The sequence below is a fragment of the Delftia sp. NA_296.1 genome (assembly GCF_052692095.1).
In genome coordinates, this window is record NZ_JBQZGF010000008.1 from 171,312 (window position 1) to 226,937 (window position 55,626).

Annotated in this window: 51 protein-coding genes (2 of these 51 running past the window's edge); 34 read left to right on the forward strand and 17 right to left on the reverse strand. The window is 70.1% G+C overall.

The window, feature by feature from the left end; genetic code table 11:
• Both ACUTR7_RS20230 and ACUTR7_RS20235 read left to right on the forward strand, forming a co-directional pair.
• A protein-coding gene (locus tag ACUTR7_RS20230) for a multidrug efflux RND transporter permease subunit (protein WP_445609663.1) crosses the window boundary here: on the forward strand, window positions 1-3,079 show its 3' portion. Its footprint begins 101 nt before the window's first position; 3,079 of the gene's 3,180 nt are visible here — the last part of the coding sequence; its start codon lies off the left edge, out of view; it ends in the stop codon at window positions 3,077-3,079.
• A gap of 5 nt (window positions 3,080-3,084) precedes the next feature.
• On the forward strand, window positions 3,085-4,578 hold the full coding sequence (locus ACUTR7_RS20235) for an efflux transporter outer membrane subunit (protein ID WP_445609664.1): 1,494 nt from the start codon (window positions 3,085-3,087) through the stop codon (window positions 4,576-4,578).
• A gap of 24 nt (window positions 4,579-4,602) precedes the next feature.
• Here ACUTR7_RS20235 and ACUTR7_RS20240 read toward each other — a convergent pair whose 3' ends face one another.
• The 4 genes from ACUTR7_RS20240 to ACUTR7_RS20255 form a co-directional block, all read right to left on the reverse strand.
• Complete coding sequence (locus tag ACUTR7_RS20240; RefSeq protein ID WP_225971012.1) at window positions 4,603-5,280, reverse strand: glutathione S-transferase family protein; 678 nt, start codon at window positions 5,278-5,280, stop codon at window positions 4,603-4,605.
• A gap of 58 nt (window positions 5,281-5,338) precedes the next feature.
• Entirely contained in the window at window positions 5,339-5,953 is a 615-nt protein-coding gene (gene dsbG, locus ACUTR7_RS20245; RefSeq protein ID WP_445609665.1) for a thiol:disulfide interchange protein DsbG, read from the reverse strand.
• A gap of 368 nt (window positions 5,954-6,321) precedes the next feature.
• The gene (locus tag ACUTR7_RS20250) at window positions 6,322-7,473 is read right to left on the reverse strand and encodes a FecR family protein (protein WP_445609666.1); all 1,152 of its coding nucleotides are present in this window, start codon (window positions 7,471-7,473) and stop codon (window positions 6,322-6,324) included.
• Between the two features lie 18 nt (window positions 7,474-7,491).
• Window positions 7,492-9,255, reverse strand: a complete 1,764-nt coding sequence (locus ACUTR7_RS20255) for a methyl-accepting chemotaxis protein (RefSeq protein WP_445609667.1) — start codon at window positions 9,253-9,255, stop codon at window positions 7,492-7,494.
• Window positions 9,256-9,502: 247 nt separating this feature from the next.
• On the opposite strand from ACUTR7_RS20255, the gene cobG reads away from it, so the two are divergent.
• Genes cobG through cobJ form a run of 4 tightly spaced genes read left to right on the forward strand, consistent with a single transcriptional unit; the run spans window position 9,503 to window position 12,969 of the window.
• Entirely contained in the window at window positions 9,503-10,753 is a 1,251-nt protein-coding gene (gene cobG, locus ACUTR7_RS20260) for a precorrin-3B synthase (protein WP_445609668.1), read from the forward strand.
• Window positions 10,753-11,382, forward strand: coding sequence for a precorrin-8X methylmutase (locus ACUTR7_RS20265; protein WP_034397236.1), 630 nt, complete (start codon window positions 10,753-10,755; stop codon window positions 11,380-11,382). The genes cobG and ACUTR7_RS20265 overlap by 1 nt, the downstream gene beginning before the upstream one ends.
• Complete coding sequence (gene cobI, locus ACUTR7_RS20270; RefSeq protein WP_013800508.1) at window positions 11,372-12,142, forward strand: precorrin-2 C(20)-methyltransferase; 771 nt, start codon at window positions 11,372-11,374, stop codon at window positions 12,140-12,142. Before ACUTR7_RS20265 ends, cobI begins: the two co-directional genes overlap by 11 nt.
• The gene (gene cobJ, locus ACUTR7_RS20275; protein WP_445609669.1) at window positions 12,136-12,969 is read left to right on the forward strand and encodes a precorrin-3B C(17)-methyltransferase; all 834 of its coding nucleotides are present in this window, start codon (window positions 12,136-12,138) and stop codon (window positions 12,967-12,969) included. Before cobI ends, cobJ begins: the two co-directional genes overlap by 7 nt.
• Here the strand turns inward: cobJ and ACUTR7_RS20280 are convergent.
• Entirely contained in the window at window positions 12,903-13,697 is a 795-nt protein-coding gene (locus ACUTR7_RS20280) for a cobalt-precorrin-6A reductase (RefSeq protein WP_445609670.1), read from the reverse strand. The two genes, cobJ and ACUTR7_RS20280, sit on opposite strands and share 67 nt — an antisense overlap.
• Here ACUTR7_RS20280 and cbiE point away from each other — a divergent pair.
• The 7 genes from cbiE to ACUTR7_RS20315 all read left to right on the forward strand — a co-directional run bounded on the left by cbiE (window position 13,696) and on the right by ACUTR7_RS20315 (window position 19,795).
• Window positions 13,696-14,898 (forward strand): precorrin-6y C5,15-methyltransferase (decarboxylating) subunit CbiE, encoded by a 1,203-nt coding sequence (gene cbiE, locus ACUTR7_RS20285; protein ID WP_445609671.1) that lies wholly within the window; start codon window positions 13,696-13,698, stop codon window positions 14,896-14,898. The two genes, ACUTR7_RS20280 and cbiE, sit on opposite strands and share 2 nt — an antisense overlap.
• Complete coding sequence (locus ACUTR7_RS20290; protein ID WP_445609672.1) at window positions 14,895-15,392, forward strand: cobalamin biosynthesis protein; 498 nt, start codon at window positions 14,895-14,897, stop codon at window positions 15,390-15,392. Before cbiE ends, ACUTR7_RS20290 begins: the two co-directional genes overlap by 4 nt.
• Window positions 15,389-16,267 carry a precorrin-4 C(11)-methyltransferase gene (gene cobM, locus ACUTR7_RS20295; protein ID WP_154833464.1) on the forward strand — a complete coding sequence of 293 codons (879 nt, stop codon included), beginning with the start codon at window positions 15,389-15,391 and terminating at the stop codon, window positions 16,265-16,267. Before ACUTR7_RS20290 ends, cobM begins: the two co-directional genes overlap by 4 nt.
• On the forward strand, window positions 16,264-17,061 hold the full coding sequence (gene cobF / locus ACUTR7_RS20300; protein ID WP_034397224.1) for a precorrin-6A synthase (deacetylating): 798 nt from the start codon (window positions 16,264-16,266) through the stop codon (window positions 17,059-17,061). Before cobM ends, cobF begins: the two co-directional genes overlap by 4 nt.
• A gap of 63 nt (window positions 17,062-17,124) precedes the next feature.
• The gene (locus tag ACUTR7_RS20305) at window positions 17,125-17,454 is read left to right on the forward strand and encodes a DHCW motif cupin fold protein (protein WP_013800515.1); all 330 of its coding nucleotides are present in this window, start codon (window positions 17,125-17,127) and stop codon (window positions 17,452-17,454) included.
• Between the two features lie 279 nt (window positions 17,455-17,733).
• Window positions 17,734-19,167, forward strand: coding sequence for a chloride channel protein (locus tag ACUTR7_RS20310; RefSeq protein WP_445609673.1), 1,434 nt, complete (start codon window positions 17,734-17,736; stop codon window positions 19,165-19,167).
• Between the two features lie 115 nt (window positions 19,168-19,282).
• A complete protein-coding gene (locus ACUTR7_RS20315; protein WP_445609674.1) occupies window positions 19,283-19,795 on the forward strand; it encodes an MgtC/SapB family protein in 513 nt (170 codons plus the stop codon).
• Between the two features lie 14 nt (window positions 19,796-19,809).
• Here the strand turns inward: ACUTR7_RS20315 and ACUTR7_RS20320 are convergent, their stop codons facing one another.
• The 5 genes from ACUTR7_RS20320 to ACUTR7_RS20340 form a co-directional block, all read right to left on the reverse strand.
• Window positions 19,810-20,301: a type II toxin-antitoxin system YhaV family toxin gene (locus ACUTR7_RS20320; protein WP_445609675.1), complete on the reverse strand. Its 492-nt coding sequence runs from the start codon at window positions 20,299-20,301 to the stop codon at window positions 19,810-19,812.
• Complete coding sequence (locus ACUTR7_RS20325; RefSeq protein WP_445609676.1) at window positions 20,298-20,627, reverse strand: type II toxin-antitoxin system PrlF family antitoxin; 330 nt, start codon at window positions 20,625-20,627, stop codon at window positions 20,298-20,300. Before ACUTR7_RS20325 ends, ACUTR7_RS20320 begins: the two co-directional genes overlap by 4 nt.
• A gap of 97 nt (window positions 20,628-20,724) precedes the next feature.
• A complete protein-coding gene (locus ACUTR7_RS20330; RefSeq protein ID WP_445609677.1) occupies window positions 20,725-22,965 on the reverse strand; it encodes a TonB-dependent receptor in 2,241 nt (746 codons plus the stop codon).
• Between the two features lie 110 nt (window positions 22,966-23,075).
• Window positions 23,076-23,480 (reverse strand): hypothetical protein, encoded by a 405-nt coding sequence (locus ACUTR7_RS20335; protein WP_445609678.1) that lies wholly within the window; start codon window positions 23,478-23,480, stop codon window positions 23,076-23,078.
• A gap of 27 nt (window positions 23,481-23,507) precedes the next feature.
• The gene (locus tag ACUTR7_RS20340) at window positions 23,508-24,170 is read right to left on the reverse strand and encodes an MSMEG_1061 family FMN-dependent PPOX-type flavoprotein (RefSeq protein ID WP_445609679.1); all 663 of its coding nucleotides are present in this window, start codon (window positions 24,168-24,170) and stop codon (window positions 23,508-23,510) included.
• A gap of 70 nt (window positions 24,171-24,240) precedes the next feature.
• Here ACUTR7_RS20340 and ACUTR7_RS20345 point away from each other — a divergent pair, with 70 nt between their 5' ends.
• On the forward strand, window positions 24,241-25,074 hold the full coding sequence (locus ACUTR7_RS20345) for an AraC family transcriptional regulator (protein ID WP_445609680.1): 834 nt from the start codon (window positions 24,241-24,243) through the stop codon (window positions 25,072-25,074).
• A gap of 34 nt (window positions 25,075-25,108) precedes the next feature.
• Here ACUTR7_RS20345 and ACUTR7_RS20350 read toward each other — a convergent pair whose 3' ends face one another.
• Both ACUTR7_RS20350 and ACUTR7_RS20355 read right to left on the reverse strand, forming a co-directional pair.
• On the reverse strand, window positions 25,109-25,801 hold the full coding sequence (locus ACUTR7_RS20350; RefSeq protein WP_445609681.1) for a GntR family transcriptional regulator: 693 nt from the start codon (window positions 25,799-25,801) through the stop codon (window positions 25,109-25,111).
• 90 nt (window positions 25,802-25,891) lie between these two features.
• On the reverse strand, window positions 25,892-27,670 hold the full coding sequence (locus ACUTR7_RS20355) for an IlvD/Edd family dehydratase (protein WP_239972469.1): 1,779 nt from the start codon (window positions 27,668-27,670) through the stop codon (window positions 25,892-25,894).
• Window positions 27,671-27,873: 203 nt separating this feature from the next.
• Between ACUTR7_RS20355 and ACUTR7_RS20360 the strand changes: the two genes are divergently transcribed.
• Window positions 27,874-28,902 carry a Bug family tripartite tricarboxylate transporter substrate binding protein gene (locus ACUTR7_RS20360; RefSeq protein WP_445609682.1) on the forward strand — a complete coding sequence of 343 codons (1,029 nt, stop codon included), beginning with the start codon at window positions 27,874-27,876 and terminating at the stop codon, window positions 28,900-28,902.
• Window positions 28,903-28,933: 31 nt separating this feature from the next.
• Here the strand turns inward: ACUTR7_RS20360 and ACUTR7_RS20365 are convergent, their stop codons facing one another.
• Window positions 28,934-30,202 (reverse strand): MFS transporter, encoded by a 1,269-nt coding sequence (locus ACUTR7_RS20365; protein WP_063328454.1) that lies wholly within the window; start codon window positions 30,200-30,202, stop codon window positions 28,934-28,936.
• Window positions 30,203-30,383: 181 nt separating this feature from the next.
• Here ACUTR7_RS20365 and ACUTR7_RS20370 point away from each other — a divergent pair, with 181 nt between their 5' ends.
• From ACUTR7_RS20370 to ACUTR7_RS20400, 7 genes are all read left to right on the forward strand, one after another.
• Window positions 30,384-31,157 (forward strand): AraC family transcriptional regulator, encoded by a 774-nt coding sequence (locus tag ACUTR7_RS20370; protein WP_445609683.1) that lies wholly within the window; start codon window positions 30,384-30,386, stop codon window positions 31,155-31,157.
• 161 nt (window positions 31,158-31,318) lie between these two features.
• The gene (locus tag ACUTR7_RS20375; protein ID WP_016448374.1) at window positions 31,319-32,260 is read left to right on the forward strand and encodes an AraC family transcriptional regulator; all 942 of its coding nucleotides are present in this window, start codon (window positions 31,319-31,321) and stop codon (window positions 32,258-32,260) included.
• Between the two features lie 130 nt (window positions 32,261-32,390).
• Window positions 32,391-32,975 (forward strand): carboxymuconolactone decarboxylase family protein, encoded by a 585-nt coding sequence (locus ACUTR7_RS20380; protein WP_016448373.1) that lies wholly within the window; start codon window positions 32,391-32,393, stop codon window positions 32,973-32,975.
• Window positions 32,965-34,062: an acyl-CoA dehydrogenase family protein gene (locus tag ACUTR7_RS20385; RefSeq protein WP_445609684.1), complete on the forward strand. Its 1,098-nt coding sequence runs from the start codon at window positions 32,965-32,967 to the stop codon at window positions 34,060-34,062. Before ACUTR7_RS20380 ends, ACUTR7_RS20385 begins: the two co-directional genes overlap by 11 nt.
• Window positions 34,059-34,874: an ABC transporter ATP-binding protein gene (locus ACUTR7_RS20390; protein WP_013800535.1), complete on the forward strand. Its 816-nt coding sequence runs from the start codon at window positions 34,059-34,061 to the stop codon at window positions 34,872-34,874. The genes ACUTR7_RS20385 and ACUTR7_RS20390 overlap by 4 nt, the downstream gene beginning before the upstream one ends.
• A gap of 85 nt (window positions 34,875-34,959) precedes the next feature.
• Window positions 34,960-36,201: an ABC transporter substrate-binding protein gene (locus ACUTR7_RS20395; RefSeq protein ID WP_013800536.1), complete on the forward strand. Its 1,242-nt coding sequence runs from the start codon at window positions 34,960-34,962 to the stop codon at window positions 36,199-36,201.
• Entirely contained in the window at window positions 36,198-36,950 is a 753-nt protein-coding gene (locus ACUTR7_RS20400) for an ABC transporter permease (RefSeq protein WP_013800537.1), read from the forward strand. Before ACUTR7_RS20395 ends, ACUTR7_RS20400 begins: the two co-directional genes overlap by 4 nt.
• 21 nt (window positions 36,951-36,971) lie before the next feature.
• Here the strand turns inward: ACUTR7_RS20400 and ACUTR7_RS20405 are convergent, their stop codons facing one another.
• Window positions 36,972-37,898 carry a LysR family transcriptional regulator gene (locus ACUTR7_RS20405; RefSeq protein WP_445609685.1) on the reverse strand — a complete coding sequence of 309 codons (927 nt, stop codon included), beginning with the start codon at window positions 37,896-37,898 and terminating at the stop codon, window positions 36,972-36,974.
• A gap of 165 nt (window positions 37,899-38,063) precedes the next feature.
• On the opposite strand from ACUTR7_RS20405, the gene ACUTR7_RS20410 reads away from it, so the two are divergent.
• From ACUTR7_RS20410 to ACUTR7_RS20445, 8 genes are all read left to right on the forward strand, one after another.
• The gene (locus tag ACUTR7_RS20410) at window positions 38,064-39,080 is read left to right on the forward strand and encodes a porin (RefSeq protein ID WP_012207617.1); all 1,017 of its coding nucleotides are present in this window, start codon (window positions 38,064-38,066) and stop codon (window positions 39,078-39,080) included.
• A 36-nt stretch (window positions 39,081-39,116) separates the two neighbouring features.
• Window positions 39,117-40,094: a Bug family tripartite tricarboxylate transporter substrate binding protein gene (locus ACUTR7_RS20415; RefSeq protein ID WP_097204947.1), complete on the forward strand. Its 978-nt coding sequence runs from the start codon at window positions 39,117-39,119 to the stop codon at window positions 40,092-40,094.
• 11 nt (window positions 40,095-40,105) lie between these two features.
• Window positions 40,106-41,965 (forward strand): CocE/NonD family hydrolase, encoded by a 1,860-nt coding sequence (locus ACUTR7_RS20420; protein WP_445609686.1) that lies wholly within the window; start codon window positions 40,106-40,108, stop codon window positions 41,963-41,965.
• Between the two features lie 82 nt (window positions 41,966-42,047).
• Entirely contained in the window at window positions 42,048-42,860 is an 813-nt protein-coding gene (locus tag ACUTR7_RS20425) for an SDR family NAD(P)-dependent oxidoreductase (protein ID WP_082848312.1), read from the forward strand.
• A gap of 109 nt (window positions 42,861-42,969) precedes the next feature.
• Complete coding sequence (locus ACUTR7_RS20430) at window positions 42,970-44,646, forward strand: VRR-NUC domain-containing protein (protein WP_445609687.1); 1,677 nt, start codon at window positions 42,970-42,972, stop codon at window positions 44,644-44,646.
• Window positions 44,643-46,970, forward strand: a complete 2,328-nt coding sequence (locus ACUTR7_RS20435; protein ID WP_445609688.1) for a helicase C-terminal domain-containing protein — start codon at window positions 44,643-44,645, stop codon at window positions 46,968-46,970. Before ACUTR7_RS20430 ends, ACUTR7_RS20435 begins: the two co-directional genes overlap by 4 nt.
• A gap of 56 nt (window positions 46,971-47,026) precedes the next feature.
• Window positions 47,027-47,380 (forward strand): energy transducer TonB, encoded by a 354-nt coding sequence (locus ACUTR7_RS20440; RefSeq protein ID WP_445609689.1) that lies wholly within the window; start codon window positions 47,027-47,029, stop codon window positions 47,378-47,380.
• A 66-nt stretch (window positions 47,381-47,446) separates the two neighbouring features.
• Window positions 47,447-47,836 (forward strand): VOC family protein, encoded by a 390-nt coding sequence (locus tag ACUTR7_RS20445; protein ID WP_063328445.1) that lies wholly within the window; start codon window positions 47,447-47,449, stop codon window positions 47,834-47,836.
• Window positions 47,837-47,860: 24 nt separating this feature from the next.
• Here ACUTR7_RS20445 and ACUTR7_RS20450 read toward each other — a convergent pair whose 3' ends face one another.
• Window positions 47,861-49,645, reverse strand: coding sequence for a monovalent cation:proton antiporter-2 (CPA2) family protein (locus ACUTR7_RS20450; RefSeq protein ID WP_043824352.1), 1,785 nt, complete (start codon window positions 49,643-49,645; stop codon window positions 47,861-47,863).
• A 157-nt stretch (window positions 49,646-49,802) separates the two neighbouring features.
• Here ACUTR7_RS20450 and ACUTR7_RS20455 point away from each other — a divergent pair, with 157 nt between their 5' ends.
• The 4 genes from ACUTR7_RS20455 to ACUTR7_RS20470 all read left to right on the forward strand — a co-directional run bounded on the left by ACUTR7_RS20455 (window position 49,803) and on the right by ACUTR7_RS20470 (window position 53,064).
• A complete protein-coding gene (locus tag ACUTR7_RS20455) occupies window positions 49,803-50,663 on the forward strand; it encodes an ABC transporter ATP-binding protein (protein WP_445609690.1) in 861 nt (286 codons plus the stop codon).
• A gap of 5 nt (window positions 50,664-50,668) precedes the next feature.
• Window positions 50,669-51,538, forward strand: a complete 870-nt coding sequence (locus ACUTR7_RS20460; RefSeq protein WP_445609691.1) for an ABC transporter permease — start codon at window positions 50,669-50,671, stop codon at window positions 51,536-51,538.
• Window positions 51,539-51,543: 5 nt separating this feature from the next.
• Window positions 51,544-52,359: an ABC transporter permease gene (locus ACUTR7_RS20465; protein ID WP_043796569.1), complete on the forward strand. Its 816-nt coding sequence runs from the start codon at window positions 51,544-51,546 to the stop codon at window positions 52,357-52,359.
• A 234-nt stretch (window positions 52,360-52,593) separates the two neighbouring features.
• Window positions 52,594-53,064, forward strand: a complete 471-nt coding sequence (locus ACUTR7_RS20470; RefSeq protein WP_445609692.1) for a RidA family protein — start codon at window positions 52,594-52,596, stop codon at window positions 53,062-53,064.
• 23 nt (window positions 53,065-53,087) lie between these two features.
• Here ACUTR7_RS20470 and ACUTR7_RS20475 read toward each other — a convergent pair whose 3' ends face one another.
• Both ACUTR7_RS20475 and ACUTR7_RS20480 read right to left on the reverse strand, forming a co-directional pair.
• On the reverse strand, window positions 53,088-53,297 hold the full coding sequence (locus ACUTR7_RS20475; RefSeq protein WP_445609693.1) for an oxidoreductase-like domain-containing protein: 210 nt from the start codon (window positions 53,295-53,297) through the stop codon (window positions 53,088-53,090).
• A 97-nt stretch (window positions 53,298-53,394) separates the two neighbouring features.
• Window positions 53,395-55,626: the 3' portion of an IPTL-CTERM sorting domain-containing protein gene (locus tag ACUTR7_RS20480; RefSeq protein ID WP_445609694.1), read on the reverse strand. Its footprint extends 2,031 nt past the window's final position; only the last 2,232 of its 4,263 coding nucleotides appear in the window; its start codon lies beyond the right edge, outside the window; it ends in the stop codon at window positions 53,395-53,397.

Below are 55,626 nucleotides of genomic sequence, written 5' to 3' on the forward strand. Positions count from 1 at the left end.
GTTTCCCAACGTGGCGCCGCCGCAGATCTCGATCACCGCCAACTACCCGGGCGCCTCCGCCACCACGGTGATGGAGTCGGTGACCAGCGTCATCGAGGAGGAGCTCAACGGCACCAAGGGGCTGCTGTACTTCGACTCCTCCAGCGGCTCCACGGGCCTGGCCGAGATCACGGCCACCTTCGCTCCGGGCACCGAGCCGGCGCTGGCCCAGGTGGAGGTGCAAAACCGCATCAAGAAGGCCGAGGCGCGCCTGCCCGCGTCCGTGATGCAGATGGGCCTGCAGGTCGAGCAGGCCAGCGCCAACTTCCTGATGATCTACTCGCTGACCTACAAGGACGGCAGCGGCGGCGGCAGCGGCAGCGGCAGCGGCAGCGGCAGCAACAGCGAGGTGGCCCTGTCCGACTACGCCGTGCGCAACATCAACAACGAGATCCGCCGCGTGCCCGGCGTGGGCAAGGTGCAGTTCTTCGCGGCCGATGTGGCCATGCGCGTCTGGGTCGATCCGAACAAGCTGCTGGGCTACGGCCTGTCGGTGGCGGACGTGAACGCGGCCATCGCCGCCCAGAACGCGCAGGTGCCGGCCGGCAGCTTTGGCGCCTCGCCCGCAGGGCCCGGCCAGGAGCTGAGCGCCACCATTGCCGTCAAGGGCACGCTGGCCTCGCCCGAGGAGTTCGGCCAGATCGTGCTGCGTGCCAGGGCCGATGGCTCGGCCGTGCGCCTGGCCGATGTGGCGCGGCTGGAGGTCGGCCAGCTGGACTACAGCTTTTCCTCGCGCGAGGACGGCCGCCAGGGCGTGGCCGCCGCCGTGCAACTGGCGCCCGGGGCCAACGCCATGCAGACCGCCAAGGCCGTCAAGGCGCGCCTGGCCGAGCTGTCGCAGAACTTCCCTGCCGGCATCCAGTACGCCGTGCCCTATGACACCTCGCGCTTCGTGGAAGTGGCCATCGGCAAGGTCATCCAGACCCTGGTGGAGGCCGTGGCGCTGGTGTTCCTGGTGATGTGGCTGTTCCTGCAGAACCTGCGCTACACGCTGATTCCCACCATCGTCGTGCCCGTGTGCCTGGCCGGCACCCTGGGCGTGATGTATGCGCTGGGATTCTCGGTGAACATGATGACCATGTTCGGCATGGTGCTGGCCATCGGCATCCTGGTGGACGACGCCATCGTGGTGGTGGAGAACGTGGAGCGCCTCATGGCCGAGGAGGGGCTGTCGCCGCTGGCGGCCACGGTCAAGGCCATGCAGCAGGTCTCGGGCGCCATCGTCGGCATCACCCTGGTGCTGGTGGCGGTGTTCCTGCCGCTGGCCTTCATGAGCGGCTCGGTGGGCGTGATCTACCGGCAGTTCTCGCTGTCGCTGGCCGTGTCCATCCTGTTCTCGGGGCTGCTGGCTCTGACCTTCACGCCGGCGCTGTGCGCCACGCTGCTCAAGCCCATTGCCAAGGGCCACCACGCCGAGCGCAAAGGCTTCTTCGGCTGGTTCAACCGCCGCTTCGCGGCGCTGACCGAGCGCTTCGACCTGCTCAACCAGCGGCTGGTGCGCCGCGCCGGGCGCTGCATGCTGGTGTATGCCGCCATCGTGGCCGGGCTGGGCGTGGCGTACACGCGCATGCCCGAATCCTTCGTGCCCTACGAGGACATGGGCTACTACATCGTCGGCGTGCAGCTGCCGCCGGGCGCCACCACGGAGCGCACCAAGGCCATGGTCAAGGACATGGAGGACTACATCCAGGGCCGCCCCGCCACGGCCCAGGCCGAGTTCCTGATGGGCTACAGCTTCTCGGGCATGGGGCAGAACGCGGCCCTGGCCTTCGTCACGCTCAAGGACTGGTCGGTGCGCGGCGCTGGGCAGGCGTCTTGGGACGAGGTGCAGGCCTTCAACCAGCGCTTTGCCCGCCTGTCCGACGGCACCGTCATGGCCGTGGACCCGCCGCCCATCGACGGCCTGGGCAACTCCGGCGGCTTTGCGCTGCGCCTGCAGGACCGCGCCAACCTGGGCCGCGAGGCGCTGATCGCCGCGCGCGACCAGCTGCTGGCCAAGGCCAATGCCTCGCCCATCATTGCCTACGCCATGATGGAAAACCTGGAGGATGCGCCCCAGCTGCGGCTGGACATCGACCGGCGCAAGGCGCAGGCCCAGGGCGTGGATTTCAGCGCCATCAACACCGCCCTGTCCACGGCCTACGGCTCGGCCGTGATCAACGAGTTTCCCAACGCGGGCCGCCTGCAGCGCGTGGTGGTGCAGGCCGATGCGCAGGCCCGCGCGCGGCCCGAGGACATCCTGCGCCTGCACGTGCCCAACGCCAGCGGGCAGCAGGTGCCGCTGTCGGCCTTTGCCACGGTGCGCTGGGAAAGCGGGCCGGTGCAGATCTCGCGCTACAACGGCTATCCGGCCTTCCGCATCTCGGGCGACGCCAGGCCCGGCCACACCACGGGCGAGGCCATGGCCGAGCTGGAACGCATCATGGCCGAGATGCCGCGCGGCATCGGCTACGAGTGGACGGCCCTGTCATTCCAGGAGAAAGCTGCCGGTGCCCAGGCGCCCAAGCTGTTCGCGCTGGCCATCGTGGTGGTGTTCCTGCTGCTGGTGGCCCTGTACGAGAGCTGGAGCATTCCCGCCGCCGTGATGCTGATCGTGCCCATAGGCGCGCTGGGATCGGTGCTGGCCACCTCGGCCGTGGGCCTGTCCAACGACGTGTACTTCAAGGTGGGCCTGATCACCATCATCGGCCTGGCGGCCAAGAACGCCATCCTGATCGTGGAGTTCGCCAGGGACCTGCATGCGCAGGGGCACAGCCTGGCGCAGGCCGCGCTGCAGGCGGCGCGGCTGCGCTTTCGGCCCATCGTCATGACCTCGCTGGCCTTCATCCTGGGCGTGGTGCCGCTGGCGCTGGCCTCGGGCGCGGGCGCCTCCAGCCAGGCCGCCATCGGCTTCGGCGTGATCGGCGGCATGCTGTCGGCCACGCTGCTGGGGGTGGTCTTCGTTCCCGTCTTCTTCGTCTGGGTGCTGTCCCTGTTCCGGCGCAAGGCGCCGGCCGGCACCCCGCCTGCCCTGCAGGCCCCGGCAACCTTCACGGAGTAAGCGCCATGTCCATGCACTTCTTCCCACGCGCCCTGTGCGCCCTGGCCGCCAGCCTGGTGCTGGCGGGCTGCTCCCTCGCCCCGGTCCACCAGCGTCCGCAGGCGCCCATTCCCACGCAGTGGCCGCAGCAGGATGCGGCGCCCGTGCTGTCCTCGTCGGCGGCCACGCTGGACTGGAACAGCTTCATCGCCGACCGCCAGCTGCGCCAGCTGGTGGACCTGGCCCAGGCCCACAACCGCGACCTGCGCCAGACCCTGCTCAACGTGGAGGCGGCACGCGCCCTGTACCAGGTGCAGCGCGCCGACCGCCTGCCGGGCGTGGGCCTGCAGGGCGGCGGCACGCGCCAGCGCCTGCCGGGCGACATGAATGCCACGGGCCAGCCGCAGGTGCAGGGCAGCTGGCAGGCCGGCCTGGGGCTGGCCGCCTTCGAGCTGGACCTGTTCGGCCGCGTGCGCAACCTGTCCGAAGCCGCCCTGGGCGAGTACCTGGCCACCGAAGAGGCCGCGCGCGCCGCCCGCATCAGCCTGGGCGCCGAAGTGGTGCAGGCCTACCTGTCCCGCGACGGGGCCCTGCGCCGCCTGCAACTGGCGCAGCGCACGCTGCAAAGCCGTGAATCCTCGCTGCGCCTGACCGCGCAGCGGCGCCAGGCGGGCACGGCCACCGCCCTGGATCACCAGGATGCCCTGGGCCTGGCCGCCCAGGCCCGCGCCGACGTGGAGCGCAGCGAACGCGAGCTGCGCCAGGCCGGCAACGCCCTGCTGCTGCTGACGGGCGTGGAGGATCTGGGGCCGTACCTGTCCGCACGGTCCGCAGGGTCTGCACAGTCGGCAAAGTCGTCCGACGTGCCCCTGCTGCTGCAGGACCTGTCGGCCGGCACGCCCTCCGAACTGCTCATCCACCGGCCCGACATCCAGGCGGCCGAGCACCGGCTGCGCGCGCGCAGCGCGGACATTGGTGCGGCGCGCGCGGCCTTCTTCCCGCGCATCTCGCTCACCGGGTTCCTGGGATCGTCCAGCGCCGATCTGTCCGACCTGTTCCGCTCGGGCCAGCGCGCCTGGTCGTTCACTCCCCAGGTCACGCTGCCCCTCTTCGACGGGGGGCGCAACCGCGCCAACCTCGACCTGGCCGTGCTGCGCAAGGACATGGCCGTGGCCGCCTACGAGCAGGCCATCCAGACCGCCTTCCGCGAAGTGGCCGACGCCCTGGCCGCCACCGACACGCTGCGCCGCGAGGAAGCCGCGCGCCTGGCACTGCGCGACAGCAGCCGCGAAAGCCTGCGGCTGGCGCAGGCCCGTTACCAGGCGGGGGTGGACGACCATCTGCGCTACCTGGACGCACAGCGCAACGCCTTCGCCAACGAAAGCGCCTACATCGATACCGTGACCCAGCGGCAGCTGGCGCTGGCCCAGCTGTTCCGCGTGCTGGGCGGCAGCTGGACTGCGCCGCCGACGCCATCACCACCGCAGTCCCAGCCTGTGGCGGCCTTCCAGCAGCCCTGAGCACCGAGCAGCCCTGAGCCCCGGCTACGCCGCCTCCACACGCGCGTTGTAGGCCGCCAGGGTCCGCTGCCAGGCGGGCCGGGCCAGGCATCTGTCGCGGTAGGCCACCACGGCGGGGCAGGGCGCGGTCAGCGTGCGGTCCGGGATGCAGGCGAGCACATGCGCCATCAGGATGTCGGCCACCGTGAATTCGTCGGTGGCAATGAAGCGGCGCCCGTCCAGCCAGCGCTCCAGGTTGCCCAGCATGCGATGCGCCCAGCCCACCAGAAATTCGCGGTGCTTGCCGCAGCTGCCATCGGCCGTCCAGTCCAGAACCATCAGGCTGAGCAGCGGCGGCTCCACCGTGTTCATGGCTGCAAAGCACCAGCGCAGCACCTGGGCCTCGCCGGTTGCATCGGAGGGCATCAGCCGGCCGCACTTCCTGGCCAGATGCAGCACGATGGCGGCCGACTCCGAAATCACCTGCCCGTCATCGTCCAGCGCCGGAATCTGCTCGAAGGGGCTGAGCCGGCGGTAGGCCTCGGTGTTCAGGTCGTGCGCGGGATGGTCCATGCCCGCGATCTCGAAGGGCAGCTGCATCTCTTCGAGTGCCCACAGCACGCGCAGATCGCGCGTGCGGCCGCGTGCGCCGGCATTGACCCTGGAAAAACCGTAGAGCTTGAGCATGGTGGCGTTCTCCGCAGTGGTGATCCTGCCGGCCATGCTACTCGTGGCTGCCGAGGTGTGGGCACCACCTGGCGTCCCGTTCACGGCAGCCCGTTCACCGCGCCCCGAACACCTCGGGCAGGGCGGCATCGCGCGGCATGCCGCCATAGCTCTTGGTGCCGCCCTGGCTGTCGATCACCACGATGCCCGGCGTGCCACGGAAGCCCAGGGACATCATCAGCTTGCGGTGGGCCTCCAGCGTCCTGCGCACGTCGGGGCTGACGCTGAAGGCGGGCGCTATGCCGCCCTGGGCGGACTTCTTCTCGTGCTCCATCAGTGCGGCCGCGCGGTCCGGGGCCTGCAGGATGGCGGCGGCCTTGGCCGGGCTGTCGTCCCGGATCACGCCCACCAGGATGTGGCGCAGCTGCACCTTGCCTGCGTCCACCCAGGGACGCGCGGCCTCCCAGAACTTGTGGCAGTACTTGCAGTTGGGGTCGGTGAAGGTATAGATCACGCGCGGCGCATCGGCCTTGCCATCGGGCACCCAGGTGGAGGTCTCCAGCTGCGCCTGCATGGTGTCGCCCGCCGGCTTGGCGGCCTGGACCTGGGCCTGGACCTTGGCCTGTGGCGCCTGGGCCGTGGCAGGGCCTTCTGCGGCCGTGGCCCATCCCGCCGCCAGAAAGAGGCTGGCAGCCATGCCTGCAAAAAGGACGGTGCGTTGAAGATGCATGGGAACTCCTTGAAACGGTTGAATGAATGAGGGGGCGGCGCTGCGCGAAAAGGGGCGCAACGCCTGGTGCTGTGGCAACAGCGGCGGACGGTGTGAGTCGGAGTGCATGCGCCGCGTTCCATCGGTCCAGGAAATCGCTTGCGGCAATCTCGCACACGACGGCCGACCGATCACACGCCGTTGCCGCCGCGTTGCAGCCCATGGGCTTCGCACGCCGCTGATTGTCATTGACACCCTTGCAGATGCTGCGCATCGGCGCTGGGCAGTCGTCATTGCAGACAGCCAGGGCGAGCGGGGCAGGGTGGAGGAGGGCTTGCGCCCGGCGCAGCAGGCAGTCTTGGAAGCGGGGGCCGGCCCCGCCTACGTGCTCAGGGCGCAGCGGCAATCTCGGTCTGGCCATCGGGCCCGGCCACCAGAGTGACGGGCAGGATCTGGGCCAGCATGCGTGCGAACTCGGCGGGGCGGCTGGTCTGGTAGCTGCCGCCAATGCGCAGGGCCGCCACGGCCGGGTCGTGCACCACCAGGCCGGTCGGCCCGTACCGCTCCAGCTCGGCCAGGGCGTCGGCCAGGGGCGTGTTCTCGAAGCGGATCAGTCCCTTGCGCCACAGCGCAATGCTGCCGGGCGCCACAGCCGACACCGGACCGAGCACGCCTGCAGGCGACACGCTCAGGGCCTGGCCCGCGACCAGGGCGGCGGGCGCGGCGCCAGCGGCTGCAGTGCCTTGCGCACCGGCCACGCGCACATGGCCTTCCTGCACGGCTACCTGCACGCTGCCGGCCTCCATGCCCGTGGCGCGATAGCGCACGGAAAACCGCGTGCCGCCCACGGTGACGCGCGCCGGGCCGGCCAGCACATGAAAGGGCCTGGCGCTGTCGGGCGCCACGGCGAACAGGATCTGCCCTTGCGTGATGCGCACCTCGCGCCGGTCGCGGTACAGGGCCACCTGCGCCTGGGTATCGGCATCCAGGGACAGTGCGGTGCCATCCGGCAAGGTGATGGTCTTGGCCTGGCCCCGTGGGGTCAGGTGGCTGCTGGTGAAGGTGGGCTGCTGCTGCCACTGGTGCCAGCCCACGCCCACGCCCACGGCCAGGGCCAGGGCCAGGGCCACCGTGCAGCACAGGGCCGCCAGGGCAGGGCGCGGCAGCAGGCGGGACCAGCTCCAGCCTTGGCGCTCTTCGGAGGACGGGCGCTGCGGGGCCGGTTCCGGGTGTGCGTGAGGCGCCGACTGCGAGCGCCGGCGTGCCTGCTCCGCGCGCAGGCGCGCCACCTGTTCGGGGGGAGTGGACCGCGCTGCCGCCAGGCTCTGGCCCAGGTGGCGCAAGGCAGCCTCGTGCGCCGTGCTGGCTGACAGCCATTCAGTGAATTCGGCTTCTTCCTCGGCGGTCAGGCCTTGCTCCATGCGCGTGTGCCAGTCGGCCGCAGCGAGGTCGATGGGGTTTTGCCCGCGGAAGAACTCTTCCAGTTCGCGCACCTGCCCAGCCTTGTCCAGGGGAGCGGTGCAGGAGCGGTAGCGGCGCATGCGTGCGGATTCCCGGCCTCAGAAGCTGGTCCAGTCCTGCGATTCGGCAGACGGTTTGGCCGCAGCGAGGCGTACAGGTCGTGCAGGGCGCGCACCGGCTGAGGGCTGTGCCGGCGCAGGCCTGGCCGGGGCCAGCGCAGATGCCGTGGCCGCGCGGGTGGGCACGGACGCCGGCAGCGGCGTCTGCAAACGCGGCTGCTGTGCCGCGCCGTCCTGGTCGCCCAGGCGGAAGATGGCCACGGCCTGCACCAGGCGCTGGGCCTGGGACTTGAGGCTGGAGGCCGCCGCCGCGCTTTCCTCCACCAGGGCGGCGTTTTGCTGCGTGACCTGGTCCATCTGGCTCATGGCCTGCCCGACCTGGGCCACACCGGCGCTTTGCTCGTCGCTGGCATTGCTGATCTCGCCCATGAGGTCGGTCACGCGCTGTATGGATTGCAGCACCTCGGCCATGGTGGTGCCGGCCTGGTCGGCCAGCTCCGTGCCCTGGCTGACGCGCGTGGCGCTGTCAGTGATGAGCTGCTTGATCTCGCGGGCGGCCTGCGCGCTGCGCTGGGCCAGGGTGCGTACCTCGGCGGCCACCACGGCGAAGCCCTTGCCCTGCTCGCCGGCACGTGCGGCCTCGACGGCGGCGTTCAGGGCCAGGATGTTGGTCTGGAAGGCGATGGAGTCGATCACGCCCACGATGTCGCCGATCTGGCGCGAGCTGGCATGGATGTCCTGCATGGCGCCCACGACCTCCTGCACCACGGCGCCGCCCTTGACCGCCACCTGGCTGGCGCCGCGCGCGAGCTGGTTGACCTGGCGTGCGTTGTCCGCGTTCTGCTGCACGGTGGAAGACAGCTCATCCATGGAGGCCGCCGTCTGCTGCAGCGCGCTGGCCTGTTGCTCGGTGCGGCGGCTCAGGTCGGCGTTGCCCTTGGCGATTTCCTCGCTGGCCATGGCCACGCTGTCGGCGTTGTCGCGCACATCGCTGACCACGCTGGCCAGGCTCTGGTGCATGGCGTTGAGCGAGGCCTGCACGCTGCCGGCGGGCGCTTCGCTGCGCACCAGTGCGGGGTCGAGGTTGCCATCGGCGATCTGGCGGGCGACTTCGCCGAGCTGGGCAGGCTCGGCCCCCAGCGCGCGTGTCAGGCCGCGCGCGATCAGCCGGCCCATGAGCAGGGCCAGCACGAAGGCGACCGCGCTCACGCCGATCTGCATGTTGCGTTGCTGCACATAGGACTGCGTGGCCTGCTCCACCATGACCTGGGCGTGCTGGCGCGTGAGCCGGCTGTACTCGTCGGTGGCCGCGATGAGCTGGGCCAGCAGCGGCCGGCACTCGCTGTTCATCTTGGCAATGGCCTCGTCCCTTTGCTGGCGCAGCGCCAGCGAAACGATGTCCAGCGCCACCGGGCCGTAGCGCTGCTCTATCTGGTCGATGCGGGCGACCAGGGCGCGAGCCTCCTCGCCCACCCCAGGCGCGGCCACCAGGGCCTTGAGCTGGTCCAGGTGGGACTTGACCGCGGCATGGGCGGCGTACACGGCCGTTTTTTCCATGTCCAGATCGGCTGGCGTGTTCACCAGCACCAGATTGCGCGCCGCGATGGCGCGGCTGTCCACGGCCGCGCGCACCTGTTCGGCCAGATGGGCGCGGGCGTTCACGCCGTCGACGAACTGCGTCAGGTTGCGGTCGGAACCGTCCAGCGCATGAAGGGCAGATACGGAAACCAGTGCGACCAGTAAAGCCAGGGCGGTAAAGGCGGCGTAGAGCTTGGTCTTGACGGTCCAGGTGCGGAGATTCATGGCGCTTTCCAGGTAGGTGGTGCAATTATCAGTTTCTATCAAAAATAAATGATTAATTTGATAAAACCCTAAGGGTGAATTGTTAAATTTCAACTTGAATTGACAAATTCAGGCTAGGTGGGTGTTAGGCGTTACCAGCCCGCTTCCCAAGCGGGCTGGATCAAGAAAGTCCGCATTTCATGAACGCATGCGGGTCTTGCACCTGGGATGCCGGGTGCGCCGGCGCTACAGTCGGGGCCCCTACCCCATGCATACCCCTCCCCACATCCAAGGCTGGTGCCCCGGCGCCTGGCAGCCCATGGCCTCCGGCGATGGGCTGGTGCTGCGCGTGCGCCCGCCGCTGGGCCGCCTGACGGTGGCCCAGGCGCGGCGGCTGGCGCGGCTGGCCTGGGTGCATGGCAACGGCGCGCTGGAGCTGTCCAGCCGCGCCAATGTGCAGTTGCGCGGCATTGCGCCCGGGCGGCACGCCGCCGTGCTGCGCGCCCTGGCGGCCGTGGGCCTGCTGGATGCCGACGCGGGCCGCGAGCGCCGCCGCAATCTGGTGGTCGACCCGCTATGCCGGCCGCAGGAGTCGGTCCATGCGCTGGGCCAGGCCCTGCAGCAGGCACTGGATGCGGCCGAGGATCTGGCCGGCCTGCCGGCCAAGTTCGGCTGGTCGGTGGAAGGCGCGCCGGGCCGGCTGGCCGGCGTGTCCGCCGATATCCGCCTGCAGCGCACCTCCACCGGCTGGCTGGTGCAGCCCGATGGACGGCAGCAGGCGCTGGCCGTGGCCGATGCCAGCCAGGCCGTGGCCGCAGGCCTGGCGCTGGCGCGCTGGTTTGCCGGTCAGGCCTCCCTTCGCCGCGCCCAGGGCTTGCGGCCCGGACGCATGGCCGCGGTGGCGGCGCAACTGCAGCCGCCCCCCGGACTGGACTGGGTGGAGACAGAAGCCCCGGCCCACGGCGAAGGACCGGCGCCCGGTGCCGTGCCCGGCGTGGGCTGGCTGCTGGGCGCGCCGCTGGGCCGCTTGCCGGCCGTGGCGCTGGCGCGGCTGGTGCGCGCCTTGCCTGAGCAGGCTTTTTTGCGTGTGACACCCTGGCGCATGCTGCTGGTGGAAGACGAAAACGCGGAAGCTGGTGCCGCCCTGCCTTGCTGGTGGGCGGCTGCAGGGCTGGACAACGCCGCTGACTGGATCACCCACGCCCATGACCCGCGCCTGCGCGTATCCGCCTGTACCGGCGCGCCGGGCTGCACCCAGGCCCTGGGTCCCACACAGTCCCTGGCGCTGGAGCTGGCGCCGCAGGTGCCCCACGGCGCGCACCTGCATGTGACCGGATGCGCCAAGGGCTGCGCGAGGCAGGCGCCGGCCACGGTGGTGCTGCGGGCAGAAGGTGAAGACGAGGGCGAAGGCCCTGTCTATTCCGTAGTGCGCCATGGCCGTGCCGGGGATAGGGCGCAGGAGCAGCGGACCCTGGCCTCGGTGCGAGACAATCCGGGATTGCTGTTTTCAAAAGAATAATGCTGCACCGCTACGAAACCGATGGCGCCGAGATCTACCGGCAGTCCTTTGCCACCATCCGCCGCGAGGCGGCGCTGGAACGCTTCACGCCTGTCGAGGAACGCGTGGTGGTGCGCATGATCCACGCCGCTGGCCTGGTGGAGCTGGCCCCGCACGTGGCCTTCTCGCCGGGCATGGCCGAGGCCGCCGCGCAGGCCCTGCAAAACGGCGCGCCCGTGCTGTGCGACGTGCGCATGGTCAGCGAGGGCATCACGCGCTCGCGCCTGCCCGCCGCCAACCCCATCATCTGCACGCTGCCGGACGAGCGCGTGCCCGCGCTGGCCCGTGACATGGGCAACACGCGCAGCGCCGCCGCGCTGGAGCTGTGGCGCCCGCACCTGGCCGGGGCCGTGGTGGCTATCGGCAATGCGCCCACGGCCTTGTTCCACCTGCTCAACATGCTGCAGGACCCGGCCTGCCCCCGGCCGGCCGCCATCATCGGCTGCCCCGTGGGCTTTGTGGGCGCCATGGAATCCAAGCAGGCGCTGATGCAGGACCTGCCCGTTCCCTGCATGGCCGTGCACGGCCGCCTGGGCGGCTCGGCCATCACCGTGGCCGCCATCAACGCACTGGCCAGCCATGTCGAGTAGGCAGCCGCGTCCCAGCCAGGGCGGGCCCGGCATTGTCTGCGTGGGCCTGGGCCCGGGCGACCCCGAACTCATGAGCGTCAAGGCCGACCGCCTGGTGCGCGGCGCCCGCCAGGTGGCGTTCTTCCGCAAGAAGGGCCGGCCCGGCAAGGCCCGCCAGCTGGTGGACGGCCTGCTGGCCCAAGGCGCCGCCGAGCACGCCATGGAGTACCCGGTGACCACCGAGCTGCCCGTGGACAGCCCCGCCTATGTGGACCTGCTGGCGCGCTTCTACGACGACTGGTGCCTGCGCCTGGAAGCGCTGGCGCAGACCGGGCAGGTGGTAGTGCTGTGCGAGGGCGACCCCTTCCTCTACGGCTCCTTCATGCATCTGTACACCCGGCTGCGCGAACGCGGGCAGGTGCCGCTGGACGTGGTGCCCGGCATCCCCGGCATGGTGGGCTGCTGGCACGCCACGGGCGAGCCCATCACCTGGGGCGACGACGTGCTCAGCGTGATGACCGGCACCCTGTCGGAAGACGAGCTGGTGCGCCGCATGCAGACGGCCGAGGCCCTGGTCGTCATGAAGGTCGGCCGCAACCTGCCGCGCATCCGCCGCGCCCTGCAGCGCACGGGCCGGCTTGACGCCGCCTGGCTGGTGCAGAACGGCACCACGGACAGCGAGCAGGTCGCGCGCCTGGGCGATGTGTCCGATGACGCCTGCCCCTATTTCGCCATCGTGCTCGTGCACGGCCAGGGCCGCCGGCCGGAGGCCGCATGGTGAGCGCCGGCCGCCTGACGGTGGTGGGGCTGGGTCCGGGCGCACTGGACCAGATCACGCCGGAAGCCGCAGCCGCTTTGCACGCGGCCGACGATGTGGTCGGCTACCTGCCCTATGTGTCTCGCGCGCAGGCCCTGCTGGCGCAGGCGGGTCAGGGCCAGGCCGTGGCCTGGCATGCCTCGGACAACCGCGTGGAGCTGGAGCGCGCGCGCCAGGCGCTGGCGCTGGCCGCACAAGGCCGGCAGGTGGTCGTGGTGTCCTCGGGCGACCCGGGCGTGTTCGCCATGGCGTCGGCCGTGTTCGAGGCCATTGAATTCGCCGATGCGGTGCAGGCCGCCGCCTGGCAGGCGCTCGATATCCAGGTGCTGCCCGGCATCACCGCCATGCTGGCGGCCGCCGCGCGCGCTGGTGCGCCGCTGGGCCATGACTTTTGCTGCATCAATCTCTCGGACAACCTCAAGCCCTGGCCGGTGATCGCGCGGCGCGTGGAACTGGCGGCCGAGGCCGACTTCGCCATGGCCTTCTACAACCCGCGCTCCAAGAGCCGGCCCGAAGGCTTTGTGCGCCTGCTGCAGCTGCTGCGCACCCGCTGCGAGCCGCAGCGCCTGCTGGTGTTCGCGCGCGCCGTGTCCACGCCCGAGGAACACTTGCACGTATGCATGCTGGCCGAGGCCACGCCCGAGATGGCCGACATGCGCACCGTGGTCCTGGTGGGCAACAGCGCCACGCGCCGCGTGGGCCGCTGGGTCTACACGCCACGCCACTACGGCATGGATGGCGGCGCGGGCGGTGCTGGCGGCGCGGGCGGTGCTATCGGCAGCACGCCATGAGCAATCCAGTGCAGCACCGCAGCCACCGACCCGGTGCGCTGGCGCTGCGGCAGCGCCGGGCGCTGCACCATCACCACGGGCAGACCCAGGGCGCGTGCGGCATCGAGCTTGCCGCGCGTGGCCTCGCCGCCTGCGTTCTTGGCCACCAGCCATTCGATGCCGTGCGTGCGCAGCAAGGCTTCATCGTCGTCCTCGCTGAAAGGACCGCGCCCCAGCACCACCGTGGTGTGGGGCAGGGGCAGGCTGCCGGGCTCGGGCGCATCGACCAGGCGCAGCAGATAGTGGTGCTGCGGCTGGCCCGCAAAGGCCGCAAGCTGCTTGCGGCCCACGGCCAGAAACACCCGGGCGGCTGCCTGGGGCAGGGCGGCAGCGGCGGCTTGCATGTCGGGCACGTCGATCCAGGCATCGCCGGCACTGGCCTGCCAGGGCTCGCGCTCCAGCGCCAGCAGCGGCGTGCCGGTGGCGGCGCAGGCCTCGCAGGCATTGCGGCTCATCTGTGCGGCAAATGGATGGGTGGCATCGACCACATGGCTGATGGCCTGCCCGCGCAGGAACTGCGCCAGGCCCTGGGCCCCGCCAAACCCGCCCACGCGGGTGGGCAGGGGCTGGGCCACGGGCGACTGCGTGACGCCCGCATACGAGAACACGGCGGCAATGCCGGCGCGGTGCAGGGCCTGGGCCAGCTGGCTGGCGCCGCTGGTGCCGCCCAGCAGGAGAACATGGGGCATGACTGATCCCTGGTTGACATTGGTGGGCCTGAACGAAGACGGCCTGGACGGCCTCTCGCCCGCCGCGCTGCGCGCGCTGGACGCGGCCGAGACCGTTTTTGGCGGGCCGCGCCACCTGGCGCTGGCCGGTGCCGGCGAGCGTGGACGGCCTTGGCCCGTGCCCTTTGACGTGGCGCCCGTGCTGGCTTGCCGTGGCCGGCCCACGGTGGTGCTGGCGTCGGGCGATCCGTTCTGGTTCGGGGCGGGCGGCAGCCTGGCGGCGCATCTGGCGCCGCAGGAGTGGCGCTGCCACGCCCAACCCTCGACATTTTCGCTGCTGGCGTCCCGCCTGGGCTGGAAGCTGGAAGACACGGTCTGCCTGGGCCTGCACGCCGGCCACGTGGAGCAGCTGCTGCCGCACCTGTCGCCAGGCCGCCAGTCGCTGGTGCTTCTGCGCGATGGCGCCGCCGTGGCCGCACTGGCGGACTGGCTGGTGCAGGAAGGCTGGGGCGACAGCCGCCTGGAAGTCCTGGAATCCGTGGGCGGCCCGCGCGAGCGCCGCCGCGCATGGCGCGCCGCCGAAGCCGCCCAGGCCCTGGCCGCCGACCCTGCCTGTGCGCCCGTGGCCGTGGCCGTGTTCGCCCAGGGCGGCGCGGCCCTGCCGCTGGTGCCGGGCCGGCCCAATCACTGGTACGCCAACGACGGCCAGATCACCAAGGCCCCGGCCCGCGCGTTGACCCTGGCGGCTCTTGCGCCGCGCCACGGCGAATGCCTGTGGGATGTGGGCGGCGGCTCGGGCTCGGTGGCCGTGGAGTGGTGCCTGGCCGGTGGCTCGGCCATCAGCCTGGAGCAGCATGCGGCGCGTGCGGACAACATCCGCCTCAACGCCCGGCGCTTCGGACTGCAGGCGCGCCTGCGCGTGGTGCAGGGCGTGGCGCCCGAGTCGCTGGCCGGGCTGCAGGCGCTGGCCCGGCCCCAGGCCGTGTTCGTGGGCGGGGGCTTTGACGCCGAATTGTTCGAGCGCCTGCAGGCCCTCATGCCCGCGGGCTGCCGCCTGGTCGTCAACGCCGTGACGCTGGAGACCGAGGCCCTGCTGGTGCAACTGCAGGCCGAGCACGGCGGCCAGCTGCTGCGGCTGGAGATTTCCAGCGCCGAGCCGCTGGGCCGCATGCGCAGCTGGAAGGCTGCGCGGCCGCTGGTGCAGTGGAGTTGGCAGCGGTGAACCCGGACGAAACCATCCCCCACCGCTGCGGCGTGCTGGGCCTGGGCCTGCACACGGACGCACTGCCCCATGCGCTGCAGGCGCTGTGGCAGCGGGCGCAGGCGCAGCTGCCGGAAAGCGCAGACGCAGGCGCTTGCGCGCCCCAGCCCATCTGCGCCGTGGCCGTGCTGGACACCAAGGCCGGCCACCCGGCGCTGGCCGCCTGGATGGCGGCTGTCGTGCCCATGGCCGTTCTGGTGCGCGTGCCGCCAGGGCAGCTGCCTGGGCAGCCCGTGGTCACGCAGTCGCCGCGCATGCTGGCGCGCTATGGCACGGGCAGCGTGGCCGAGGCGGCGGCGCTGGCCGCCGCAGGCCCGCACTCCGCCCTGAGCGTGACCCGCCTGGTGGCGGACGACGGCAGCGCCACCCTGGCCCTGGCCGTGGGCCAGGGCGGACCTCTGAACTGTTGCCTGGCCCACGCCAGCCAGGCCAAGAAACAAGGAGCAACGGCATGACCGTGCATTTCATCGGCGCCGGCCCCGGCGCCGCCGACCTGATCACCGTGCGCGGGCGCGACCTCATGGCGGCCTGCCCGGTCTGCCTGTACGCAGGCTCGCTGATACCGCGCGAGCTGCTGGCGCACTGCCCGCCGGGCGCGCGCATCGTCAACACCGCATCCATGAGCCTGGACGACATCGTGGCCGAGATCCAGGCCGCCGAGGCGCGTGGCGAAGACGTGGCGCGCCTGCACTCGGGCGACCTGTCCGTGTGGTCGGCCATGGGCGAGCAACTGCGCCGCCTGCGCGAGGCCGGCATTGCCTACACCGTCACGCCCGGCGTGCCCTCGTTCGCGGCTGCCGCCGCCACGCTGGGCGCGGAGCTGACCCTGCCCGGCCTGTGCCAGTCCGTGGTGCTGACGCGCACCTCGGGCCGCGCCACGGCCATGCCCGAGGGCGAGAACCTGGCCGCCTTCGCGGCCACGGGCGCCGTGCTGGCCATCCATCTGTCCATCCATGTGGCCGCCAAGGTGCAGTCCGAGCTGCTGCCGCACTACGGCGCCGACTGCCCCGTGGCCATCGTCTGGCGCGCCAGCTGGCCTGACGAAACCGTGGTGCGCACCACGGTGGGCAGCCTGGCCGAGGCCGTGGCCACCCACATGGAGCGCACGGCCCTGATCCTGGTGGGCCGCAGCCTGCAGGCCGAGGACTTCGGCGAAAGCCGCCTCTACGCGGCCGACTACGACCGCCGCTACCGCCCGCTGGGCACCGAGCCGCGCTTTCCCGCCACCGATGTGCATGCGGGTGCCACGCTGGATACCGCGAGGGATACCTTGAGGGACACCGTGAGCGACACCGTGATCGACGTGCCCCTCGGGAACCCCGCCCCATGAGCGCGGCCCTGCCGCCCGTGGCGCTGAGCCTGATCGGCATCGGCACGGGCAACCCCGACCACCTCACGCGCGAAGCCCAGGCCGCCATGCAGGCCGCCGACCTGATCCTGCTGCCGCACAAGGGCGAGGACAAGGCCGAACTCGCCGCCCTGCGCCGCGACCTGTGCGATGCCGTGCTCACTGCGCCCGGCCCGCGCATCGAAGGCTTCGACATGCCCGTGCGCCGCAGCGTGGGCGACGACTACCTGGCCCAGGTCGATGAATGGCATGCGGCCATCACGCGCTGCTGGCAGGCGGCCATCGCCCGGTCCCTGGACGAGGGGCTGCAGCCGCGCACCCCCGGCCAGCCCTTGCAGGTCGCCCTGCTGGTCTGGGGGGACCCGGCGCTGTACGACAGCACCCTGCGCATTGCCGCGCGCATGCAGCCGGCGCCGCACAGCGTGCGCGTGGTGGCGGGCATCAGCTCCATGCAGGTGCTGTGCGCCGCGCATGCGATTGCGCTCAACGGCATAGGCCAGCCCTTCGTGGTGACCACGGGCCGCCAGCTGCGCGAGCAGGGCTGGCCGCCCGGCGTGGACACGGCTGTGGTGATGCTGGACGGACAGTGCAGCTTCACCGAGCTGCCCTCCCATGGCCTGCACATCTGGTGGGGTGCCTACCTGGGCATGGACCGCCAGATGCTGGACAGCGGCCCGCTGGCCGAGGCCGCCCCCCGCATCGTGCAGGCCCGCGCCGCAGCGCGCGAGCGGCATGGCTGGATCATGGATATCTACCTGCTGCGGCGCGGCGGCTGAGGCCGAGGCTGCTGCCGACGCCGGCCCCCACGCTGTACACCCCCTTCATCAAGGAATCCCGCCATGCAGATGGACAACATCCCCTTCAACACCACCGACTGGGCCGCCGTGGCGCCCACCGAGCATTCGGCCGAGGCCGGCCAGGCGTTCTGGCGCACACAGAACTTCGGCAACATCCGCGTGCGCACGGTGGAGTACACGCCCGGCTATGTCTCCGACCACTGGTGCACCAAGGGCCATGTGCTGCTGTGTCTGGAAGGCGAGCTGGAGACCGAACTGGCGGACGGCCGCCGCTTCACGCTGACGCCCGGCATGAGCTACCAGGTGGCGGACAACGCGGAGCCGCACCGCTCGCGCTCACCCAAGGGCGCCAGGCTCTTCGTGGTGGACTGAACCTGCAGGCACGATCGGCACGGCAGCGCGCTGCAGGTCAGCGACAGGTTCGCGTCGGCGCGGGCGAGAGCTGCGCAAACGTGCCGTCATTGAGTGGCGTAAGGCACGGGTTGCCAGGGTGCTCATGCCCGGGCGGTGGAATGCCTGACGGGCGGACGGCTCTCCAGGTACGCAGTCATCGGCCATCAACGCAGCGGTGAAGTAGGCATTGCCGCTGGCCACAGCCCCTGTGGCTGGGCTTGTGCACAATGAAGAGCTTTCGCCCAGCCTCTTCACGCGATGCAGCAAGAACCCGACTTCCTCCACAACCTGAACCAGGAATTCCGGGACGGCAGGCGCTGGCTGGACCGCACCATCGTGCTGGCCTATGCGGCCGCCGCCGGGCTGTGCGTGGTGGCCTTCACGCTGATGGCCGACGCGGGCTTTGAACTCTTCGAGAGCATTTACCACTGGCAGGGCGGCTGGGCCGTTCTGCTGTGGATGCCTGCCGTCACGGCGGGCGCCGTGTGGCTCACGCGGCGCTGGGCGCCGGGCGCGGCGGGGTCGGGCATTCCGCAGGTGATCGCCACGCTGGACCCGGCGCTGGACCCCGCGCAGCGCGGGCGCTTCGTGTCGCTGTGGCTGTCCTTCGCCAAGATGGTCCTGGCCAGCGCGGGCTTTGCGGCGGGGCTGTCGATCGGGCGCGAGGGGCCTTCGGTGCAGGTGGCCGCCGGTGTCATGCACCATGCGCGGCGCTGGTTCGGGCCGCATTCGGGCATCAGCCACCATGCGCTGCTGGTGGCCGGCGGCGCGGCCGGCATTGCGGCGGCCTTCAACGCGCCGCTGGCGGGCGTGGTCTTCGCCATCGAGGAGCTGTCGCGCAAGCTGGAGTCGCGCTCCAGCGGCCTGATCATCGCGGCCATCGTGCTGGCCGGCCTGATGGGCGTGTCGGCCTTCGGCAACCTCAGCTATTTCGGGCGCATCCAGGTGCCCCACCTGACCTGGGACGCGCTGCTGCCCGGCCTGTGCGTGACCCTGGCCTGCGGCGTGCTGGGAGGCCTCTTCGCCAAGCTGCTGGCCGCTTCGCTGACCCGCGCGCCCGAGCGGCTCAACCAGCTGCGTGCGCGCTTTCCCATCCGCTTCGCGGCGGCGATCGCGCTGGTGATCGCCGTCATCGGCATGGTCACGGGCGGCGCCACCTTCGGCGCGGGCTCGGAGGCCGTCAAGCACATGCTGGCGGGCCAGGCCGACGTGCCCTCGTTCTACGTCACCCTGAAGTTCATCGCCACCTGGCTGTCGGCCTGGGTGGGCGTGCCGGGCGGCATCTTCGCGCCCTCGCTGTCGATTGGCGCGGGCGTGGGCCACAACGTGGCCGGCCTGATGGGCGCAGACATCGCGCCCGCCCTCATCGCCATGGGCATGGCCGCCTTCCTGGCCGCCGTGACGCAGGCGCCGCTGACGGCCTTCATCATCGTGATGGAGATGGTGGACGGCCACTCCATGGTGCTCAGCCTCATGGCCGCTGCCATGCTGGCCAGCCTGGTCTCGCGCATGCTGGCCCGGCCGCTGTACGAGACGCTGGCCCAGCACATGCTGAGTCTGGTGCCTGCTCCTGCTCCCGAGCCTGCACCTGCACCTGAGCCTGCACCGGCCGCCGTGCCGGAACCGGAGCCCGCCAGCCCCGCAGAGCCGGCTGCACCCCCCAAGGACCAGGACAAGCCCGCAGGCGCCTGAGCCGGGCGCGCTTGGCTGACAGGCAATGGCGAAGGGCGATGGCCTGGGCGCGGTGCACGCCACGCCATGCTCGCTTCCTGAGTCCTGACGCACAACCCGAGGAAAGGAACGCGCCATGTGGGAGGAAGTAACCAGCACCCTGGCCGAGGAATTCTCCAGCCTGCCCGATGCGGCCGAGGTCACGCGCGTCATGGTGCGCCTGCTGCTGGCGGCCCTGCTGGGCGGCATCGTCGGCTACGAGCGAGAACACAAGGGCAAGGCCGCCGGCCTGCGCACCCACATGCTGGTGGCCATGGGCGCGGCGCTGTTCGTGCTGGTGCCCGAGCGCGGCGGCATGGGCATTGCCGACATGAGCCGCGTGATCCAGGGCGTGGTGGCCGGCGTGGGCTTCCTGGGCGCGGGCGCCATCATCAAGCGCCACTCCGAGGAACAGGTGCAGGGCCTGACCACGGCCGCCGGCATCTGGATGACGGCCGCCATCGGCGTGGCCTGCGGCCTGGGGCGCGAAGCCATCGCGCTGCTGGCCACGCTGCTGGCCATCGTCATCCTCGTGATGCTGCCGCACGTGGTCAGTGCGCCGCCCCCGCAGGCTGACGCGGAGCCTGATACCAAGCCGCGGGAGTCTTGAGGGCGGGCTGCGGCTCAGGCGTGCGGCGGTGAGTCGGGTGGTGGGGACTTCGCCTGTGCCAGCAAACTGTCCCAATCGCCAGGAGGGTGCCCGTTGGCGAGCATTTTTCGGAACACCCTGTAGGCATCGTCGCTGCCCTCATAGGCTCGCTTGGTGTCCTCATCGTTGACCCAGGCGAACACGATGATTTTGCTGGGGGCGTGAAAGCGGAAGAACAGGCGGTACTGCTGGAAGAACCTGGCCCGAAACCAGTGCTTGTGCTCCTCGCCCAGGGTATGGCCCTGACGGTAGTCTGGCCGCGTCGGATCCTGCGGGATGACATCGAATGCCAGCTTGCGGATCGCCGCCAATCGCTTGGTCGCGTTCTTGCGTGTGTACCCGCCAGGGTCCTTCGTTTTCAGACCCTCCACTTCCTGGCTCAACGCCTGCAGCTGGGCCAGGAAAAGCGGGTGCATGAATACCGTCCAGCCGTGGATGCGCAAGGGGGCGGGCGGTACGGCGCTCATTCGTCGTCTGCCGAAAGCGGTGCATCCAGATCGACCTCGATGCCTTCGGTCAGCGCCTGGATCTGCTGCGCCAGACGGGCATCCATGGTCTGCAGGCGCTCGGGGTGGGCTGCCATGTCCTGGGCCAGAAAGCCGAGAAACTGACCCAGCACGGGATCGGCATCCTCGGCGGAGTCGGCGCGACTGAGCACGACCTCCCCGTCGGGCAGGATGGTGTAGTGGATCCTGTCGCGCTTGCTCAGGTGCAATGCGCGGCGAACGGCTTCGGGAATGGTGGTCTGGTAGCGGTCAGTGAGCGTGGATTCGGCTTCAAGTGTCGAAAACATGATGGCATCTCCTGATAGGCTGCCATGCATGGTAATGCAGGTGCATTACCATGCCCGGGCGAAAGGTTCCTTCCCCAAAAAGCACGCGCATCCCGCCTCAGAAATCCACACTCGCACTCAGCGAGAACGTGCGCGGACCGCCCACCGTCAGGTAGCCCGAACCCGGGTAGCCGCCTACGGAGGCCCAGTAGTTGCGGTCCGTCGCGTTGTCCACGCGCAGGCGCAGCGTGAGCAGCTTGCCCTGCACTTCGGTCATGTAGCGCACGCCCAGGTCCAGGCGGTTCCATCCGGCCACGCGCAGGGTGTTGACGTCGTTGGCGTAGCTGGCGCCGGTGTGCACCAGGCGGCCGTCCAGCGCCAGGCCGTTGATGCCCGGCACATCCCATTCCACGCCCGCCGTGGCCTGGAAGCGCGGCACGCCGATGACGCGCTTGCCGTCGGTGGTGGCTCGGCCCGTGCTTTCCTGCCTGGCGTCCAGCCAGGTGGCGCCGCCCAGCAGGCGCAGGCCGCGCATGGGTTCGCCGAAGACGTTGAATTCCACGCCCTGGTGACGGTCCTTGCCGGCCGAGGTGAAGAGGTTGCCGTCGATCAGCGAGCGCGGCTTGTCGGTGGAGAAGAAGGCCAGGCCGCCGCCCAGCTTGCCGCCGTCGTACTTGACGCCCACTTCCTTTTGCTTGGTCACGTAGGGCGACATCTGCTGGCCCGCGTTGGCGATGATGGTGTCGCCCGACTTGGCCGGCGCCGTGTCGCCCTGGGCCAGTCCCTCGATGTAGTTGCCGTACAGAGATACCTGAGGCGTGAGCTTGAACACCGCGCCCAGCACCGGGATGGTGCGGCTCTGGTCGTAGGCCGTGCGCACGCCGCCCTGGCTGGTGACCGCGCCGTTGCTGACGAGGCGGTAGCTCACCGAGTCGGTCTCTATCGTCTGGCGACGCACGCCGGCCGTCACCAGCATGCGGCCGTCCATCAGCGACAGCGTGTCGCCCAGCGCAAAGCTGTTCAGGCGCGTGCCCCGGTTGTAGGCGGGGTTGGACAGGTCGTTGCCCAGGTAGTTGAGCGGCGTGATCGCGTAGTAGCGCGGGTCGTAGAGATTGGTGGCCAGCGTGTTGCTGCCCCCGCCGGTGCTCATGCCATAGGCGTTGTAGACCTTGAGGTCGAAGGCCGAGTAGCTGGCCACGATCTCATGGCCCACGCTGCCCGTGTTCAGGCGTGCGCGCACGCCCAGCTCGCCGGTGCTCACGCGATCCTTGCGCGCGTTGTCGAAGCGGCTGGTGGTGGCCGCGCCATTGCCGGCCGCCGCCAGCGTGATGTTGGCCAGCGAGTTGTTCTCGGAGCTGCGGCGCAGGCCGTAGGCGGCCCAGGCCGTCACGTTGCTGTTGATGTCCCACTCGCCGCGCAGCGTGCCGAACAGGTCGCGCTCGTCGGAATAGGTCCAGGGCTGGGCCCAGTTGGAGGAAGCATCGGGCGCAGCAGGAATGGCCGCCAGCCCTGCGCCCGGCGTGACATTGGTGCGCGTGCGCTTGAGGCGGTTGTCCTGCCAGCCGATGTCGCCCGACAGGCGCACATTGCGGCTGCGCCAGTCCATGCCCACGGACAACAGATCGAGCTTGGAGCTTTCCTGGTCGATGGCGGTATCGCCGCCCCGGTGCGCAGCGTTCAGGCGGATGCCCGTGGCCTGGTCGGGGCCGAAGCGCCGGCTCACGTCGGCCGCCACGAAGGCCTGGCCGCCGCTGGCAATGCCTGCCGTCACGCGCGACAGCGGATCGCTGCCCGCGCGCTTGGGCAGCAGGTTGATGTTGCCGCCCAGGCCGCCGCCATTGGGGCTGGCGCCCATCAGAAAGGCCGATGCGCCGCGCAGCAGCTCCACGCGCTCGAACAGCTCGGTGGCGATGTACTGGCGCGGCAGCAGGGCGTACAGGCCGTTGTAGGCCACGTCGTCCGAGCCCAGCACGAAGCCGCGCACGAAGTAGGACTCCTGGAAATTGCCGAAGCCGCGCGCCACGCGCACGGAAGGATCGTTCTGCAGCACATCGCCCACGCTCTTGGCCTGGCGGTCCTGGATCAGCTCGTTGGTGTAGCTGGTGATGGAGAACGGCGTCTCCATGTTGTCGCGCGTGCCCAGAATCCCGGCCCGCCCGCCGCGCGCCACCTGTCCGCCCGCGTAGGGCCTGGACAGGCCTTCAGCCGACGCATCGGCGCTGGCCTCGACGGTGACGGTGCCCAGCTCGGGCGCGGCCGTTGCTGTGGAAGGGGCAGGCTGGGCCCATGCGGAGCCAGCAGACAAAAGAAGGGCCAGGGCCCCGGCGATCGGGGTCAGCGTGTGGAGGGGGGAGTGCATGGAGAAAACGTGATGAGAATGATTCCCAATAATTTTATCGATGCGACTCCCCCGTATGGAGCTTGCAGGGAGATGTGTCTGTTTGTGCCCACACTCCGCCTGGCCTGCCTTCACGCCTGTCCAAGCAGCTCCCACGAGCAGACCTGCGCCTCATCCTCCCCCTGCACGAACGCAACCCGCATGCCCAGCGCCTTGCCCATGCCCTGCACGGCCAGGCGCAGGGCGGCGGGCACGGCGCGGTCGTCCGTGATGACGACCATGCCCCGGCACAGCTGGCGCATGCGTTCGCGGTTGCGCTTGAAGAACAGGGCGCGCTGCTTGCGTTCTTCGTGGCTTTCCTCGGGGTGGTCGCTGGGCAGGTGGTCGGTGAGCAGCACGAAGTGCCGGCCCTGGTCGAGCAGGGATTCGATCTGGGCTTCGGCCGATGCGTCATTGCCGTTGCCTGCGTCTGCAGGTGCCTGCGCTTCGGGTTCGCGCAGGTAGACCAGGGGAAAGCGGGAGGTATCGATCAGCATGTCATGGTTCCTGGGAAAAGCAGGGCATCAGTACAGGTCGTGCCTGACCGCATGGGCGTAGTGGGCGTTGGCCTGCTCCTGTTGCGCGGCATCCATGGCGGGCGCCGTGGCATCGGCCAATTGCGTGAGGGCGGCCATCATCTGGCCCACGGTGGGCAGGGCGGAGCGGTCCAGCTGGCTTGACGGGTTCCAGAGGCCGGAGCGGTGGATGGCCTTGCCGCAGTGCAGCAGCACCTCGTCGACCAGTACCACGGTGGCGGTCTTGGGCGTGCCCCGGCCTTCGCTCAGCTCCTGCAGCAGATGGGGGTCGGTGGAGATGCGGCCGCGTCCGTTGATGCGCAGGAAGATGTCCAGCCCCGGGAACAGGAAGAGCATGGCCAGGCGGTCATCGGCCTGCAGGTTGCGCAGGGATTCGATGCGGTTGTTGCCGGGCCAGTCGGCAAAGGCCACGGTGCGCTCGTCCAGCACCTGCACAAAGCCGGGCGGCCCGCCGCGCGGCGAGGCATCCAGGCCGCGTTCGCCGGCCGTGGCCAGGCAAAAGAAGCTGGCCTGGCGCAGATAGGCCTCGTGGAAGTCGGACAGGCGGTCGCGCACGGCCTTCTGGATTCTTTCTGCCGGGGCGGCGTAGAGCGAATCCAGGTCGATGGCCGGGCCTGGCAGCTCTGCAAGGGCGGTGTTGTCTGTGTGCATGGCACAAGCGTAAGAACAAAGGCGCTGGCGGCTGTAGACTGGATCAGCCAACAAATAGCTCAAAGACGCCATGCCCGATGCCATTCTTGAACTGGTCAGCCATGTGAACCGTGCCGATGGCCCCGTGCTGATCGCAGCCGTGGGCAGCCAGGACGAGGAGCTGGCCTCCGAGCCGCACCGCCACGCGCGCGGCCAGCTGTTCGGCTCGCTGCGCGGGCTGCTGTCGGTGGGCGTGGAAGACGCGGTCTGGGTGGTGCCCGCCATCCATGCCGTGTGGCTGCCGCCGCACCAGCTGCATTCGGGCCGCTCCCATGGTCCCTTCCACGGCTGGAGCGTCTATGTGGCGGAGCCGGCCTGCGCTGACCTGCCGCAGCGGCCCTGCGCCATCCGCACCTCGGGCCTGCTGCGCGAGGCCGTGCTGCGCGCCGCCGGTTGGGGATGGCAGCAAGGCGTGCCCACAACGCAGCCCGTGCAACCAGGCCCTTCGGCGGACCAGGCCCGCGCCCATGTGATGGCGGTGATCCTGGACGAGATCCGCACCCTGCCCGTGGAGCCCCTGGGCCTGTCCCTGCCCGCCGACCCGCGCCTGCAGCGCATCGCCCGCGCGCTGATCGCCGACCCGGCCGATGCCCGCGACCTGGAGGCCTGGGCACGCTGGGCCGCGGTCAGCTCGCGCACGCTGAGCCGGCGCTTTGTGTCGGAAACCGGCTTCAGCTTCACCGCCTGGCGCCAGCGCGCACGGCTGATGCGCTCGCTGGAGATGCTGGCCGCCGGCGCGCCGGTAACGAACATCGCGCTGGACCTGGGCTACGCCACGGCCAGCGCCTTCATCGGGCTGTTCCGGCGCACGTTCGGGGAGACGCCTGCGGCGTACCGGGGGAGGCTGGGGGCTGCGCGGGACTGAGGGGCTGCGGTGCCCTTGTGGCTAACGGCTTCGCCTACAACCGCTGCAACTGCGCATTCAGATACGCATCGCGCGAGGGCAGCAGGTGCTCGGCGCACAGGCGGACCAGGGCGTCGCGGTCCTGGGCGCGCAGGGCTTCAATCATTTGCCAGTGTTCCTGGCGTGCGCGCTCGCGGTAGTCGGCCGAGACCAGGGAGGCGAAGCGGATGGGGTGCGTCTGGCGCGCGTATTCGGTGATGGCCTTGTGCAGCGTGTCGTTGCCCGCCAGCGCAAACAGTTCCTGGTGAAAGGCCAGGTTGATGCGGAACACCAGGCGCGCGTTGCCTTCGGCCACGGCGGCGTCGTGCTGCTGCTGGATGGAGGTCAGGCGTTCGAGCCTCTCGGCCGGCACGGGCAGGGGGATCTTGCGCGCGGCCTCGACTTCGAGCATGCCGCGCAGCTCGTACAGCTCCTGCACTTCCTGGGTGGAGAAGGAGCGCACCAGGGCGCCCACGTTCTTGCGGCGCTCGATGAGGCCCATGCGGTCCAGCGCGGCCAGGGCCTCGCGGGCGATGTGGCGCTTGACGTCGAAGCGGGCCATGAGGTCGTCTTCGACCAGGCGCTCGCGCGGGTTCAGCCGGCCGAAGACCACGTCCTCTTCCAGCGCGGCCACCATGGCGCCCAGGGCGTCGGCTGCGGGGGCGGGTTCGGCATCCAGGGAAATCGGCAGTGAGGCGGCAGCGACCATCAAGACAGGCGGTTGGGACAAAAACGCCATTTTGTCCGAACTGATGGCACTCACCGGGCATGGCGGGCGTGCCGCGCTGCCTGGCATGGACTATTCGCGCGGGCCGGGAATGGTGCCGCGTTCGGTGGCGCAGCGCAGGAAGTCGAAGTCCACGCCCTGGTCGGCCTGGTTCACGGTGGTGAGAAAGAGCTTGCGGTAGCCGCGCTCGGCCGTGGGCTCGGTCACCGGGTGGAGCCGGGCGCGGCGGGCCAGTTCCTCGTCGCTGACCTGCAGCGTGAGCTCGCGCCGCGCCACCGACAGCGTGATGCGGTCGCCGTTGTGCACATGGGCCAGCGGGCCGCCCACGGCCGACTCCGGCGTGACGTGCAGCACGATGGTGCCGAAGGCCGTGCCGCTCATGCGCCCGTCGGAGATGCGCACGATGTCCTTGACGCCGGCCCGCGCCAGCTTGCGCGGGATGGGGATGTAGCCCGCCTCGGGCATGCCGGGCGCGCCCTTGGGGCCGATGTTCTTGAGCACGAGGATGTCGTCGGCGGTCACGTCCAGATCGTCGCTGTCGATGCGGTGGGCCAGGTCGGCCGCGTTCTCGAAGACCACGGCGCGGCCTTCGTGCTCCATGAGCCGGGGATGGGCGGCCGACTGCTTGATGATGGCGCCGCCCGGCGCCAGGTTGCCCTGCAGCACGGCGATGCCGCCCTGCGGGTAGATGGGGTTGGAGCGCGGGCGCACCACGTCCTGCGCAAAGCCGGGGCCGGCGCGATCGATCTCTTCGCCCAGAGTGCGGCCGGTGACGGTGAGGGCGTCCAGGTTCAGCAGGGGCTTGAGCTCGCGCAGCAGCGTGGCCATGCCGCCCGCGTGGTGGAAGTCCTCCATGTAGTGATCGCCCGAGGGCTTGAGGTCCAGCAGCACGGGCGTGTCGCGGCCCATGCGGTCCAGGGCCTTGAGGTCGATGTCATAGCCCATGCGCCCCGCAATGGCGGCCAGGTGCACGATGCCGTTGGTGGAGCCGCCAATGGCCAGCAGCACGCGCATGGCGTTTTCGAAGGCGGCGGGCGTGAGGATTTTGTCGATGGTCAGGCGCTCGCGTGCCATGCGCACGGCCTCGGTGCCGGTCTGCTCGGCGATGCGGATGCGGTCGGCCGTGACGGCGGGGGGCGAGGCGCCGCCGGGCACGGTCATGCCCAGAGCCTCGGCAATGCAGGCCATGGTGCTGGCCGTGCCCATGACCGAGCAGGTGCCCACGCTGGCCACCAGCTGGTTGTTCACGTCGGCGATCTCTTCGGCGTCGATCTCTTCGGCGCGGAACTTGCCCCAGTAGCGGCGGCAGTCCGTGCAGGCGCCCACGCGCTCGCTGCGGTGCGAGCCGGTGAGCATCGACCCGGTGATCAGCTGGATGGCCGGGATGCCCGCCGAGGCCGCGCCCATCAACTGGGCCGGCACCGTCTTGTCGCAGCCGCCGATGAGCACGACGGCATCCATGGGCTGGGCGCGAATCATCTCCTCGGTGTCCATGGACATGAGGTTGCGCAGGTACATGCTGGTCGGCGCCGAGAAGCTTTCGTGCACCGAGATGGTGGGGAAGTCCATGGGCAGGCCGCCCGCCAGCATCACGCCGCGCTTGACGGCCTCGATCAGCTGGGGCGCGTTGCCGTGGCAGGGGTTGTAGCTGCTGCCCGTGTTGGCAATGCCGATGACGGGGCGCTGCAGCGCCGAGTCCGTATAGCCCGCGCCCTTGATGAAGGCCTTGCGCAGGAACAGCGAAAAGCCGCGGTCGCCGTAGTTGGTCAGGCCCTTGGAGATGCCCGTGGCCGCATCGGCGGGGGCGATGTCATGGCCTGGAGCGCCATCGGGAGTCTTGGGGTCGGTCATGGGTGGGGTGCTTTGCAGAGGGTCTTGGCGGGGTCGGAAGGCAGGCGCTGCCTTGTCGAGGGGCAGGATAGCGGCGGATGCCGAAGATTATTATCGTCGTTATCACCTATATTATTAATAATCTATCTGACCAACCATGCAGCCGTGTCCGGCGTGCGTGCCGGGCATGTTTTTCCGACACAAGACAAAAGGAGGAGACACCCATGGTTGTTGCTGCATCCCGCATCCGTCGCATTCATGCGCCCAACCGGCGCGCCGCCCTGGCTGCGACGCTGCTGGCCTCGCTGGCGCTGGCCCCAGGCCTGGCCACGCCCGCGTTGGCCGACGGCGCCTATCCGGCCCGGCCCATCAAGCTGGTCGTTCCCTACACGCCCGGGGGCGCCACCGACGTGATCGGGCGCGTGGTGGGGCAAAGGCTCTCGCTGGCGCTGGGCCAGCCCGTGGTGGTGGAGAACCGGGCCGGCGCGGCCGGCAACCTGGGCGCCGCCGCCGTGGCCAAGGAAAGGCCCGATGGCTACACCCTGCTGCTGGGCGCGCTGACCAGCCATTCCATCAACAGCGTGCTCATGGCGTCCACGGCAGGCTTCACCATGGACAAGAGCTTTGCGCCCATTGGCGTGGTGGGCCGCGTGCCGCTGGTGGTGACCGTGGGCCCGTCGGTGAAGGCGGCCAGCCTGGGCGAGTTCATCGCCCTGGCCAAAAGCCGGCCGGCCGGGCTGAACTACGGCTCCTCGGGCAATGGCTCGCCCCAGCACCTGGCGGCCGAGCTGTTCAAGCGGCAGGCGGGCGTGCCGCTGACCCATGTGCCCTACAAGGGCAGCACGCCGGCGCTCAACGATCTGATGGGCGGCCAGGTGGATGTGGTGTTCGACACCCTGCCCGCCACGCAGGGCTTCATCAAGGGTGGCCGCCTGCGCGCCCTGGCCGTGGCCACGGCGCAGCGCGTGCCCTCCATTGCCGACATTCCCACCACGGCCGAGGCCGGGCTGTCGGGCTTTGAGGTGACGTCGATGTTCGGCCTGCTGGCGCCTGCGGGCACGCCCGCTCCCATCGTCGCCCGGCTCAGCGGCGCGCTCAAGGAGGTGATGGGGCAGCAGGAAGTGAAGGACGCCCTGGTTGCCCAGGGCGCCATGCCCACCTTCACCACGCCTGCCGAGGCGCGTACCCAGATCGCCGAGGAGGTGGCGCGCTGGTCCGCCGTGATCCGGCAGGCGGGCATACAGCCGGATTGACAAGGAGCATGGCGGGCTGTGCCGGAATGCCTCAGCGACGGCGCGCCCGTGTCTCCGGCAAAAAGGCCGTTGCCAGCCCCAGCAGCGGCAGGTAGGCCACCAGGCTGTACACCCAGACGATGCCGTGGGTGTCGGCCAGGTTGCCCATGCCGGCGGCCCCCAGGCCGCCGATGCCGAACATGAGGCCGAACATCAGCCCCGAGACCAGGCCCACGCGGCCGGGCACGGCCTCCTGCGCATAGACCACCAGCGCCGCAAAGGCCGAGGACATGACCAGGCCGATGACGATGGACAGCACGGCCGTCCAGAACAGGTCGGCATGCGGCAGCAGCAGCGCAAACGGCGCCACGCCCAGGAACGACACCCAGATCACGGCCTTGCGCCCTATGCGGTCACCCACCGGGCCGCCCGCGAAGGTGCCCGCCGCCACGGCCGCCAGGAAGGCGAACAGGTACAGCTGCGACTGCTGCACGGGCAGGGCAAAGCGCTCGATCAGATAGAAGGTGAAGTAGTTGGCAAAGGCCGCGATGTAGACGAACTTGGCGAACATCAGCACGCAGATCACGGTCACCGCGCGGATGACCTGCGAGCGGTTCAGCGCCGTCAGCGCATGCTGGCCGGCCGCCACCACCTTGGCCGGCGCATGGTGCAGGCGCCAATGCGTGATGCGCAGCAGCACCCAGATGGCCAGCAGCGCCACCAGCATGAACCAGGCGATCGCATGCTGGCCAAACGGAATGACGATGGCCGCCACCATCAGCGGGCCGATGGCCGAGCCCGTGTTGCCGCCCACCTGGAAGGTCGATTGCGCCGTACCGAAGCGCCCGCCCGAGGCCAGCCGCGCCACGCGCGAGGCCTCTGGGTGGAAGGTGGACGAGCCCACGCCGATCAGCGACGCGGCGGCCAGCAGCATGGGGTAGCTGGTGGACAGGGCCAGCAGGCCCACGCCCACCAGCGTCACCACCATGCCCAGCGGCAGCAGGTAGGGCTTGGGATGCTTGTCGGTGTACAGGCCGATCCAGGGCTGCAGCAGCGAGGCCGTGACCTGGTAGACCAGGGAGATCCAGCCGATCTGCGCGAAGCTCAGCGAGAACTCCGTCTTGAGCATGGGATAGACGGCCGGCAGCACGGCCTGGATCAGGTCGTTGAGCAGGTGGGCAAAGGCGGCGGCGCCGACGATGCGCAGCAAAAAGCCCTGCGCGGCATGGCTGGGCGCCGGATGGGCGGGCGCCGGATGGGCGTGCGTTGCAGGCGCGCCCAGCTCGCCCGGGGCGCCAAGAGTGGTGGTGTTGCTTGTCATGGAGGAAAGGGCCCCGCAGGGCGGCACGGTCAGGGTCCGGCGTTGACGAAGGTCAATGGGCCGTGGGACCGAAGATAGGCGTTTGGTGCCCGTCTGTCTCTCTCTATACTGACTTCAATTGTCGAGATCGGGACAGAGAGCCGCATAGAACCGCTTAGAACCGCACAGGACGGGAAGCCCCATGGCCGCAGAACTGCCGCGCATATACCTCAAGTACCACCAGACCGGGCGCCCCATGGCCGCCATGGAGGCCAACTGGGCGCATGGCACCAGCACGGGCTGGCACTCCCACCCGCGCGGCCAGTTGCTGTATGCGATCGAAGGCGTGATGTCCGTGCAGCTGCATTCCGGCTCCTGGCTGGTGCCGCCCAACCGGGGGCTGTGGATAGAGGCCGACGTCGAGCACGATGTGCGCATGTCGGGCGATGTGAAGATGCGCACGGCCTACATCGACGCCTCGGCCTTTGCGGACCTGCCCGCGCGCACCTGCGTGGTCAACGTGTCGCCCCTGCTGCGCGAGCTGGTGGTGGCCGCCGTCGGCGTGCCGCTGGACTATGCCGAAGGCAGCCGCGACGAGCGCCTGATGCACCTGCTGGTCGATGAACTGCGCGCCGCCGAGGTGCTGCCCCTGCACCTGCCCCTGGCCGCCGATGCGCGGCTGTGCCAGGTCTGCGAGGCCCTGATGCGCGAGCCTGCCGACACCGCCACCGCCGAACACTGGGCGCAGCGCCTGGGCGTGAGCGCCAAGACGCTGCAGCGCCTGTTCGTGAAGGAAACCGGCATGCCCTTCGCCCAGTGGCGCGAGCAGGCGCGGCTGATGTTTGCGCTGGGCCGCATTGCGGCGGGCGAGCGCATCATCGACATCGCCCTCGATTGCGGCTACGCCAGCCAGAGCGCGTTCACGGCCATGTTCAAAAGGCATTTCGGGGTGCCGCCTTCGGGTTTCCAGCGCTGAAGCACGACCGGACCAAGGTCGGTCAAGGTGGCCTTGATCCGGGTCCAGATATCGATTGCGGCACAAGCATATGCCCAAAGATTCGTTCCCCCGCGCCTGCATCGTGGCGATACTGGCCGGCCGCATTCCCTCCACTGCCTCAGCTTTTTCACCGCCGCACCGTGCTACCCGACCCAGTCCCCGACAGCGCGGCCGAAGCGCAGGTCGATCGCGTCATCGACGGCCTGCTCAACGGCCTGCAATGGCGCGCCAGCGTGTTCCACGTGGGGCAGTACTGCGGGCGCTGGCGGGCCTCCACGGCGGGGCGCGCGCGGGCCAGCTTTCACCTGATCCTGGACGGGCGCTGCTGGCTGCACCTGCCGGGCCAGCCTTCGGTGGAGCTGCAGCCGCGCGACGGCGTGTTCCTCTCGCGCGATGTGCCGCATTTCATCTCGCCCTATGCCGACCCGGACATGGCCTGCGCCCCGCAGGCCATGCGTCCCGCCACTGGCGATGCCGGCATCGGAGAGACGGCGCTGGCCTGCGGCTTCTTCACCTTCGAGGGGCCCATGCGCGGCCTGCTGGTCGATGCCTTCCCCGACCACCTGGTGCTGCGCGGCGACGACCATGCGATGAGCGGCGCCTCCATGCTGTTCGACCTGATGCGCGCCGAGGCGCTGCGCACGGGCACCGAGCCCTCGGCCGTGATGGACCGGCTGGTGGGTCTGCTGTTCTTCTACGGCCTGCGCCAGCTGGCGCATGGCGATGCGCGGGCGCGCGGCATCTGGAGCCTGCTGCGCCGGCCGGGCTTTGCGCCGCTGGTGGCCGAGCTGCTGCGCGAGCCGGCCCGCAACTGGAGCGTGGCCGACATGGCCGCGCGCGTGTGCCTGTCGCGCGCCACGTTCTTTCGGCAGTTTGCCGAGGCCTGCGGCCAGCCGCCCCAGCAATTCCTGCTGCTGCTGCGCATGCAGCTGGCCGCGCGCCGCCTGGCCCAGGGCGAGGCCATAGGCCAGGTGGCCGAGGCCGTGGGATACGAGTCCTATGCGGCTTTCTCGCGCGCCTTCAAGCGCGTAATGGGCGAGCAGCCCGGCGCCTGGCAGCGCGCGCAGGCACGCTGCTGCTGAGCCGCCATCCGAGCCCGCCGCATCCGCCTGCGGGTTGACACGTTCGGGCATAAATCCGCGACGCGGCGGCATTGATGGCAAGGGGGGCGCGGCCGATCATGAAGGCATTCCTTCATTCCTGCAAAGCACCATGGCACGCCTGACCCTGCACACCCCGCAAACCGCTCCTGAAGCCAGCCGCCCCTTCGTGGAGCGCGCCCTGGCCGGCAACGGATTCCTGCCCAACCTGATCGCCATCCTGGCCAACTCGCCCCAGGCGCTGGAGACCTATGTGACCGTGGGCCAGATCAACGCGCGCGCCCAGCTCACGCTGGCCGAGCGCGAGGTGGTGCAGATCACGGCGGCGCGCATCCATGGCTGCGACTTCTGCGTGGCCGGCCACACCAAGCTGGCCTTCAAGCAGGCTGGCCTGACCCAGGCCGAGGTGGTGGCGCTGCAGGACGGCCGCGACACGGGCCAGCCGCGCCTGGACGCCGTGCGCCGCTTTGCCGAAGCCGTGATCGCCACGCGCGGCGCCGTCGCCGACGAGGCCCTGGCCGCCTTCCATGCGGCAGGCCTGAGCGAGCAGCAGGCGCTGGAGGTGGTGCTGGGCATCAGCCTGGCCACGCTGTGCAACTTTGCCAACAGCCTGGCGCAAAGCCCCGTCAACCCGCAGCTGCAGCCCTATCTGCCCGAACAGTTCCGACAACCGCAGGAGAACGCTCATGCTGGCTGATGCGCTGCGGCAGTGGCTGGACGCCCATGCCGACTCCCTGGACGAAGGCCCCGCGCATGCGCACGAAGTGCTGCCCCGGCTGGCGCAGCACGGCCTGTTCGGCCTGGGCGTGCCCTTGGCCGAGGGCGGGCAGGGCGGCAGCCTGGGCGATGCGCTGGAGGCCATTGCCGGCGTGGCCGGGCATTCGCTGACGGCGGGCTTCGTGTTCTGGGCGCAGCGCGCCTTTGTCGAATACCTGCTGCAGTCGCCCAACGCGGCGCTGCGCCAGCGCTGGCTGCCGGGCCTGCTGCAGGGCACGCAGGCGGGCGCCACGGGCCTGTCCAACGCCATGAAGTACCTGGGCGGCATCGAGGCCCTGCAGGTCGAGGCCACGCCCGTCGGCGCTGTCGGCGCCGACAGCGCCGACGACCTTGAACTGCGCGGGCGCGTGCCCTGGGCCACCAACCTGGTGCCGCCGGGGCGCTTCGTGGTGGCCGTCGCCGTCTCGCGCAGCGACGGTGCAAAGCCCTTCGTGGCCGCGCTGCCCGGCGATGCGGCGGGCCTGCAGCGCAGCGCCGACCTGGACCTGATCGCGCTGCGCGGCAGCCATACGGCGGCGCTGTCCATCGAGGGGCTGCAGATCGGTCCGGCCGATGTGATCCATGCCGACGCCAACCATTTCCTGCCGCGCGTGCGGCCCGCCTTCATGGGCCTGCAGCTGGGGCTGTGCATCGGCCTGGCGCGCGCCTCGCTGGCGGCGGCCTCGGCCCGTGCCGGCGCCGGGCGCGATGTGCTGGGCGGCCCGCTGCAGCAGCAGCGCCACGCGCTGGAGCTGGCCACGGCCACGCTGCATGCGGGCCTGTCCGACGGGCGTTTTCTTGACCGACCTCAAGCCCTGTTCCGCCTGCGCCTGGAATTGAACGACATCGTGCAGCAGTCCCTGCAGCTGGAGCTGCACGCCAGCGGCGGGCGCGCTTATCATCGCGACCAGCCGCTGGGATTTGCGCGCCGTTGGCGCGAGGCGGCCTTCATCCCCATCGTGACGCCCAGCGTCACGCAGCTACAGGGTGCGCTGGCTGGCGCGGCCCTGGCAACCACCAGTTCATGACCCAGACGGAAGCTTTCTCCCCTGACGCTCCCGCGCCCGTGCTGCAGGCACGCGGCGCGGGCTTTGGCTATGCGCCCGGCAAGGCCGTGTTCGAGGACATCTCCCTGAGCATTGCCCCGCGCGAGATCGTCTGCCTGCTCGGCGGCAGCGGCTGCGGCAAGTCCTCGCTACTGCGCGTGCTCGGCGGCCTGGAGTCGCCGGACGGCGGCGCCTGGAGCCGGGGCGAGCTCCAGTTCCTCGGCCAGCCGCTGACCGCGCCGCACCCGCGCGCGGGCTTCGTTTTCCAGCAGCCCAGCCTGCTGCCCTGGCTGGACGCGCGGCGCAACGTGGGCTTCGGCCTGGACTTTGAGCGCCAGCCGAAGCTGGAGGCCGAGGCCCGCCGCCAGCGCGTGGAGCAGGCGCTGCAGGCCGTGGGCCTGGGCGGCAGCGGCGCGCTCTACCCCTCGCAGCTGTCGGGCGGCATGGCCCAGCGCGTGGCCCTGGCGCGCGCCCTGGCCCGCGAGCCGCAGCTGCTGCTGGCCGACGAGCCGTTCTCGGCCCTGGACGCCATCACGCGCGCCGAGATGCAGGAGCTGATGGTGGACGTGGTCCACCGCTGGCACACGGCCGCGCTGCTGGTCACGCATGACATCGACGAGGCCATCCTCGTGGGCGACCGCATCCTGCTGATGGGCGGGCGGCCCGGCCACATCGTGCGCGAATGGCGCGTGGACATAGCGCGCCCGCGCGAGGACCAGGCTGCCGCCGTGACCGCGCTGCGGCTGGACATCCTCTCGGCCCTGCACGGCGTGCGCCATGCGGCCCAGGCCTGATCCGGCTCGCCTGCCTGCCCGCCCGCTCGCCTGCCGATCCGCCATTTCTTCGACTTCAACCATGCTCTTCTGAAAGGTCTTTCGCATGAGCTTCCAGGACCACCCTTCCTACACCCACATCTGCGCCTCGTCGGACTGCGGCTGCGGCCTCACGCGGCGCGACATGCTGCGCCTGGGCGCGCTGGCCACGGCCTCGGTGGCCGCGCCGCTGCTGGCCGCGGGCGATGCGCGCGCCCAGGCCTTCAAGGGCGATGACCAGCCCGTGAAGATCGGCTATCTGCCCATCACCGACGCCACGCCGCTGCTGGTGGCCCACGGCAACGGCCTGTTCGAGGCCGAAGGCCTCAAGGCCGAGGCGCCGCGCCTGTTCCGCTCCTGGGCCCAGATCGTCGAGGCCTTCGTCTCGGGCCAGGTCAACGTCATCCACCTGCTCACGCCCTCCACGCTGTGGGTGCGCTACGGCGCCAAGTTCCCCGCCAAGATCGTGGCCTGGAACCACGTCAACGGCTCGGGCCTGACCGTGCTGCCCGAGATCCAGAAGGTGCAGGACCTGGGCGGCAAGACCGTGGCGATCCCGTTCTGGTACTCCATCCACAACATCCTGCTGCAGGACGTGCTGCGCAAGGCCGGCCTCACGGCCGTGACCCGCGCGCGCGGCGGCGCCATTGCGGCCAACGAGGTCAACCTCGTCGTGCTGGCACCGGCCGAAATGGTCTCGGCCCTGGCCGGCAAGTCGATTGCGGGCTTCATCGTGGCCGAGCCCTTCAACGCCGCCGCCGAGATCGCGGGCGTGGGCAAGATGCTGCGCTTCTCGGGCGATGTCTGGAAGGACCACGCCTGCTGCGTCACCTTCCTGGCCGAGCGCGATATCGTCGACAAGCCCGAATGGGCCCAGCGCGTGACCAATGCCGTGGTCAAGGCCCAGCTGTGGACGCGCGACAACCGCCTGGCCGCCGCGCGCCTGCTGTCGAGCACCGGCGAGCGCCGCTACACGCCGCATCCGCAGCAGACGCTGTCCAAGGTGCTGGCCGCCACCGACTACGCCAGCTACGAGGCCAGCGGCGTGGTCGTCAACAAGGGCTGGCACCAGCGGCGCATCGACTTCCAGCCCTATCCCTATCCCTCGTACACCGAGCAGCTGGTGCGCGCCATCAAGGCCACCAAGGTCGAGGGCGACACGCGCTTCCTCGACAAGCTGGAGCCCAAGTTCGCGGCCACCGACCTGGTGGACGACCGCTTCGTGCGCAAGGCCATCCAGGCCGTGGGCGGCCCTCAGGTCTTCGGCATTCCGGCCGATTTCTCGCGCCGCGAAACCATCGTGGTGTGATCCAGGTGTTGCGACGTATTGGATTGCCGCTGCTGGGCGCGGCCCTGGTCCTGGCCCTGTGGTGGGTGGGCGGCGCGCTGCTGGCGCGCAGCACGCCCGTGGCTGCGGCCTTCGCGCCCTGGCCTTCGCTGCAGGCGCTGGGCCAGCTGCTGACGGGCGCCGACATCTGGATGCACACCTTGCTGAGCCTGCAGCGCGTGGCCGTGGGCCTGCTGCTGGCCTTTGTGGTCGGCGTGCCGCTGGGCGTGCTGGTGGGCCTGTCGCGCGGGTTCTCGCAGGCGTTCTCGCCCGTGTTCCAGTTCCTGCGCATGATCTCGCCGCTGTCGTGGATGCCGATTGCCGTGATGGTGCTGGGCGTGGGCGACGCGCCCGTGTACTTCCTGCTGGCCTTCGCCGCCGTCTGGCCCATCCTGCTGAGCACGGCGGCCGGCGTGGCCCAGCTGGACCGCAACTGGCTGCTGCTGGCGCGCAGCCTGTCGGCCACGCGCACCGAGACCGTGCTGCGCGTGGTGCTGCCCGGCATCACGGCCCAGATCCTCACGGGCGTGCGCCTGGCCATCGGCATCATCTGGATCGTGCTGGTGCCCGCAGAAATGCTGGGCGTGTCGGCCGGCCTGGGCTACTTCATCCTCGACACGCGCGACCGCCTCGCGTATTCGGAGCTGATGGCTGCCGTGGTGCTGATCGGCGCCCTGGGCTATGCGCTGGACCATGCGGCGCGGTGGCTGCACCAGCGCTGGATGCACTGAGCGGCCGTCATCATCGGGGCATCAGGCCTTCGGCATGTCGTCCACCGGGGCGGCATGCCCGGTGGCCACGATGGCCTGGACCAGCAGGGCGATCAGCGTGTCCTGCAGGGGCGACGGCGCCGCCGCCTCCAGCGAGGCAATGGCCAGCTGGTAGCGGATGCGCGGCCTGAACGGGCGGCTGGACAGGGAGCCGGGCTGGCAGTAGCTGGCCAGCAGGCCGTTGACCATGGACACGCCCAGGCCCTGCGCCACATGGGCGCAGGCCTCGCCCACGGAATGCACCTCCACGGCCACGCGCGGCTGCACGCGCGCATGCCGAAAGGCCATGTCGATCTCCTGGCGGATCTCGCGCTGGCGGCCCAGCAGGATCAGCGGGGCGTCCACCAGATCTGACGGCGTCACCTCGTCCAACGCCTGCAGCGCATGGCCTTTGGGCATGATGCAGACGGCCTCGGACTCCAGGCAGGCCCGCGTGCGCAGGCCGGGCATGGTCATGGGCAGGCGCACCAGGCCGATGTCGGCATCTCGGCTCAGCAGGGCCCGCTCGGTCTCGGTATAGGAGCCCGACAGCACTTCCAGCACCACGTCGGGATGCGCCTGCATGAACTGGTGCGCAATGGCCGGCATCAGCGAGGTGGCCAGGGTGCCGGGCACGGCCACCTTGAGCAGCCGGCGCTTGAAGCCGCCCAGCCGCAACTGCTCGGCATGGCGGCGAAAGCACTGGGCGGAATCCATGAGCACCTGGGCATCGTGCAGCAGGGCCTCGGCCTCCTGCGTGGGCACCAGGCGGCCTTTTTCGCGGATGAAAAGCCGCAGGCCCAGGTCCTGCTCCAGCTGGGCCAGCAGGCGGCTGATGCCGGGCTGGGACAGCCCCAGGCGCTCGGCCGCACCCGTGGTGGAGCCGCTGAGCATGATGGCCTGGAAGGCTTCGAGTTGCTTGAAATTCATGGGTTGTACAGGCGGTGCTTGCATGATGGCAGCGTGGCTGGGGGCGCGCACGGCGCATCACGAATCGCATAGGGTAATACGCGTCCGTCATACCGTTGTGGTGGATGCGGGGGCTCCTGAGAATCGGCGGCGTCAGAACACGCACAACACAAGGAGCAAGATTCCATGAAGGCCCTGCCAAGCATTGCCGCCGTCTGCAGCCTGTCCATCGCGGCCCTGGGCCACCCGATTGCGCATGCGCAGGACATGCAGGTCTACGGCCAGATCCGGCTGACCGTGAACCACCTCAAGACCGGCAATGCCGGCTCCACCATGGAGGAGCGCGACAACGCCTCGCGCCTGGGCTTTCGCGGCAAGGAGGAGCTGGGCGGCGGCCTGCAGGCGCTGTTCGGCATGGAGATGGGGCTGGATGCGGACACGGGCTCGCTGACCACGCCGGCCTTTCGCAACAGCTACGTGGCACTGCGCGGCAGCCTGGGCACGGTGGCCCTGGGCCGGCTGGATTCGGCCAATCCCACGGGCTCGCCGCTGTACTCGCAGGTCACGGGCATCACCTCGTTCGCGGCCAATGACGCCGGGGCCACGGCCATCGGCACCTCCATGCTCAATGCGCGCAACCGCACCTCCAACTCGCTGGGCTACCAAAGCCCGTCGTGGGGCGGCACGGTGTTCCGTGCGCGCTACTACCTGCGCGGCGATGCCAAGGCCCCAGGGCTGGAGGACGACGCCAGATCGCTGGACCTGGGCCTGAGCTACGCCGCAGGCCCGTGGACGGCCGGCCTGGGCTACGCCAAGGACACGCGCGCCGGGGGCCTGCTGGCCAACGAGTTCGACAGCAAATGGCAGATGGGCCTGCGCTACAGCTTTGGTGCCATCGAGCCCTATGTGCTGCTGGGCCGCGACCGCTTCAACCACAAGCCCGGCGTCTCGCGCGCCGACGTGGACTACTGGATGCTTGGCACGCGGCTGCGCCATGGCGCACATGCCGTGGTGCTCAACCTGATGCAGCGCGACGTGCAGACCTCGCTGACCGGCAAGCGCAGGCGCCAGCAGCTGGCCTATACCTATGCGCTGTCCAAGCGCACCGAACTGCAGGCCTTCGTGGACCACGACGGCGTGGACTCCAGCCGCCCCAACGTGGCCGTGCGCGCCATCGGCGCGGGCGTGCGCCATGACTTCTGACCGTCCTGCACACCCGCATCAAGAATGGAGATTCCCATGACCCACTTCCAACGCTTCCTGTCCTTGGCTTTCCTGGCACTGGGCCTTGCGCTGGGCCTGGCGCCCTTGCCCGGCCATGCGGCCGAATTCCCGGAAAAGCCCGTGCGCATCGTCGTGCCGTTCCCCGCCGGTGCCGCAGCCGATGCGGCCATGCGCGTGGTGGCCCGCAAGATGTCCGAGCTGTGGCGCCAGCCCGTGGTCATCGACAACCGCCCCGGCGTGCATGGCTTCCAGCTGGTGTCTTCCGCGCCGGCCGATGGCTACACCCTGCTGCTGGGCGCGGGCTCGGGCATGGTGACGGCGCCGCTGCTGTCCAGCAAGCTGTCCTACAACCCCTCGCGCGACTTCGTGCCCGTGGGGCGAGTGCTGATCAACGTGCCCATCCTCACCACGCACCCCAGCCTCAATGTGAGCACCGTGCAGGAGCTGGTGGCGCTGGCGCGCAAGAACCCCGGTGCGCTGAACTACAGCTCCAGCGGCAACGGCACGCCAGGCCATCTGTCCATGGAAATGTTCCAGGCCGCCACGGGCACGCGCATGCTGCAGATTCCCTACAAGGGCGGCGCGCCCGCCGTCAACGAACTGGTGGGCGGCCATGTGCAGCTGGGCATCAATGCCGTGCCCAGCGTGGTGCTGCAGATCAAGGCCGGCAAGCTCACGCCGCTGGCCGTGGCCAGCGCCACGCGCTCGCGCGCGCTGCCGCAGGTGCCCACCATGGCCGAGGCGGGCGTCAAGGACTTCGAATACGACATCTGGTATGCGCTGTTCGCGCCCACCGGCACGCCGCCTGCGGTGGTGGCCAAGGTCAATGCCGCGCTGGTGCGCTCGCTGCAGGACCGTGAAGTGGCCAAGTCTCTGGAGGCGCAGGGCGCCGAGCCCGCGCCCACCACGCCCCAGGAGCTGGCGCGCTTCATGCAGGAAGACACGGCGCGCTGGGCCAAGCTGGTCAAGGAACGCAACCTCAAGCTCGACTGAGCGCCAGCAGCATGAGCAACACATCAATCACCGAGCTGGGCGGCGTGGTCCGCCACAGCCTCACCGTGCCCATGCGCGATGGCGTGCGCCTGGCCACCGACCTGTATCTGCCCGAGAACCTCGGCCCCCACCATCCCGGCCCGCTGCCCGTGCTGCTGGAGCGCACGCCCTACGGCAAGAACGAGGAAACGCGCCGCGAGCGCAGCGCGGCCAACCCCCTTCCCATGCGCCGCGGCGAGGTGGCGGCCCGCTTTGCGCGCGAAGGCTATGCCGTGGTCGTGCAGGATTGCCGGGGCCGCTTCGGCTCCGAAGGCCAGTTCACCAAATATCTGGGCGAGGCCCACGATGGCGCCGACACCCTGCAATGGATCATGGAGCAGCCCTGGTGCAACGGCAGCGTGGGCACCTACGGCCTGTCCTACGCCGCGCACACGCAGACTGCGCTGGCCACGCAAAGGCCGCCGGGCCTCAAGGCCATGTTCCTGGAATGCGGCGGCTTTGCGAATGCCTACCGGGGCGGCATACGCCACGGCGGTGCCTTCGAGCTGAAGCAGGCCGTCTGGGCCCTGCGCAATGCGCGCAGCGGCAGCAACCACCTGGAGCCCGCAGCGCGCCAGGCGCTGGAGCAGGCCGACATCGGCCAGTGGTGCCTGCGCCTGCCCTGGTCGCGCGGCGACTCTCCGCTGCAGTGGGCGCCCGAGTACGAGGACTACCTGTTCAGCCAGTGGGAGCGCGGCAGCTTTGACGACTACTGGCGCCAGCCCGAGCTGTACGCCGCCGGCCACTACGGCGCCTTCGACGGCCTGGCCGTGATGCTGATGTGCGGCTGGTGGGACCCGTATGCGCAGACCACCACGGACAACTACATGGGCCTGTCGCGCGGCGATGGCCGGGTCCGCATGGTGCTGGGCCCCTGGACCCATGGCGAGCGCAGCGTCCCGCATGCGGGCGATGTGGATTTCGGGCCCGATGCCGTGCTCGACGGCGCACTGGCCGACGACTACGTGGCCATGCGCCTGGCCTGGTTCGACCACTGGCTCAAGGGCCGGCCCATGCCCGCGCGCCAGCAAGCCGCCGTGCGCTACTTCCGCATGGGCGGCGGATCGGGCGCGCGCACGGCCCAGGGCCGGCTGGACCACGGCGGGGCCTGGCGCAGCGCCGACCACTGGCCCGTGCCCGGCACGCAGCCCACGGCCTGGCACCTGCATGCCGACGGCAGGCTGGCCCGCGAGCCCGCGCCGCAGCCGGGCGTGCGCAGCTACCGCTTCGACCCTGCCTGCCCCGTGCCCACCCTGGGCGGCTCCATCACCTCGGGCGAGCCGCTGATGTTCGCAGGCGCCTACGACCAGACCACGCACGAGAACACCTTCGCCGCCCGCCCGCCCCACGGCCCGCTGTCCGAGCGCGGCGACGTGCTGGTGTTCCAGACCGAGCCGCTGCAGCAAGACCTGGAGGTCACGGGCACCATCACCATCGAGCTGCAGGTGTCCTCGTCCGCGCCCGACACGGACTTCACCGCCAAGCTCATCGACCAGTACCCGCCCAGCGCCGACCATCCGCAGGGCTATGCGATGAACATCACCGACGGCATCCTGCGCTGCCGCTACCGCAACTCTTGGGAGCAGCCCGAGCTGATGACGCCCGGCGAGGTGGTGGCCATCACCATCGAGCCCATGCCCACCTCCAACCTGTTCCGCAAGGGCCACCGCATCCGCCTGGACATCTCCAGCAGCAACTTCCCGCGCTTCGACGTGAACCCCAACACCGGCGCGCCCGAGGGCAGTGCAGGACCCATGCAGGTGGCGGTCAACAGCCTGCACCTGGGTGGCTGCCATGCCTCGCGCATCGTGCTGCCGGTTGTGGCGGTCTAGGCGGGGAACACGCGGGTTTGGCTGCCTGGCATGTTTCGCAATTTGGTTGTACCATGCAACCAAATTGCGAAGGAACATCGCCATGGACATGCAGCAGCGTCAGTTGGAACTGGCCGGCCCCCTGCCGGCCCTTGCACCATCGGGGCGGCTCCGGGGGCGTGTCTGCCTGGTGGTGGGTGCCACCAGCGGCATAGGCCGGGCCACCGCCCTGCGCATGGCCGAGGAGGGCGCCGCCGCCGTGGTGGTCACGGGGCGCCGCCGTGAGCTGGGCCTGGAGCTGGAGCAGGAAATCCGGCAGCGGGGGGCGGACGGCCTTTTCCTGGCCTGCGATGCAACGCGGCAGGAGGACATGGCGGCGGTGGTGGAGCAGGCCGTGGCGCGCTTCGGGCGGCTGGACGCGGCCTTCAACAATGCGGGCTTCCAGGAGCGGCGCGCCGCGCTGGCCGAGCAGGATGACGCGGTCTTCTCCCAGGTCTTCGATACGAATGTGCGTGCGGTCTTCCACGCCATGCGCCATGAACTGGCGGCCATGCTGGCCACGGGCGGCGGCACCATCGTGAACAACACCAGCGTCAGCGGCATACGCAATCCCAACCCGGGCCTGTCGCTGTACGGCGCCTCCAAGGCGGCGGCCCTGTCGCTGACCCGCGCCGCCGCCATGGAGTACGCGCCGCGCGGCATCCGCATCAATGCCGTTGCCCCTGGCCGCGTGGTCACGGACATGATGCTGGGCTCGGGCATTGCCGACATGCATGCCGTGGCGGCGGGCCTGCCGCTGCGGCGCATGGGCCATCCGCAGGAGGTGGCCACGGCCGTCGTCTGGCTGATGTCGGACGAGGCGGCCTTTGTGGTCGGGCACTGCCTGGCGACCGATGGCGGCTTCCTGGCCGGATGAGCCTGCCCGGGGCAAGTCCGTTGCGCGAAGTGAGCACTACCGGGTTTGATATGATGACTGTATAAAGATACAGTTTTCGAGCGGCCTGGCTGCCCGATCTGCCAGGCCCATGCTCCCTCCCCACCGCTTCTACTACCTGCACAACTTCCAGCGCGCGCTGGACTGGATTGGCCAGCGTTACGGCGATCTGCTGGACGCGCCCGAGCAGGCATTCCTCACCCGGTTCATACAGCTGCCCCAGCCCTCGCAGGCGCTGATGGTGCGTTTGCTGATGCGGCGCGGGCCGTGGTTTCGGGCCGGCAAGCTGGTGTACGAAGAGATTCCCGGAATTGCCGAGGCAGCCGCGCCCCTGCTGGAGCTGGGCTGGCTGGACGCGGGCCACCCCATGGCGCTGGAGGAGCTGTTTGCGCTGCACACCAAGCCCGAGCTGCTGCAGCTGTTCGCCGGCGCACCCATTCACTCAGGCCTGCGCAAGGCCGAGCTTTTGCAGGCCCTGCAGCCCCTGCATGAGGCGCCCAGGCCCTATGCGCAATGGCAGCCCCAGGGCGTCGGAGCCGGCGAAGCCGCCTGGCGCGTGATGGTGGGCGCGCTGTGCGAGCGCTTTCGGCTGATGTTCTTCGGCAATCTCTACCAGGACTGGTCGGAATTCGTGCTGGCCGACCTGGGCGTGTTCCGCTACGAGGCCGTGGCCTTCGATGCGGCGTCGCGGGCCTTCCAGTCGCGTGCCGATGTCGATGGCTACCTGGCCCTGCAGGCCTTCCGCGCGGCGCTGGATGAGGGCGTGGAGATCGATGCGCTGCTGCAGCAGGTGGCCTGCTGCGCCAGCGGCAATGCCTGGCTGGAGCAGCGCCGCGCCAAGGTGCTGCTGCGCATAGGCCAGGCCTGCGAGCGCATGCAGGACTGGGAGCGTGCCGAGCAGGCCTATGCGCAAAGCCGCTACCCCGGCGCCCGCCACCGGCGCATGCGCGTGTACGAGCGCATGGAGCGCTTTGCCGATGCCATGGCGCTGGCCCAGGCCGCCCAGGCCCAGCCCGAGAGCGACGAGGAGCTGCAGCGCGTGGCGCGCATGCTGCCGCGCCTGCGCCGCAGCCTGGGGCAGGGCGCACGCGGGCGTGCGGCGGCGCTGGCGCCCGTGGTGGCGCAGATGCGCATGGACGTGGAGCTGGAGCTGCCGGCGCGGCCCGCATCGGTCGAATACGTACTGCGCGACCATTGGCACAGCGACGCCGCGCCGGTGTTCTATGTGGAGAACGCGCTCATCAACTCGCTGTTCGGCCTACTGTGCTGGCCGGCCATCTTCGCGCCGCTGCCGGGAGCCTTCTTCCACCCCTTCCAGAGCGGCCCGGCCGACCTGTCCGCGCCCGACTTCGTGCAGCGCCGCGCAGCCTTGTTCGAGGAATGCCTGGCGCATCTGGACGATGGCAGCTGGCGCGAGGTCATCGTGCAGCGCCATGCCGACAAGCAGGGCCTGCAGTCGCCCTTCGTGTTCTGGGGTACGCTGAGCGCGCCGCTGCTGGCGCTGGCGCTGGACTGCATTCCGGCCGCCCACCTCAAGCTGTTCTTTGCGCGGTTGCTGCGCGACGTGCAGGCCAACCGCACGGGCTTTCCCGATCTGGTGCGTTTCTGGCCGGCCGAGCGCCGCTACGAACTGGTCGAGGCCAAGGCCCCCGGCGACAAGCTGCAGGACAACCAGATCCGCTGGCTGCAGTACTGTGCCGAGCACGGCATTCCCGTGCGCGTGTGCCATGTCCAGTGGCGCGGCCAGCCGCTGGGAGAGGCCGCGTGAGCTACACCGTGGCCGTGCGCGCGCTGTGCGAGTTCACGGCACGCGCTGGCGACCTGGACCTGCGCTTCACACCCGCGCCCAGCGCGCTGGAGGGCATGGCCGGCCACAGCCTGGTGCAGTCGCGCAGGGGCAAGGACTACGAGACCGAGATCAGCCTGGCCGGCGAATACGGCGACCTGCGCGTGCGCGGCCGCGCAGACGGCTTCGACGCCGGGGCTGGCCAGCTCGAGGAAATCAAGACCTACCGCGGCCAGATCGAGGGCGTGCGCGCCCACCACCGCGCCCTGCACTGGGCCCAGGCGCGCATCTACGCCCATCTGCTGTGCCAGGCGCGCGGCCTGCAGCGGCTGCGCGTGGCCCTGGTGTATTTCAACGTGGGCAACTCGGAGGAAACCGTGCTGGTGCAGGAGGAAGACGCGGCCACGCTGCGCGCCTTCTTCGAGCAGCAATGCGCGCTGTTCCTGGACTGGGCGCGCAGCGAGGCCGCCCACCGCGCGGCGCGCGAGGCGGCGCTGGCCGCGCTGCGCTTTCCCATGCAGGGCTTTCGCGCGGGCCAGCGCGAGCTGGCCGTGGCCGTCTACCGCGTGGCGCGCGCGCAGCAGGGCGGCCAGTGCCTGATGGCGCAGGCGCCCACGGGCATCGGCAAGACGCTGGGCACCATCTTCCCCATGCTCAAGGCCATGCCGGACCAGGGCCTGGACCGGCTGTTCTTCCTCACGGCTAAGGGCACGGGCCATGGCCTGGCGCTGCAGGCGCTGGCCAGCGTAAACCGGCAGATCGCCGAGCAGCACCAGCCACCGCCGCAGGAACCGCTCGCGCCGACTGCTCGGTTGCGCGTGCTCGCCATCCTGGCGCGCGACAAGGCCTGCGAGCATCCCGACAAGGCCTGCCACGGCGACTCCTGCCCGCTGGCGCGCGGCTTCTTTGACCGGCTGCCCGCCGCGCGCGCCGCCGCGCTGCAGCAGGCACCCTGGGACCCGCCTGCCGTGCGTGCCGTGGCGCTTGCGCACGACATCTGCCCCTACTACCTGTCCCAGGAACTGGTGCGCTGGAGCGACGTGGTCGTGGCCGACTACCACTACTTCTACGACAGCGCCGCCATGCTGTACGCGCTCACCCAGGCCCAGCAATGGAAGGTGGGCGTGCTGGTGGACGAGGCCCACAACCTGCTCGAGCGCGCGCGCCGCATGTACACGGCCGAGCTGTCGCAGTTCGCCCTGGCTGCCGCCCGCAAGTCGGCCACCGGTGCCGTGCGCAAGGCGCTGGACCGGCTCAGCCGCAGCTGGAGTGCGCTGAACAAGGAGCAGACCGCCAGCTACCAGGCCCATGAGGAGGTGCCCGCAGGCCTGCTGGGCGCCGTGCAGCGCGCCGTGGCGGCCATCGCCGACGCCAATGCCGACAGCCCCATGCTGCCCGGCGACCCGGTGCTGGACTTCTACTGGGAGGCGCTGCAGTTCATGGCGCTGGCCGAGCAGTTCGGCGGCCATGCGCTGTTCGATGTCCACCTGCTGCCCGGGCGCTCAGGCCCCCATCGCGCGCCGGCCTCCACGCTGTGCATACGCTGCGTGGTGCCCGCGCCCCACCTGGCGGCACGCCATGCGGCGGCCCATGCCTCGGTGCTGTTCTCGGGCACGCTGAGCCCGCCGCACTTCTACCGCGACATCCTGGGCCTGCCCGAAGGCACGCACTGGCTGGAGGCCGACTCGCCCTTCCAGGCCGACCAGCTCGATGTGCAGGTGGCCGGCCACATCTCCACGCGCTACCGGGACCGCGACCGTTCGCTGCGGCCCATCGCCGACCTCGTGGCCGCGCAGTACGCGCGCCGGCCCGGCAACTACCTGTGCTTTTTCAGCAGCTTCGACTACCTGCAGCGCGTGGCCGAATGCCTGCAGCGCGCCCATCCCGATCTGCCCGTCTGGCTGCAGACCCCGTCCATGGACGAAGAAGGTCGCGCGGCCTTCCTGGCCCGCTTCACTGAAGCCGGTCAGGGCGTGGGCTTTGCCGTGCTGGGCGGGGCGTTCTCCGAGGGCGTAGACCTGCCCGGCGAGCGCCTCATCGGCGCCTTCGTGGCCACGCTGGGCCTGCCCCAGGTCAATCCCGTGAACGAAGAGATGAAGCGCGCCATGGATCGCCAGTTCGGCGCGGACAAGGGCTATGACTACAGCTATCTCTACCCAGGCCTGCGCAAGGTGGTCCAGGCCGCAGGCCGCGTCATCCGCAGCGAGCACGACCGCGGCGTGGTCTTTCTCATCGACGACCGCTATCGGCGCGGCGAGGTGCAGGCGCTGCTGCCGCGCTGGTGGCGGGTGGAGGGCATGCGATGATCCGGGCCCGCACCAGTCCACGACTGACATCCCGCCCCCATCCAGGAGCCTTCCGAATGTCCCGCATGCGCTGCGCCATCCTTGCATTGACCCTGGGCCTGCTGGCCGGCGGCCCGGCTGCGGCAGGCGTGGTGCAGCCTGTGCCCGACAGCCAGGCCAGCGAGAACAAGATGCCGGCCTATCCCAAGGAAGCCAGGCGGCTGGAGCAGGAAGGCAAGGTGGTGCTGCGGGTTCTGGTGGGCGCCAGCGGAAAGGCACTGGCCGTGGATGTGGCAGACAGCAGCGGCTATCCTCTGCTCGACCAGGAGGCGCTGGACGCCGTGCGGACGTGGCGCTTTGCCCCCGGCACGCGCGACGGCGTGCCGGACAGCATGTGGACGCGCGTGCCCGTCACCTTCCTGCTGAAATAGCGGCATGCCAGTGGTGGCAGGTTTGTACCCGGTGCGTGCCCTGCGCAGCGACACAAGGAGCATTCCATGAAGATCGTCATCACCAGCGTGCTCGTCGATGACCAGGACAAGGCCCTGGCCTTCTACCGCGACGTGCTCGGCTTCGTCCTCAAGCACGACATTCCCATGGGCGGCGATGCGCGCTGGCTCACCCTGACATCGCCCGGCGATGCCGATGGCGTGGAGCTGCTGCTCGAACCCGACATGCACCCGGCCGCAAGGCCGTTCAAGACCGCCCTGCATGCCGACGGCGTGCCGGCCACCTTCTTCGGCGTGGACGACGTGCAGGCCGAGTACGAGCGTCTGAGCGCGGCCGGCGTGTGCTTCACCAAGCCGCCGACGCATCTGGGGCCGGTCACGATTGCGGTGTTCGACGACACCTGCGGCAATCTCATACAGATCAACCAGCGGCATTGAGCGGGGCCTGCGGCCCTTGCGCGCTCAGTCCCTGGCGGTGGGCTTGTCGTGCCGGGGCGGATCGATGCGCTCGATGTTCCCCAGCAGCAGTGCGCGCCCCGCAAAGTTGCCGCCGGCGGTCTCCAGCGCAAAGCGCTCGGTGTCGCGGCCGCGCACTTCGGCCTCCAGCGTCTGGGCCTCGTCCTCGGTGGCGCCCAGGGCCAGCACGGCGTGGCGGCCCATGAGCAGGGCGGACTCGAAGCTTTCGCGCACGACATGGTCGGCGTCCTTCTGGATGAGCTCCAGCGCGTGCTCGCGGTCATAGGCGCGCACGATGAGGCGGGCGTGCGGGCATTCGTGGCGCACGTTCTCCACGATGCGCGTGGCGGCGGCCTTGCTGTCCACGCAGACCAGGATGGCGCTGGCATGGCTGGCGCCGGCCGCATGCAGGATGTCGGCGCGCGCGCCGTCGCCGAAGTAGACCTTGAAGCCGTAGGGCTCGGCGTTGCGGATCACGTCGGGGTCGTTGTCGATGATGGACAGCTTGGCGCCACGGGCCAGCGGACCCTGGCTGGCGATCTGGCCTACGCGGCCGAAGCCGATGACCAGCACGTTGCCGCGCAGGTCCTGCGGCGCCTCCACGCCGTCCAGCGACACGGCCTCGGCGCCTGCCAGGCGCTTGTGCAGAACCACCACCAGCGGCGTGATGGCCATGGACAGCACGACGATGGCCGTCATGTTGGCATGCACCTCGGGGTCGAGCACGCCGAGCTTGAGCGCCTCGGCAAACAGCACGAAGGCGAACTCCCCGCCCTGGGCCATGAGGATGGCGCGGTCCAGCGCATCGGCATGGCTGCTGCGTGCCACGCGGGCCACGGCATAGATGCACAGCGCCTTGCCCAGCATCAGCGCCACCACGCCCATGCCCACGATGCGCCAGTTCAGCGCCACCACCTCCAGGTTCAGCGCCATGCCCACGCCCAGGAAGAACAGGCCCAGCAGCAGGCCGCGGAAGGGCTCCACATCGGCCTCCAGCTGGTGGCGGAACGAGGATTCGGACAGCAGAACGCCCGCCACGAAGGCGCCCATGGCCATGGACAGGCCGCCCATCTCCATCAGCAAGGCGGCGCCCAGGACCACCAGCAGCGCGGCGGCCGTCATCACCTCGCGCGCCTTGGCCTTGGCCAGGATGCGGAACAGCGGGTTCAGCAGCCACAGGCCCGCGCCCACCAGCGCGCCCAGCGACAGCAGGGCCACGCCCGCGCGTTGCCACAGGGGTGAGGTGGCCACGGGAGCCGCATCGGCAGGCGCCAGAAAGGCCACCACGGCCAGCAGCGGCACGATGAGCAGGTCCTCGAACAGCAGGATGGAGACGATGCGCTGGCCGCGCGGCGCCAGGATGTCGCCACGCTCGGCCAGCACCTGCATGACGATGGCCGTGGAGGTCAGCACAAAGCCCGCCCCGCTCACGAACGCCACCTGCCAGGGAAAACCGAAGGCCATGCCCACGCCCGTGAGCAGCAGCGCGCACACCACCACCTGCAGGCTGCCCAGCCCGAAGATCTGGCCGCGCAAATCCCACAGGTGCGAAGGCTTCATCTCCAGCCCGATGACGAAGAGGAACATCACCACGCCCAGCTCGGCCACGTGCAGGATGGTCTGCGCGTCCGTCACCAGGCCCAGCCCGTAGGGGCCTATGGCCAGCCCGGCCGCCAGGTAGCCGAGCACGGCGCCCAGGCCCAGCCGCTTGAACAGCGGCACGGCCACCACGGCGGCCCCCAGCAGCGTGACGATTCCTACGAGCTGGCTTGCATTGCCTTCAGCTGCCATGTTGTGTTTCCTTTGTGCGTGCGTGCGTGCGTGCGTGCGTGCGTGCGGCAAGGCGGATTTCCATCCGCGAATTTGCGCGCAGGATAGCAAAGCCCGGTCCTGTGTAGAATCGCGCCCCCTCTGTGCCCCCTCTGCGCTCACCTCACCGCCCAGCGCCATGCCCCAGATCCTCGTCCACGACCTCCGCAAGACCTACCGCATCCATGAACGCGACCCCGGCGTGATGGGCGCGCTGCGCGCGCTGGTGCGTCCGCGCCATCGCACGGTGCAGGCGCTGGATGGCGTGTCGTTCGCACTGGAGCGTGGTGAGCTGCTGGGCTTCATCGGCCCCAACGGCGCGGGCAAGTCCACCACCATCAAGATCCTGTCGGGCATCCTGCGGCCCGATGGCGGGCGCGTGGAGGTGGACGGGCGCGACCCCTTCGCCGACCGCCAGCGCCATGTGGGCCGCATCGGCGTGGTCTTCGGGCAGCGCTCGCAGCTGTGGTGGGACCTGCCCGTGGGCGACGGCTTCAACCTGCTGCGCGACCTGTACCGTGTCGATCCGCTGCGCTTTGCGCGCACCCGCGACGAGCTGGTGGCCATGCTGAACCTGGAGCGGCTGCTGGACCAGCCCGTGCGCCAGCTGTCCCTGGGCCAGCGCATGCGCGCCGAGATTGCGGCGGCCCTGCTGCACGAGCCCGAGATCCTGTTCCTGGACGAGCCCACCATCGGCCTGGACGCACCCTCCAAGCTGGCCGTGCGCGAGTTCGTCCTGCGCGCCAACCGCGAGCGCGGCACCACGGTGCTGCTGACCACGCATGACATGCACGACATCGAGGCGCTGGCGCGGCGCGTCATCGTCATCGGCCATGGCCGCATGCTGGCCGACTGCGCGGTCGATGCGCTGCGGGCCCAGGTGGTGGCGGCGCAGCGCGATGGCATGGGTGAAGGCCAAGGCGAGGGCGAGGGGCAGGACATGGCCATCGAGGCCGTGATCGCCCGCTTCTACGCCATGCATGGTGCCTCGGAGGTCTGAGCGCCATGGGATCGCACCAGCGCCTGCACCGCATGCACCGCCTGCAACACCTGCTGCGCCCCTATAAGGCCGCCTTCGCCTCGCGCTTTCTGCTGATGCTGCAGTACCGCACGGCCGCCTACGCGGGCTTTGCCACGCAGTGCTGGTGGGGCGCCATCAAGACCATGGTGCTGGCGGCGTTCTACGGCAGCGCCTCGGCATCGGCCGGCGCGCCCATCTCGCTGGAGCACGCCATCACCTACACCTGGCTGGCGCAGGGCCTGTTCGCGCTGCTGCCCTGGAGCGGCGACCCCGACGTGGCCCTGGCCGTGCGCACGGGCGCCGTTGCCTATGACCGGCTGCGGCCCGTGGATGCCTATGCGCTGTGGTTCGTGCGCTCGGCTGGCTGGATCGCCGCGCGCGTGCTGCCGCGCGTGGCGCTGATGGTGGCGTTTGCAGGGCTGGCCCTGCCGCTGATGGGGCTGGGCGCCTGGGGCTGGCAGCCGCCGGCCGGCTGGGCCGCAGGCCTGGGCTTTGCCGCGTCCATGCTGCTGGCGCTGCTGCTGTCCACGGCACTGGTCATGCTGCTGAACGTTGCCGCCGCCGCCGCGCTCAATGAAAAAGGCATCAACACGCTGGCCGCGCCCGTGGTCATCGTGCTGTCGGGCAACCTGCTGCCGCTGGCGCTGATGCCCGACGCCTGGCAGACCGCGCTGCTGCTGCAGCCGCTGGCCGGCGTGATGGACATCCCCGCGCGCATCTATTTCGGCCAGATGGCCGGTGCGCAGATGCTGGCCTGCCTGGCGCTGCAAGCCCTGTGGATTGCCGTGATCGTGGCCCTGGGCCGCGTGGCCATGGCGCGCACCATGCGCGGCCTCGAAGTGCAGGGCGGGTGAGCGCCATGGCCAAGCAGAAAGGATCGCTGTCCATGTTCCTGCGCCTGGCGCTGGCCTCGCTGGGCGGGCAGGCGCGCTACCCGGCCTCGGCGCTGATGCTGACCCTGGGCCAGTTCCTGGTCACGGGCATCGAGGTCATCGCCGTCTGGGCGCTGTTCCACCGCTTTGGCGAGGTGCAGGGCTGGCGCATCGGCGAAGTGGCCGTGTTCTATGGCCTGGTGAACTGCATGTTCGCCCTGGCCGATGCGCTGGGCCGGGGCTTCGACGTGCTGGGCACGCAGTTCCTGCGCACCGGCGCCTTCGATCGCCTGCTGCTGCGCCCGCGCCCCGTGTGGCTGCAGCTCATGGGCCATGACGTGCGCATCAGCCGCCTGGGCCGCCTGCTGCAGGGCCTGCTGGTGCTGGGCTTTGCCACGGCCCAGGGCGCCGTGGTGTGGACGCCCCAGGCCGTCGCCGTGGCGCTGTTCGCCGTGGCGGGCGGCGTGGCGCTGTTCCTGGGCATCCTGGTGCTGCAGGGTGCGCTCTCGTTCTGGACCGTGGAAAGCCTGGAAGCCGCCAATGTGCTGAGCTACGGCAGCGTCGAGGCCGCCCAGTACCCGCTGGCCCTGTACGCGCAGTGGTTCCGCCGCCTGCTGACCTTCGCCGTGCCGCTGGCCTGCGTGGCCTACTACCCGGCGCTGGCCGTGCTGGGCAAGCCCGACCCGCTGGGCGCACCGGCCTGGCTGGGCTGGGTCTCGCCGCTGGCCGGCTTTGCCTTCCTCTGGCTGGCCTCGGGCGCCTGGCGCATGGGGGTGAGGCATTACGCGTCCACGGGCAGTTGAAGCCGCCGCAGGCGCCGGTGCACCACAGGCTCTAGAGCGTGTTATGCACTTTTAAGTACCCGCGTTGGTTCTGCGCGCTGGTGATCGCAAGGCGCAGTGCGCCGCCAAGGCTCATGCCTTGACAAGCGCTGCAACGCCGCGAGCGCCTGCGCGCAGAGCCAACCCTTCGGGAAAGCCGGGAAAGTGCATAACACGCTCTAGACTGCGCGCTTGCCTTACTCCGGACACCAGACCATGACAGCAGATGAACGCTTCGCCCAGGCCGCCCTTGAGCTCGGCCACCGCTTCGATGGCGAGATCAAGATAGGCGGCAACTACAGCCCCGTCGTGCGCGACGGCCAGCAGCTGTTCGTCAGCGGGCAGATTCCCCGCGTGGGCGATGAAGTGCTCTATGTGGGGACGGTCGGCGGCGGGATCGACCTGGCATCGGCCAGAACGGCCGCCGCCATCTGCGCCATGCGGGCCCTGGCCTTCGTGCAGCGCGCGGTCGGCTCGCTCGATGCCGTGCGCGCCGTTGCACGCATCACCGTCTATGTGCGCTCGGCGCCCGATTTCACCCAGCAAAGCGAGGTGGCCGATGGCGCCTCCGACCTCATCGCCCGGGTGCTGGGCCCCGTGGGTGCCCACACGCGCACTTCGGTGGGCGTGCTGCAGCTGCCCAAGGGCGCGGCCGTGGAGCTGGACCTGATCGCCCGCGTGGACTGATCGCGCTACCCCTATCCGTATTCCTATTCCTGGCCCGCCGGCATTTCGTTGCGCGCCTTCCAGGCCCGCAGCGCCTGGCGGTACTCGTCCATGGCCAGGTCATAGCTGTCGAAAATGCAGGGGTCGCAGCCATTGCCGCAGCAGGCGTCCAGGTCGGGCTGCTCGGGCGGCTGGGGCATGGGGTCGGCGGAGGCGGCGGGATCTGCGGAAACGGGAATCGGCGCGGTGGTCATGGGGGCGATTGTCTCGCGCCACGGGGCTTTCTGTAGAGCACCAAAAGCAAACCCGCGCTGCCGACATGCAGCAGCGCGGGTTGCTTGTTGACGCGTCTTAACGTCCGGTACGCTGCCTGCGCGCCATGCCCATGAAGCCGGCTGCTCCCGCCATCAGCGACAGCAGCAGCAGGCCCCAGCGGTCCAGCGTGGGAATGCTCTGTGCCGATGGGGGAGCCGGCACGGCCAGGATCACGGGGTCCACGAACTCGCCGTTGACCGTCTTGTCGTCATCGCGCAGGCCGCCGTCCACGATGGTGTAGCTGACCTGGTTGCCACTGATGGTGGGCGTGAAGGGCTGCCACTTGGGCGTTGCGGTGGCGTCGTACTTCATCAGCTGCGCGTTGGCGGGCACGGGGGACGTGAAGGTGAGGGTCACGGTCAGCGTGCTGCTGGGGGCGCACTGCTTGGCCGTGAAGTCCACGGCGGCCTGCGGGTAGGCAAAGGCCGCCGGCAGCGGGCCCAGCGAGCCGGCCACGGCAGAAGGCGAGGTGAAGCTGGCCGCAGTCAGCGTGCAGGTGGGGCTGCTGTTGGCAATGCCCAGATCCACACCCGAGCCCGAGGCGCTTTGCCTGGCCTCGCGCGTCACCGTCACCACATAGGTTTTCTTGGTCGTGCCGTCCTGCGCCGTGACTTCGATGGACACGGTATTGCTGCCCACATTCAGCGCCACCGGGGTGGAGGCCGCTGCGCCGTTGACCAGGATCGTGGCGCCCGCATCGGCTGCGGTGGCCGTCACCGTGACGGTGCTGCTGGTGTTGGGCACGGTGGCCGTGTAGGCCAGGGTGCCTGCACCAAAGCCCGGTGCGAGCGTGCCGCTGCTCAGTGCCAGGGCGCTGAGGTCGGCGTTGGTGGAGTTCACCACCAGGGTGTAGCTGGTGCTGCCCGAGGTGAACGGAGCACCCGTGCCCGTGGAGGAGTCCGTGGCCGTGATGGTGAAGGTGAAGCTTCCCGCCGCGGTGGGCGTGCCGCCCAGAACACCGGTGCTGGCGTTGAACGTCATTCCGGTCGGCAGCGTGCCGCTGCTGGCGTAGGTGTAGGGCGCCGTGCCTCCGCTGGCAGTGAAGGTCTGCCCTGCATAGGCCGTGTTCAGCCTGGCAGCCGGCAGCGTGGAAGCTGCAGGCGTCAGCACCACCGTGGCTGCCGCCACGCTGCCACTGTAGGTGCGCTGGCCGCTGATGCTGCTGCTGTCGGTCGCCTGCACCGTGAAGCTGAAGGCCCCGGCCGCCGTGGGCGTGCCGCTGATCACCCCGGCGGACGACAGCGACAGGCCTGTGGGCAGCGTGCTGCCGCCGGCCATTGCAAAGGTGTAGGGCGTTGCGCCGCCGCTGGCGGTCAGGGTCTCGCTGAACGAGACGCCTACCTTGGGCGTGCCGGCCAGCGTCGCGGGCGTCACCGTGATGGCCACATAGGTGAACTGGCCTGCCGCGCCGGTGGCGCTGGTGCCGCCGGTCGTTGTGACGCGCACATCGACCGTGCCCGCCGATCCTGCAGGCGCGGTGGCCGTGATCTGCGTGGCGCTGTTGACCGTGAAGCCCGTGGCGGCCGTGCCGCCGAAGGTCACGGCCGTGGCGCCGGTGAAGTTCGTGCCGGTCAGGGTGACCGTGGTGCCACCAATCGAAGAACCGCTTGCGGGCGAGACGGAAGTCACCGTGGGCGCGGGCACATAGGTGAACTGGTCGGCCGCACTGGTGGCGCTGGTGCCGCCCACTGTGGTGATGCGCACGTCTACCGTGCCCGTGCCGGCAGGCGCTGTGGCCGTGATCTGCGTGGCGCTGTTGACCGTGAAGCCCGTGGCGGCCGTGGCGCCGAAGGTCACGGCCGTGGCGCCGCCCAGGTTGGTGCCGGTCAGGGTCACCGTGGTGCCGCCCGCTTGTGGGCCGCTGGTGGGCGAGATGGACGTCACCGTGGGCGCAGGCACATAGGTGAACTGGTCGGCCGCGCTGGTGGCGCTGGTACCGCCCGCGGTGGTGATGCGCACATCTACCGTGCCCGTGCCGGCAGGCGATGTGGCCGTGATCTGCGTGGCGCTGTTGACCGTGAAGCCCGTGGCGGCCGTGGCGCCGAAGGTCACGGCCGTGGCGCCGCCCAGGTTGGTGCCGGTAAGAACCACCGTGGTGCCGCCTGCCTGCGGGCCGCTGGTGGGCGAGATGGAGGTCACCGTGGGCGTGGCCACGTAGGTGAACTGGTCTGCCGCGCCGGTGGCGCTGGTGCCGCCAGTCGTGGTGACGCGCACATCGACCGTGCCCGGCGACCCTGCAGGCGCGGTGGCCGTGATCTGCGTGGCGCT

Coding starts and splice junctions, on each gene's coding strand:
- ACUTR7_RS20235 (WP_445609664.1), top strand. CDS start 3,085: ATGTCCATGCACTTCTTCCCACGCGCCCTGTGCGCCCTGGCCGCCAGC.
- ACUTR7_RS20240 (WP_225971012.1), bottom strand. CDS start 5,280: ATGGCCGGCAGGATCACCACTGCGGAGAACGCCACCATGCTCAAGCTC.
- dsbG (WP_445609665.1), bottom strand. CDS start 5,953: ATGCATCTTCAACGCACCGTCCTTTTTGCAGGCATGGCTGCCAGCCTC.
- ACUTR7_RS20250 (WP_445609666.1), bottom strand. CDS start 7,473: ATGCGCCGCTACCGCTCCTGCACCGCTCCCCTGGACAAGGCTGGGCAG.
- ACUTR7_RS20255 (WP_445609667.1), bottom strand. CDS start 9,255: ATGAATCTCCGCACCTGGACCGTCAAGACCAAGCTCTACGCCGCCTTT.
- cobG (WP_445609668.1), top strand. CDS start 9,503: ATGCATACCCCTCCCCACATCCAAGGCTGGTGCCCCGGCGCCTGGCAG.
- ACUTR7_RS20265 (WP_034397236.1), top strand. CDS start 10,753: ATGCTGCACCGCTACGAAACCGATGGCGCCGAGATCTACCGGCAGTCC.
- cobI (WP_013800508.1), top strand. CDS start 11,372: ATGTCGAGTAGGCAGCCGCGTCCCAGCCAGGGCGGGCCCGGCATTGTC.
- cobJ (WP_445609669.1), top strand. CDS start 12,136: ATGGTGAGCGCCGGCCGCCTGACGGTGGTGGGGCTGGGTCCGGGCGCA.
- cbiE (WP_445609671.1), top strand. CDS start 13,696: ATGACTGATCCCTGGTTGACATTGGTGGGCCTGAACGAAGACGGCCTG.
- ACUTR7_RS20280 (WP_445609670.1), bottom strand. CDS start 13,697: ATGCCCCATGTTCTCCTGCTGGGCGGCACCAGCGGCGCCAGCCAGCTG.
- cobM (WP_154833464.1), top strand. CDS start 15,389: ATGACCGTGCATTTCATCGGCGCCGGCCCCGGCGCCGCCGACCTGATC.
- cobF (WP_034397224.1), top strand. CDS start 16,264: ATGAGCGCGGCCCTGCCGCCCGTGGCGCTGAGCCTGATCGGCATCGGC.
- ACUTR7_RS20305 (WP_013800515.1), top strand. CDS start 17,125: ATGCAGATGGACAACATCCCCTTCAACACCACCGACTGGGCCGCCGTG.
- ACUTR7_RS20310 (WP_445609673.1), top strand. CDS start 17,734: ATGCAGCAAGAACCCGACTTCCTCCACAACCTGAACCAGGAATTCCGG.
- ACUTR7_RS20315 (WP_445609674.1), top strand. CDS start 19,283: ATGTGGGAGGAAGTAACCAGCACCCTGGCCGAGGAATTCTCCAGCCTG.
- ACUTR7_RS20320 (WP_445609675.1), bottom strand. CDS start 20,301: ATGAGCGCCGTACCGCCCGCCCCCTTGCGCATCCACGGCTGGACGGTA.
- ACUTR7_RS20325 (WP_445609676.1), bottom strand. CDS start 20,627: ATGTTTTCGACACTTGAAGCCGAATCCACGCTCACTGACCGCTACCAG.
- ACUTR7_RS20330 (WP_445609677.1), bottom strand. CDS start 22,965: ATGCACTCCCCCCTCCACACGCTGACCCCGATCGCCGGGGCCCTGGCC.
- ACUTR7_RS20335 (WP_445609678.1), bottom strand. CDS start 23,480: ATGCTGATCGATACCTCCCGCTTTCCCCTGGTCTACCTGCGCGAACCC.
- ACUTR7_RS20340 (WP_445609679.1), bottom strand. CDS start 24,170: ATGCACACAGACAACACCGCCCTTGCAGAGCTGCCAGGCCCGGCCATC.
- ACUTR7_RS20345 (WP_445609680.1), top strand. CDS start 24,241: ATGCCCGATGCCATTCTTGAACTGGTCAGCCATGTGAACCGTGCCGAT.
- ACUTR7_RS20350 (WP_445609681.1), bottom strand. CDS start 25,801: ATGGTCGCTGCCGCCTCACTGCCGATTTCCCTGGATGCCGAACCCGCC.
- ACUTR7_RS20355 (WP_239972469.1), bottom strand. CDS start 27,670: ATGACCGACCCCAAGACTCCCGATGGCGCTCCAGGCCATGACATCGCC.
- ACUTR7_RS20360 (WP_445609682.1), top strand. CDS start 27,874: ATGGTTGTTGCTGCATCCCGCATCCGTCGCATTCATGCGCCCAACCGG.
- ACUTR7_RS20365 (WP_063328454.1), bottom strand. CDS start 30,202: ATGACAAGCAACACCACCACTCTTGGCGCCCCGGGCGAGCTGGGCGCG.
- ACUTR7_RS20370 (WP_445609683.1), top strand. CDS start 30,384: ATGGCCGCAGAACTGCCGCGCATATACCTCAAGTACCACCAGACCGGG.
- ACUTR7_RS20380 (WP_016448373.1), top strand. CDS start 32,391: ATGGCACGCCTGACCCTGCACACCCCGCAAACCGCTCCTGAAGCCAGC.
- ACUTR7_RS20385 (WP_445609684.1), top strand. CDS start 32,965: ATGCTGGCTGATGCGCTGCGGCAGTGGCTGGACGCCCATGCCGACTCC.
- ACUTR7_RS20390 (WP_013800535.1), top strand. CDS start 34,059: ATGACCCAGACGGAAGCTTTCTCCCCTGACGCTCCCGCGCCCGTGCTG.
- ACUTR7_RS20395 (WP_013800536.1), top strand. CDS start 34,960: ATGAGCTTCCAGGACCACCCTTCCTACACCCACATCTGCGCCTCGTCG.
- ACUTR7_RS20405 (WP_445609685.1), bottom strand. CDS start 37,898: ATGAATTTCAAGCAACTCGAAGCCTTCCAGGCCATCATGCTCAGCGGC.
- ACUTR7_RS20410 (WP_012207617.1), top strand. CDS start 38,064: ATGAAGGCCCTGCCAAGCATTGCCGCCGTCTGCAGCCTGTCCATCGCG.
- ACUTR7_RS20415 (WP_097204947.1), top strand. CDS start 39,117: ATGACCCACTTCCAACGCTTCCTGTCCTTGGCTTTCCTGGCACTGGGC.
- ACUTR7_RS20420 (WP_445609686.1), top strand. CDS start 40,106: ATGAGCAACACATCAATCACCGAGCTGGGCGGCGTGGTCCGCCACAGC.
- ACUTR7_RS20425 (WP_082848312.1), top strand. CDS start 42,048: ATGGACATGCAGCAGCGTCAGTTGGAACTGGCCGGCCCCCTGCCGGCC.
- ACUTR7_RS20430 (WP_445609687.1), top strand. CDS start 42,970: ATGCTCCCTCCCCACCGCTTCTACTACCTGCACAACTTCCAGCGCGCG.
- ACUTR7_RS20440 (WP_445609689.1), top strand. CDS start 47,027: ATGTCCCGCATGCGCTGCGCCATCCTTGCATTGACCCTGGGCCTGCTG.
- ACUTR7_RS20445 (WP_063328445.1), top strand. CDS start 47,447: ATGAAGATCGTCATCACCAGCGTGCTCGTCGATGACCAGGACAAGGCC.
- ACUTR7_RS20450 (WP_043824352.1), bottom strand. CDS start 49,645: ATGGCAGCTGAAGGCAATGCAAGCCAGCTCGTAGGAATCGTCACGCTG.
- ACUTR7_RS20455 (WP_445609690.1), top strand. CDS start 49,803: ATGCCCCAGATCCTCGTCCACGACCTCCGCAAGACCTACCGCATCCAT.
- ACUTR7_RS20460 (WP_445609691.1), top strand. CDS start 50,669: ATGGGATCGCACCAGCGCCTGCACCGCATGCACCGCCTGCAACACCTG.
- ACUTR7_RS20465 (WP_043796569.1), top strand. CDS start 51,544: ATGGCCAAGCAGAAAGGATCGCTGTCCATGTTCCTGCGCCTGGCGCTG.
- ACUTR7_RS20470 (WP_445609692.1), top strand. CDS start 52,594: ATGACAGCAGATGAACGCTTCGCCCAGGCCGCCCTTGAGCTCGGCCAC.
- ACUTR7_RS20475 (WP_445609693.1), bottom strand. CDS start 53,297: ATGACCACCGCGCCGATTCCCGTTTCCGCAGATCCCGCCGCCTCCGCC.